Here is a 57,671-nt window from a genome sequence, read left to right as displayed (position 1 = left end):
GTCAAGTAACAGAAGCTTGTTTTTCTTATGCTGACCCAAAAAAAACATCTAAACCAGAATTGATTCATGTTTCACTAGAAATGTTAACTGAATTAGGCTTAACAAAAGAAGATGCCGCAACTAAAGATTTTTTAAATGTCTTTACTGGTAATACAATTTTAGAAGGTACAAAACCTTACGCAATGTGTTATGGAGGACATCAATTTGGAAATTGGGCTGGCCAATTAGGAGATGGAAGAGCAATTAATCTAGCAGAAGTAACACATAATAATAAGAATTGGGCAATTCAATTAAAAGGAGCTGGAGAAACTCCATATTCTAGAAATGCAGATGGTTTGGCAGTTTTGCGTTCTTCCATAAGAGAGTATTTATGTAGCGAAGCAATGTTTCATTTAGGTATACCAACAACAAGAGCATTGTCTTTGTCTTTAAGCGGAGATAAAGTTTTAAGAGACGTTATGTATGATGGAAATCCAGATTACGAAAAAGGTGCCATTGTTTCTAGAACTGCAGCCTCGTTTTTAAGGTTCGGAAGTTTTCAAATTTTTGCATCAAGACAAGATTCAAAAACACTAAAAACTTTGGTAGATTATACCATAAAACATCATTTTTCACATCTAGGAAAACCATCAAAAGAAACCTATATACAATTTTTTAATGAAGTTGCAGAACGCAGTTTAGAAATGGTAATACATTGGCAACGTGTAGGTTTTGTGCACGGAGTTATGAATACAGATAATATGTCTATTTTAGGTTTAACCATAGATTATGGGCCTTATGGTTGGTTAGAGGGTTATGATCATGGTTGGACACCAAATACCACAGATAATGGTCAAAAAAGATATAGATATGGCGCTCAACCAGAAATTGTGTATTGGAATTTATATCAATTAGCAAATGCTTTGTATCCAATAATTGAAGAAGCTTCTCCGCTAGAAGAAGTTTTAAATTCTTTTGGAGATAATTTGGTAGAAAGTTATTTAGTAATGATGAAATCTAAATTAGGATTAGAGAAAAATGAAGTTAATGATGCAAGATTGATAAATGATTTAGAAACAATTTTACAGCTTTCAGAAACAGATATGACCATCTTTTTTAGATTACTAAGTTCTATAACTTCAGATGATAAAAAAGATGGGTTAATGAAAGTTTGGGATTCATTTTACGACTCTAACGAAATTAAAGAAGACATTAAATTAAAATGGGAAAATTGGTTTGTAGATTACACCAACAGATTAAAAATTGAAACTTTGTCTGCTACTGAAAGAAAGAAAAAAATGAACGCAGTAAACCCTAAATATGTACTTCGAAATTACATGGCACAATTAGCAATTGACGATGCAGATAAAGGAGATTATAAATTAATTGATGAACTTTATCAATTACTTAAAAAACCATATGATGAGCAACCAGAACATGAAAAATGGTTTGTAAAAAGACCAGATTGGGCAAGAAATAAAATAGGTTGTTCTAGACTTTCTTGTAGTTCATAATTAGAAAAAATATAAAATAAGATTTAAAAGAACATAAAAATGAAGAGTTATAAAAAAGCATATATAGCAGGAGGTTGCTTCTGGGGAATGGAAGATTTATTTAGAGTAAGACCAGGAATTTTAGATACAGAAGTTGGTTACATTGGTGGAGAAAATGACAATCCTACCTATAAAAACCATCCAGGACATGCAGAAGGTATAGAGCTTACTTACAATCCTGCAGAAACTAATTTTAAAGAAATTTTAGATTATTTCTTTAGAGTTCATAATCCAACAACAATAGATCAACAAGGAAATGACAAAGGTTCTAGTTATAGATCTGCTATATTTTTTCAGAATGAAGAAGAAAAAGAAATAGCAAAAGAAGTAATAAAAATTGTTGAAGATTCTAATAAATGGGAAGGCAAAGTAGTTACAACTTTAGAGCCATTTGCACCTTTTTGGGTTGCAGAACCAGAACATCAAGATTATTTGGTTAGAATACCAAATGGTTATACCTGTCATTTCGAGCGTTTTGATACTTTTTTAACAGAAAAAACATCATCGTAAACTCTAATAAAGAAATTATGAGCATTGGATTAGGAACTGCAGCAATTGGCAGACCATTGTATATCAATCTAAAAAAAGATAAAAACAAAACACCTTTCTCTTTGTCTGATTTTAAGAAAAGTGGACTAAAAATTTTAGATAATGCATACGAAAATGGAGTTCGTTTTTTTGACACTTCACCAGGTTATGGTATGGCAGAAGAATTATTGTTAGAGTGGCTTCAGAAAAAAAATGATGCTTCAATAATAGCTTCTACAAAATGGGGTTATACCTATGTAGCTAACTTCGATCCTAATGCAAAAGTGCACGAAATTAAAGAACATTCTTTGCAAAAATTAAATGAGCAATGGAGTTTTTCTAAAAAGTTACTACCATATTTAAAAATTTATCAAGTTCATTCTGCAACTTTAGACTCTGGCATTTTAGAAGATGAATCAATTCACAAAAGATTACATCAATTAAAAAAAGAAAATAATCTAATTATTGGGTTAACAACCACAGGAATACATCAAATAGAAGTATTAAAAAAAGCACTAGAAATTAAAGTTGAAGGCGAGAAATTATTTCAATCTTTTCAATGCACATTTAATATTTTAGATCAGAGTATTTTTAGCTTTAGAGAAGAATTAGATAACCTTAAAGATTCGTTTATTATAAAAGAAGCATTGGCAAATGGACGTTTAATTCCAAATGAAAATTACCCTGAATACTCAAATTTATATGCTTTTATAAAATTGTTGTCAGAAAAATACAATGTTGGTGAAGATGCTATTGCTTTAAGATATTGTTTGGAAGTTTTTCCAAGTGCTAAAGTCCTAAGTGGAGTAACAAAAAGCTCTCATTTATTATCAAATTTAAAAGTAAATGATTTTAAATTATTGCCTTCGGAAATTGAAAAACTTACAGATTTTGGGATTTCTGCAAAAGAATATTGGCAAGAAAGAAAAGAGTTAACTTGGCGTTAAGAAGTTTTAAAGTGATAATATAAAGCGTGATGACTATACAAAAAATAGGTTTTGGTGGAGGTTGTCATTGGTGTACAGAAGCTGTTTTTCAATCTTTAAGAGGAGTCTATAATGTTCAACAAGGTTGGGTTGCTTCAGAAGGAAAGTTTACTGCGTTTTCAGAAGCCGTAATTCTTGAATTTAATCCAGATGAAATTCCTTTAAAAGCACTTATAGAAATTCATTTACATACACACAAAAGTACTTCTAACCATAGCATGAGGGAAAAATATCGCTCTGCAATTTATTTTTTTGAAGAAAAAGAGGAAATTGAGTTAAACCGTATTTTAAGTAAATTACAAGTCAATTTCGATAATAAATTAATTACCCAAATTTTACCATTTTTAGATTTTAAACCATCAGAAGAAAATTTTAAAAACTACTATTTTAAGAATCCTAAAAAACCTTTTTGTGTGAAATTTATCAATCCTAAATTAAGTTTTCTGCAACAATCTCACTCAAAATATGTTAATGAAAAACATTAATTAAGAAGAATACTAGTATTTTTTTTTGTAAAATTTATTGTTTAAATTGTAAGAACCTTACTGCTTTGTAGTAATGAGGAAAATAGCTTGTATCTTAACTGTAGGGTTAAGTAACCAAATATGTCAGGCCGTGTCTAATAGGTTATATAATAGTAAATAATTAGTATTTTTGCTCTATAAATTTAAATGTTTAAAATGAAAAACAATATCAATATAACAAAACTCTTTTGGGGAAGGTTTTGTACAAAATCACATTATTTAATAATATTCTTTTTATTATTAAGTTCGGTTTTTTATAGTCAATCTACAGAGTCGATTTCTAATACTAATTCGCAATCAATTCCTGACAACAATAGTACTGGGATTACCAAAACATTTCCAGTAGTTAATAGTGGTTTAATAAGTAATGTAACAATAGTTGTAGATATCGACCATACTTATAGAGGAGATTTAATATTAACCTTAAGATCACCAGACAATACAACTATAACTTTAACAGACCAAAATGGAGGTGCTTCAGATAATCTTAAAGTAAATTTTGATGATGATGGCCTTACTTCTATAACTGCAGATAATGCAAATCATTCTACTACAGTTATAAGAATACCGGAAGATGCTTTAAGTACTTTTGATAATGAAAATGCTAATGGTACTTGGACTTTAAATATTTCTGATAATGCTAATATAGATACTGGAACATTTAACTCAGCTACTATAAGTGTAACAACTCAAAAAGATTCAGATGGTGATGGAGTTGGAGATGATGTAGATGAAGATGATGATAATGATGGTATTTTAGATATAGATGAAAGTTCTTGCGAAATATTTGAAGTTCAAGGTTATAGTGCAGTAGTATATGATGGTGTATCTGGTCAAAATTCTTGGAATTTAATCTCTGCTTCTAATACTTTTCCTGTAACTGGTTTTTCACAAGTAGCTACTTTCGATTACGAAGAGTTTAATGGAACAAGTAAAGGGTTTTACATAGATTTTAAAGAAAATCCATTCGATTTACATACATCTTCAGACGGAGATGTATCTAATTATTCAGGAACCCCAATCCCAGAAAATGATGATGATGCTGCAATTGTATTTACTAAAACTATTACTGCAGCTGAAGAAGGTATTTATAATTTTGATATAGATTATGGAGATGATCATATATTTTTCTATATAAATGGTGTAAAACAATATCAGGTACAAAATGCTTATGGTCCATTTCCTCAAGATGCTAGCTACAATACAGTATCTGCAGGTATAACATTTAATGCGGGTGATGTAATATCTCTTGTAGTTGTTGAAGAATTTAGGTTTAATACAGAGATAGATATTAGATTTATAAAAACCAACAACATTGGTGGTGGGCCTGCAACATGTTTTATAGATTCCGATGGCGATGGTGTTCCAAATAGTTTAGATTTAGATTCAGACAACGATGGTATTCCAGATGTTATAGAAGCTGGTGGTACAGATGCTAACAGAGATGGTAGAGCAGATGATAATGATAACAACGCAGATAATACAGGTTCAAATGGTATTCCTACAACTGCAGGAACAGGTTTAACTCCACTGGATTCAGATGGAGATTTATTATTAAATTATTTAGATATCGATTCAGATAATGATGGTATTCCAGATAATATAGAGGGGCAAACAACTAGCGGTTATACAGCACCGAGTTCAACATTTGCAGATGTAAATGATAATGGAGTAGATGATGTTTATGAAAGCGGAGCTATTGTAGGTTTAAATCCACCAAATACAGACAGTGGCAACGATACAATACCAGATTATTTAGATTCAGATTCAGATAATGATGGCATAACAGATATTTTTGAAAATGGAGATACAGACAATAAGTTATCAGGGTTAGATACAGATGGAGATGGTTTAGATAATAATTTCGATGATAATGATGACTCTGCTATTGCAGGCGCTACAGTTAATGATGGTATTAACCCACCAAACGCAACTAACCTAGGTGATGAAGATAATGATCTTGGTTCTGGAGGAGATGTAGATTATAGAGATATTAAAGATTCAGATAATGATGGCGTAGCAGATTCTGTAGATTTAGATGATGATAATGATGGAATTCTAGACACTGTAGAATGTGGATCATTAAAAACAATGGATATATCACTTACCAAACCAAATTTAACCTATACATCAAATGGTAACCCAGGTAAAGTTGGCGATGTAGCAAGATATGCAAATGTTGGTACTTTCGAAGGTGTAGCAGTAGATTTGCGAATAACAGTAGCAAGTAATACAAATCCAAGTTTAGTAGATGCAGACCTTTCTGGTTATGAATTCGATCCTATGGATGGTAATCCTGTTATATTATATCCAATTCATTTAACAAGTACTAATGGAACAAGCGCTGGAACTGGTTTTGTAAATTTCGATTTCGAGTTTTTAATAAACGGAACCAGCACACTTATTAAAGTACCTGCAAACATGGTGTTTCAAGATATAGACAATACTAGTCCTGGAGAATTAATTGAGTTTAATGTTGCAAATATTTTAAATTATAAAGTAAGTACAGCTACAGCAATTGAAGTTAATAATGCCACCACATCTTCAACAGGTGCATCAGGAGATTTTCTTAAAGTTACATCAACAGATAATGCCGGAGGTGTATTAGATGAAAAATTATGGTTTGGTATTCAAATGCCTTATGTAGATAAGTTTGATATAACAATGTCTAAAAGGGTTAGTAATACCGGTTATTTATTCAATTCAACAGCATTTACAGGGCCAACTGTAGGAACTTGTGTTGCAGATTTCGATTCAGATGGTATTCCTAATCATTTAGATTTAGATTCTGATAACGATGGAATTACAGATGTTATAGAGTCTGGTGGTACAGATGCAAATAATGACGGACGAGCAGATGATAATGATAACAATGCAAACAATACAGGTTCAAATGGTATTCCTACAACTGCAGGTACAGGAAATACACCAGCAAATACAGATGGAGATACTAATTCAGATTTTTTAGATATTGACGCAGATAACGATGGAATTCCAGATAATATTGAAGGACAAACCTCAAGCGGATATGTAGAACCTAGTGGAGTTGGTATAAATATTACCGATGTAAACAAAAATGGTGTAGATGATGTTTACGAAGTTGGCGGAATTGGTTTAACTCCACCTAATACAGACAGTGCTAATGATACAATACCAGATTATATAGATTTAGATACAGATAATGATGGTATTCCAGACATTCAAGAAAATGGAGATGCAAACAATTTTGCTTTTGGCACAGATGCAGATAATGATGGTTTAGATGATGCTTTTGATGATAATGATGATTCTAATATATCAGGATTTACAGTAAATGATGGTTTAGGTACTGGTAATAAAGTAACAGACGTTGCAACTTTAGACACAGCTTATGGAGATGAAGATAATAATTTCCCAGGTGCTGGAGATGTTGATTATAGAGATGTAAAAGACACAGACAAAGATGGTGTACCAGATGCTGTAGATTTAGATGATGATAATGATGGTATTTTAGATGAAGATGAAGGCTGTAGAACAATTACAACTACAGTAGATTTGGCTTCAAAAATACTTACAATGTCTGGCGATCCAGGTATCATATATAGTTATGATGTAAATACGAATACGCTAACTACAGAAGCAACACTTACTGCAAGGCATAATGCAATGGCATACAATACTTCAGATAAGTATATTTGGACTAACAATAGAAGCACAAACCAATTGGCTGTCTATGATCCTTCTAACAACTTTGCAAAAATAAACACGATACCAGCAACAGCGCTACCAAATGTAATATCAGCAACATATAATCCTGCACAGAAAGTATATATTGCTAATAGTGCTGCAACAGTTTTTGTGTTGGATGGAGACCCAACATCTGCAACTTATGGTCAAGTTAAATTTTCTTTTGCAAATACAATAGCTGCAGGTTTTAACGATATATCATTTAATTCAAATGACGGTTTTGCTTACGGAATTAGAAATAATACAACAGACCTTATCCGTATAAACATTTCAAATAAAACAACTACTAATATTGGTAGTGTAAGTGGTCTGCCATCAGGTAGTTATGGAAGAAGTTTTTATTTAACCAATGGTAGTATGTATTTCGTAAGAAATTCTACATTGGCAATGTATAAGATAGATTTATCAGTGGGGCAATCAGCAACACTTATTCAAACGTTAAATTTAAGTCCATCTAGTGCTGGTAGAGATGCAGCTACAATTCCAAATATTGGCTTTAAAGGACAAACAATTTGTAAGGATACAGATGGAGATGGTATTCCAGATAGTTTAGATTTGGATTCAGATAACGATGGTATTCCAGATGTTATAGAATCTGGAGGTACAGATGCCAACAGAGATGGTATGGCAGATGATGATGATGATAATGCAGACAATACTGCAACTAATGGTATACCAACTTCTGCAGGAACAGGGGTTGTTACACCAACAAATTCAGATGGAGATTTACTTCCAGATTATTTAGATATAGATGCAGATAATGATGGTATTCCAGATAATATAGAAGCCCAAACTTCAAATGGATATATTCCTCCAAGTGGAGTTGGTACAGGTATTACAGATGCAAACAAAAATGGTGTAGATGATGTTTATGAAACCGGCGCAATCGTTGGTTTAGATCCAGAAAATACAGATAATTTTGACACTGCAGATTACATAGATTCAGATTCAGATAATGATGGTATTTTAGACATCCAAGAAAATGGAGATACAGACAATGAACTTGCAGGGACAGATACAGATAATGATGGTTTAGATGATAATTTTGATGATAATGATGATTCTGGAATTTCTGGCGCTACCGTAAATGATGGTTTAGGAGCTAACGACAAAGTTACAGATGAAGCAACATTAGAAACTGCTTATGGAGATGAAGACAATGACTTTAATCCAGGTGCAGGAGATTTAGATTATAGAGATGCCAAAGACACAGATAATGATGGTATTCCTGATAATGTAGATTTAGATGATGACAATGATGGTGTTTTAGATACTATAGAATGTGGTTTTGTAAATCCAGATTTTTCAACACTTAATTTCACAAATCAAGTTATTACTACTTCTACGGGGTCTTCAATAACTATAAGTTCTGGAGTACTAACAGCAGTTTCCGGAAGTGATGCTCGAGGAGATGCGTTAGGGAATATAAGACTGTCAGATGGTAATACTAATGCTCCAAATCCTCCTGATTATACTTTAGGTGACTTGTATGAATTGAATTTTCCTTCGCCTGTAAAAGTACTTATATCTAATATAACTGCTAGTATTGCTGGTTTTGATGGTCTATCTTCGGGTGGAGATGAAATTCGAGTAACTTCAGCAACTCCTTTAATTTTAAATGATCCAGATAATCAACTTTTTATACAATCTCGAGGAGCTAATTACATTGAGTTCAGACCTGTATTAGGATCAAACATTACAGCTGGTAATGGTACATGGTCCATAACAACAAACCAGCCAACTTCACAAATCAGTATTCAAGGAGCAGGTAATCCAGCTACAGGTGTAAATATTCAATTGTTTTTATGTGAAGACACAGACGGCGATGGTGTTCCAAATTATCTAGATTTAGATTCAGACAATGATGGCATTCCAGATTTAGTAGAAGCAGGTGGAGAAGATACAGACGGAAATGGACTTATTGATGATATTAACACTGATGGTACCTTAGTAAATGATTTTGATAATGACGGTTTAGACGATCGTTATGATGCAGATGTTACAGGAGGAACAGATGGTAATGCGATAACAAATCCAGATTCAGATGGAGATGGAATTCCAGATAGTTTAGATTTAGATTCAGACAATGATGGTATTCCAGATGTTGTAGAAGCTGGTGGAACAGATTCAAATGGAGATGGTAGAGCTGATGGTTTTGTAGATACAGATAAAGATGGGTTCAATGATCTTGTAGATGGAGATGTTGGTCAAGATGGTACTTCAGAAAACACTGCAAATGCTTTAATAGTTACTGGAGATGATGCTAATAACGACGGTAAACCAGACACCTACCCTAATGGAGATACAGATAAAGATGGTTTTCCTGATTTTATAGATTTAGATGCAGATAATGACGGTATTCCAGATTTAGTGGAAGCAGGAGGTGTAGATACTAATGGAGATGGACTTGTAGATAATACAACAGATGTTGATCAAGATGGTCTTGCCGATATTTATGATGAAAATGCAACCGACGGCCCTGGACCAGATGGAACAAATGGTATTGCTCTTGTAGAAACTGACGCCACTGGTAATATGTTAGACGGTGATGGTAATTCAATTGATACAGATGGTGATGGATTCCCTGATCACTTAGATTTAGATGCAGACAATGATGGTATTCCAGATCTAGTAGAAGCTGGTGGTGTAGATACAAATGGAGATGGTTTAGTTGATAACACAACAGATGCAGATAAAGATGGTTTTGCAGATATTTATGATACAGATGATGATGGCACTCCTGGTGTAGAAGATGCAAACGATGCACTATTACAAACAGGTGGAACAGATACAGATGGGGATGGAAAAGCAGATGATGCTGCAATTACTTTTGTAAATGGTGAAGGTGCTAATGCAGATACAGATGGTGATGGATTCCCTGATCACTTAGATTTAGATGCAGACAATGATGGTATTCCAGATTTAGTAGAAGCTGGTGGTGTAGATACAAATGGAGATGGTTTAGTTGATAACACAACAGATGCAGACAAAGATGGTTTTGCAGATATTTATGATACAGATGATGATGGCACTCCTGGTGTAGAAGATGCAAACGATGCACTATTACAAACAGGTGGAACAGATACAGATGGTGATGGTAAAGCAGATGATGCTGCAATTACTTTTGTAAATGGTGAAGGGACTAATGCAGATACAGACAAAGATGGAATCCCTAATCACTTAGATTTAGATGCAGACAATGATGGTATTCCAGATTTAGTAGAAGCTGGTGGTGTAGATACAAATGGAGATGGTTTAGTTGATAACACAACAGATGCAGACAAAGATGGTTTTGCAGATGTTTATGATACAGATGATGATGGAACTCCTGGTGTAGAAGATGCAAACGATGCACTATTACAAACAGGTGGAACAGATACAGATGGAGATGGAAAAGCAGATGATGCTGCAATTACTTTTGTAAATGGTGAAGGGAATAATGCAGATACAGATGGAGATGGATTGCCAAATCATTTAGATTTAGATGCAGACAATGATGGTATTCCAGATTTAGTAGAAGCAGGAGGAGTAGATACAAATGGAGATGGTTTAGTTGATAACACAACAGATGCAGACAAAGATGGTTTTGCAGATATTTATGATACGGATGATGATGGAACTCCTGGTGTAGAAGATGCAAACGATGCACTATTACAAACAGGTGGAACAGATACAGATGGAGATGGAAAAGCAGATGATGCTGCAATTACTTTTGTAAATGGTGAAGGGACTAATGCAGATACAGATGGAGATGGATTGCCAAATCATTTAGATTTAGATGCAGACAATGATGGTATTCCAGATTTAGTAGAAGCTGGTGGTGTAGATACAAATGGAGATGGTTTAGTTGATAATACAACAGATGCAGACAAAGATGGATTTGCAGATATTTATGATACGGATGATGATGGAACTCCTGGTGTAGAAGATGCAAACGATGCACTATTACAAACAGGTGGAACAGATACAGATGGAGATGGAAAAGCAGATGATGCTGCAATTATTTTTGTAAATGGTGAAGGGACTAATGCAGATACAGACAAAGATGGATTCCCAAATCATTTAGATTTAGATGCAGACAATGATGGTATTCCAGATTTAGTAGAAGCTGGTGGTGTAGATACAAATGGAGATGGTTTAGTTGATAACACAACAGATGCAGACAAAGATGGTTTTGCAGATATTTATGATACGGATGATGATGGAACTTCTGGTGTAGAAGATGCAAACGATGCACTATTACAAACAGGTGGAACAGATACAGATGGTGATGGAAAAGCAGATGATGCTGCAATTACTTTTGTAAATGGTGAAGGTGCTAATGCAGATACAGACAAAGATGGATTCCCAAATCATTTAGATTTAGATGCAGACAATGATGGTATTCCAGATGTTGTGGAAGCAGGAGGAACAGATGTAAATGGCGATGGTCGTGCTGATAACTTCGATGACACTGACAACGATGGTTTTAACGATGACGTTGATGGTGATGTAGGACAAGATGGTACTTCAGAAAATATTGCAAACGTATTAATCCTTACAGGCACAGATACAGGTAATGATGGTAAAGCCAAATTCTTACACAAAAGGAGATGCAGATGGCGATGGAAAATTAAATCATTTAGATTTAGATGCTGATAACGATGGTATTACGGATATTGTTGAAGCTGGCGGAACAGATGTAGATAGAGACGGTTTAGAAGATGCTTTTGTAGATGCAGATAATGATGGGTTTAATGATGTTGTGGATGGAGATCCAACAAACGCATTAGCAACCGGAACAGATACAGCAGGTGCCAACACCAGTAATGCAACAATAGTTACGGGTGCTGATACAGATAATGATGGAAAACCAAATACATATCCAAATGGAGATTTAGATACAGATGGAAATCTAAACCATTTAGATATCGATGCAGACAATGATGGTATTCCAGATAACGTAGAAGGACAACCTTCTAAAGGTTATATTACACCAAGTGGACAAGGTACAGGTATTACAGATGTAAATAACAATGGTGTAGATGATGTTTATGAAGATATTCCAAATAATTTAGTTGGTCTATTAACAGAAAACACAGATATCACTAATGATGCAATACCAGATTATTTAGATACAGATTCAGACAATGATGGTATTTTAGACATCGCAGAAAACGGAGTTCCTGCACATAATGTATTATCAGGAGGTGATGTAGATGGAGATGGTTTATACGATATTTTTGATGAAAATAACGATTCTAGTATTTCAGGATCTACTGTAAATGATAATCACAATCCACCTAGTGTTGCCGATTTAGGTGATGTAGACAATGATTTTAATACAATTGGAGATTTCGATTATAGAGATACAGGAGCAAATGGAACCCCAATGATTACGCAAGTATATCAATTTGGTTCAGAAAGATGGATTGAAATCACAAACATTAGTACAACAAATAGTATTCCAGCAAATCTTATTAAAATTCAATTATATAAAGATAAAACAGGAGACCAGTTAGGAGTACTTCCAGATGTTAACTTTATCGTTCCTGCAGTTCTAGATCCAGGAGAATCTGTATTATTTAGAAACTCTTCGAATGTGATCACTAATTTCGATAATTCAGAACCAGCAAGAGTAATCACAAATGATGCACTTACAGATATTGGTGGAGCAAATGATATTATTACTCTATCTGCTATTACAGATAAAGGTTCATATAACTTTAGATACGATGCTGTTTCAGGTTTTGCAGATAAGACCTCTTATGTTAGAATCGATGAGACATTAGTACCAAATAAAGACTATACACCTAGCGAGTGGGTTGTATTTGTAAACGATATTGTAACAGATCCAGATTATTTAGATCCGTACAAATTGTTAGGAGATGGAGGTCCAGAAAGACATCCACATGATCCTCTTATTTCAGAAATCATTAATTCTAACACAGATGCCAACACAAGATTAGGTTTGCATAGAATCAATGTTACTACAAGAACAGGTAATGTTTGGAATAACGGATTCCCAGATAGATCTAGGCACACAGTTGTAGAAGAAAACTACAACCATATTGGTAGTAGATTAAGCGCAAGAAAACTTGTTGTGAATAACAATAGTAAATTAGCAGTTACAGATGAGTTATTAGTAGTTACTAATGACATCACTTTAACAAATTCTAATGATGAGATTCGTTTAGTAGGTACTTCACAATTGATACAAACCCATACAGGAACAACTAAAGTATCTGGTAGTGGAAAACTATTAGTAGACCAAAACTCAACAGTACCTAGTTTGTATAGATACAATTACATGAGTTCTCCAGTAAATACTATTGGAGCAAACACCTACTCTTTAGAAACTGTTTTAAAAGACGGAACAACACCTTTAGATGCTACATCTAGTATTGGAACGATTGCTAAAGACATTACTTTCGTTGGAGGTTATGATGGAGCAACAACAGATCCTATTACGCTAGCAGAACACTGGGTATATTCATATTCACCAGGATCTAACGGAAGATCTAATTGGGCTCATAAATATAGAGGACTTCCTTTAGATAAAGGAGACGGATATATCTTTAAAGGACCAGGAAGACCACAAAACTACACGTTTTTAGGAACTCCTAACGATGGTAACTTTAATACGGTTGCGCCTGTAGGGGCTAATGAGTCTTATTTAATAGGAAACCCATTCCCGTCTGCAATGAGTGTTAAGAAGTTTATTGAAGACAATATAAACTCTACCAATGCAACATTATATTTTTGGCAGCATGTGTCAGAAAGTACTGTTGACGAAGGTTCTGCCGGACATAATTTTGCAGGATACATTGGTGGGTATGCTACAAGAAATATCTCTATGGGGGTTACTGCAAATGACCCTTCTGCAAATGCTCCTTTTGAGTATACTGTAGAAGTAGAAGATGCAGATGAGTATAATGTTTCTATTACACAAGATCAAGCTTTAGATGTAGCAAACATGAACACCAATACTAGCTTTGTAAAGTTCTCTAACATCTCTAGAGGTTTAGATACTTTAAGAGTTGTGTACAAATCTATGGTAGATAAAAACATAAAAATTAAAATAGACAATGCTGATAAAGGAAACTTTGTATTTCAACATACAGATGGTTCTTATGACGAGGGTTATGTAATTATATGTATAGAACCTGGTAGTGATGTTACATTAACCTCTAACGACACCAACGACTTTTTCGTAGACAGTGTCATCTTTAAAGATGATGGGAAAATTGTATGTGCACCAAGTACAGGTGGTAGCCAATATGCAGATTCTTACACGGCTCCAGAACCTTACATTGCCATTGGACAAGGATTCTTTGTACAAGGAGATGCAACAGATGGTGGCCCAATTGTCTTTAACAACAGTCAAAGAGAATTTAAAACAGAAGGAACAGGTTCTTCTGTATTCTTAAGAGGTGAAAGTGCTAAATCTGATGAGACTACTGGATTTGAGTTACCTATTATAAAACTAGGAATGAACTACCAAGACGACCAAGGAACAAACCTTCACCGTCAAATTGGAGCCTCTTTTCATTCATCAAATTCTTTTGCCTTTGAAAAAGGATATGACTCTGAAATGTATGATACCAATACTACGGATTTCTATTGGAAGTTTCCAAATGATGAATTAGGCTATGTAATTACAGGAGTGCAAGAAATCTCTAATGATTTAGAAGTTCCTTTAGAAGTAATCATGAATAAAAATGGTTTAATTACCATTACAATTGATGAGATGAAATACATTAACAATCAAGATGTATTTATCAAAGACAAGCTTACAGGAGAAACACAGCAAATAAACGATAAAAGTGCTGTATACCAATTAGAAAAAGGTACTTACACAGACAGATTTGTGTTATCTTTTGTAGAGAATTCTACTTTAGGTGTAGATGATAACATCAATGAAGAATTACAGAAAACAATCGCTGTGTTTATGGACAACGCGAATAAAGAAATGGTGATTCAGAATTTAGATAACCTAGAGATTACCAAAGTGCAATTGTTTAACATACTTGGACAAAAAGTAGCACAATGGAAAAACCTAGAATCTAAACCAGAGAACAGACTAGAAACTAAAAATTTAGTCAACCAGATTTACATTGTTAATGTATATACCAACAAAGGAAAAATTAGCAAGAAAATAGTTATTGAATAACTATTATAAAAAAACAAAAAAGCAACGAACTCTAAATAGAGCTTGTTGCTTTTGTTTTATAAAAAAACCAACTAAAAGGTGGTTCTTAAAAGATCTTTTTTAAACATTTTATCTTTTAATGCAATTTTTAAAATTTCCCCAAAAAATTTTAATCCCACCTTTTATTCAGGGCTTTAATATTAAAAAAAAATCAGTAAAGTTATAGTATTCATAAAAGCTTAAGAATTAAATTTCTTAAGCTTTTTATCTTTATAAGATATTATAAAAATTCTTTCTTTTAACTGATAAAAATCATCTTTTATATTCTAATAAATTAAGAAATTTGATATAGAAATTAAAAGAAAATATCATGAAAAAAAGAACACCTGTATCAGCAATAATGGCAACAGATTTGGTAACACTAAATATAAGTGATGATTTAGTAACTGCAGAAAAATTATTTTTAGAGAATAAAATTAAGCATATTCCAGTTGTAAAAGATAAGGAAATTATAGGAATGTTAAGTTATACAGATATTCTAAAAATAGGATATTCAGACGTAACAGATGATGAAAAAGGAGTGGAAACTTATGTTTATAATACCTTTACAATAGAACAAGTAATGGCAAAGAATGTAATTATGGTACCACCTTATGCTACAATTAAAGAAGTGGCAGAATTACTTACAAAGAAAGAGTTTCATGCGCTACCTGTGGTAGAAGATGGTGAATTGGTTGGAATTGTAACAACAAGAGATTTAATAAATTATTTAGTAGCTCAATTACAGTAGTTTAATTGATTAGTTAGTAAGAGAGGGGCTTTTTTAGCCTCTCTTTTTTTGTTTAGATTAATAAATTAATGGCTATTAATTTTCTTTAAATATGCTGAAATAATTCTTTGAATATCTCTATTATCTTTTTTTGGTTCAACAAAGAATTGATAATCTGCTGGTTTTTCTAATAGCACATCTTGAGAAGTATCTAAATAACCAATTCCTTTGTAGATTCCATCTAAAATTAAAGCAAAACCTACTTCGTCTTTTGTTCTTCCTGTTTCTTTAATAACTAAATTTTCTGCATCAATTCCTACAGATTTAATGGCTTGTCTAACACGAATATTATAATCATCCACAGCTTCTTTATCGCAACAAATACCTTTACATTCTTTCAGTTGATAATGAAAACAACTAGAGACATTGGTTTGTAAATGACAATATTTAGGGCATAATTCAAATTCTTTACAAAGAACCTCTAAATGATTTCTACATTCTGCAACAGAATAGTACTTCATTATTGGATTGGGAGCTAATTTTAAGCGGTTATAAGCCAAATGAATAATCCCTTTTTGATCTTCATAAGAAAATAAACCAACAGCTTCTCCTGCTCTTCTTTGCGCTCTATTATATTTTGGATAAATGTGTTTAATTTCTTCAGACTCTAAAAGTAGTGCTAGTAATTCGCTACCAGTTTCTGTAAAAGAAATGTCTGCGGTTTCTAAACACATATTTTGTTCCTTTTTCTTTTTATCGTAAAAATGACTGATTACACGTTGCTTTATGTTGTTAGCTTTACCAACATAAATAACTTCTTTTGCTAAATTTTTAAAGTAATAAACGCCAAAAGTTTCGGGTAAATTATCAACAACTTTTTTATCTAAAAGAGGTGGTAAGGTTGCTTGTCTAGAACGTGGGTGCAGAAATGAATTAATAATAAATTGATCATCTCTTTCAATTAACCTTCTAAATAATTCTGTTGTGGCTTCTGCATCGCCTTTGGCTCTGTGTCTGCCGTTAATTGGAATATTTTCTGAAGTACAAATATTACCTAAACTGTAAGAATTTAAACCAGGAATAATTTTTCTCGACAAACGAACTGTACATAGTTTTTTTCGTTTAAAATCGAATCCTAAACTTTTAAATTCAGCTTGAATTATGTTATAATCGAAGTTTACATTATGTGCTACAAAAATGGTGTCTTTTGTAATTTCTTCAATCTTTCTAGCAACTTCATAAAATTTAGGTGCATTCCTTACCATTGCATTTGTAATGCCTGTAAGATTGGTAATAAATGGCGGGATATTTTGTTCTGGATTTATAAGTGTTGTGTATTCGTCTACAACTTTCTTTCCATCAAAAACAAAAATGGATATTTCGGTTATTTTAGAACCTTTATATCCATTTCCTGTAGTCTCTATGTCTATTACTGTATATAGCAATTAGTTTATTAAGTTTTTTAAATCTTCTATTGTTTCTGTTGGGTTTTCTGCTCCAAAAACATAACTTCCTGCAACTAACACATTTGCTCCAGCTTCAATTAATTTATTAGCGTTTAGATTTGTAACTCCTCCATCAATTTCTATTTGACAGTTAGATTCTGCAAATTCGATTAAGTGTCTTAATTGTGCCGTTTTTTTATAAGTATTTTCTATAAAAGATTGTCCGCCAAAACCAGGATTTACACTCATAATACAAACCAAATCTAAATCTACTATAATATCCTCTAAAACAGAGATTGGTGTGTGAGGATTTAAAGCAACTCCTGCTTTCATTCCTGCAGCTTTTATTGCTTGAACTGTTCTGTGTAAATGTGTACAAGCTTCGTAATGAACTGTAAGAATGTTTGCGCCTAAATCTGCAAATGTTTGTATGTATTGATCTGGATTTACAATCATTAAATGCACATCTATAGTTTTTGTTGCGTGTTTAGAAATTGCTTTTAAAACTGGCATTCCGTAAGAAATATTTGGCACAAAAACACCATCCATAATATCAATATGAAACCAATCTGCTTCGCTATTGTTTACCATTTCTACGTCTCTTTGCAAATTACCAAAATCTGCTGCTAAAATTGAAGGTGCAATTAAATTACTCATTTGTTTGTTGTTGTGTAGTTATTGTTTTTACAAAGGTAATTGATTTTAAAAAAACTGACTACATAGAAACATAGAAAACATAGGTTTTGTTTCTGTTTGATAAAGAGGGAAAGTTCACAAACAAGTTTAGCCCTGATTGAACGGTTTGTTTGAGCTCTTTTTTTATGCTGAACTCGATTCAGTATCAGTTAGAATAATGAAATTAATTTTTAAAAAAATGAGATGCTTAAATAAATTTAGCATAAAAAAAAGCGAGTAGTGAAAGCAGGAAATAGCTTCAAATAAAAATGATTATTTTTGCCGACAACTAAACGAATAAAAATAGTAAAAATGAAAGCATATATATTTCCTGGTCAAGGAGCACAATTTACAGGAATGGGATTGGATTTGTACGAAAAATCGCCTTTAGCACAAGAATATTTCGAGAAAGCGAATGATATTTTAGGGTTCTCTATTACAGATATTATGTTCGAAGGAACTGCAGAACAATTGAAAGAAACGAAAGTTACACAGCCTGCAATTTTCTTACATTCTGTAATTTTGGCGAAGGTTTTAGGAGACGATTTTAAACCAGAAATGGTTGCTGGACATTCTTTGGGAGAATTATCTGCATTGGTTGCAAACGGAGTTTTGTCTTTTGAAGACGGGTTAACATTGGTTTCTAAACGTGCTTTGGCAATGCAAAAAGCGTGTGAAGCTGCACCTTCTACAATGGCTGCTGTTTTAGGTTTGGAAGATACTATTGTTGAAGAAACTTGCGCAGAAATAGATGGAGTAGTAGTGGCTGCAAATTACAATTGCCCTGGACAATTGGTGATTTCTGGAGAAATTGAAGCGGTTGAAAAAGCGTGTAAAGTTTTAACTGAAAAAGGAGCAAAAAGAGCAATTTTATTACCTGTTGGAGGTGCATTTCACTCACCAATGATGGAGCCTGCAAGAGAGGAATTAGCTGCTGCAATTGAGGCAACTGAATTCAGTGAGCCAACTTGTCCTGTTTATCAGAATGTAACTGCAAGTGCTGTTACAAGTGCAGATGAGATTAAGAAAAATTTAATGATTCAGTTAACTGCGCCTGTAAAATGGACACAATCTATACAAGCAATGATTGCTGATGGTGGAACTGAATTTATAGAAGTTGGACCTGGAAAAGTTTTACAAGGTTTAATGCGTAAAATAGATAGAAGTGTTACTGCGAGTGGAGCTTCTTTTGAGTAGGCAGTCTTCAGTCGGCAGTTTGCAGTCAGTAGGTTTATTATTTATTAACTCATGACAAAAATGACTTATGACGTAAGACTAAAAATAAATATTGTATTTAAAAACCCCATTTTCTAAAGTAGAAAATGGGATTTATTTTGTGAGATTTTTTCTTAATTCTTAATTCTTAATAGGTTTCTGTGTTTTATTCAACAAAATTGGTTCTCCATAACCTAATTCTCTCATTCTTTTTAATTGCGTTTCTGCATCTCCAACAACCAACCAAATCATTTTATCTGGGTTTATGTATTTGTTTGCCAGTTCTTTAATTTGCTCTTTTGTCATATTATTTACAGTTGCTTCTCTTTCCTTTACATAATCTGCTTTCCAACCATAATCGCTAATATTAGACAACATTCTTAATTTTGCGCCTGCAGTTTCAAATGCTCTTGCATTACTCTTTATCAAGAAACTTTTTGTAGTTTCTAAATCTTTATCAGAAAATGTATTTGGATATTCTTCTAAAATTTTCTTCACTAATTGTGCAGATTCTAAAGTAACATTAGATCTTACGCCACTTGAAATAGTAAAAGCACCTTTTGCTTTTGTGCCAGAAAAACCAGATCGAATTCCATAAGTATATCCTTTACCTTCACGTAATTCTTGTGTTAAACGAGAAGCAAATCCACCACCACCAAGAATGTAATTCATAACTGAAGCTGCATAAAAATCTTTATCTGTAGCAGCCAAAGCTGGTGTGCCAAATTGTAAAACAGATTGTTTTGCATTTGGAATGTCATAAAAATAAACAGCAGGTTTTGTTGGCGCATCTGGCGTTTTATATTCTGGAATTGTTACTTCTTTTGAAGCCCATTTTGAATTTAAATTATTTAAAGATGCAATCATTTCTTTTTCTGAAATATCTCCCACCACTAATATTTTAGCAACAGAAGGCGAAATATAATTGTTGTAAAAAGATTTTACATCTTCTAAAGTAATAGCTTCTAACGATGAAACTGTTCCTAAATTGTTTTTAGAGCGGATGTTATTTTTTCCATAAATCAACTCATTATAAGCATTTCTTGCAACAGAATTTGGGTTTGCCTCTTGTTGATTTAAGCTTGCAATTGTTGCTTTTTTAAGTAGCTCGAATTCTTCTGCATCAAACCTTGGTTCTAATAACATTTCTTCTACTAAAGCTAAAGTTTTGGAATAGTTTTTAGATAATGTTGTTCCGCTAATGGTTATTTCTTCTGTTCCAGAATAAACATAAATGGATGCTCCTAATTCTTGAATTGCTTCTTCTAATTCTTTAACAGTCTTATTTTTTGTACCTTTATTTAATAAATCTGCAGTTAAATTAGCAACTCCTAATTTGTCCATAGATTCTAATAATTGTCCACCATCAATTGTAATATTAAATTGAACCAAAGGAACTTCATCACTTTCTATTCCGTAAATTTTTAATCCATTATCTAAACTACTTTCATATACTTTTGGAACGGCTAAAGAAGGGGTTTTTCCGTAAGGAGGTTCTTTACTTCTGTCAAAAGAAGAAGGAGTTTTTTCATATTCTGCAGCAATTTTTGGATCGAATTTTTCTTCTGCTCCTTGTACAATTTGTTCTTCAACAACTTCTGCTAATACAGAACCTTTTAAAGCTAATTCAGCCGAGTTTTTAGGAACAAAACTTGTCGCTATATAATTTTTGTTTTTAATATATGTATTATAAACTCGCATTACATCATCTGTAGTAACTGCTAAAGTTCTTTTGATGTCTTCAGTTACAAAACCAGGATTTCCTGTATAGGTATTATAAGAAGCAAGGTTTGTACCTTTTCCTAATACGTTAGACAAACTTCTATAAAAATCTGTCTCTTGTCCTGCTTTTATTCTATTTAAATCTTTTTCAGATATTCTTTCTTCCTCAAATTTTGCAAAACCTTTTTCAATTCCTGTTTTTACTTCATCTAAATTTTTGTCATTAAAAGCTCTTACTGAAAGTTGTGTTTGTCCAGCTACTTCAGAAATATAATTAAACATTGATGTATAAGAAGTCAATTTTAAATCGTCTATTAAAACTTGATTTAAAGGAGCCGATTTTCCGTCAGTTAAATATTGAGTTAATACTTCTAAAGCATAAGAATCTGGATGATAAGACTCTACAGTTGGCCAGACCATTGTTAATTGTGGTACTCTAGCAAAGTTATCTTCATAATATAAAAACTTTGTTTCTGCTACATTTCCTGGTCTTTTATCTAATGCAGGAATTTCTTCGCCTTTAGGAATTTCATCAAAATATTTGTGCACCCATTCTTTTGCTTGGTCAATATCTATGTCTCCAGATAAAACCAAAGTCGCATTATTTGGTACATACCATTTTTTGAAAAATGTTTTTACATCTTCTAGAGTGGCGTTTTGTAAATCTTCTAAAGAACCAATTACTTGCCAATTATAAGGATGATTTGTTGGATACAAGTTTTTACCAATTACATATTGGTTGTGTCCATAAGGTCTGTTATCTATACTTTGTCTTTTTTCATTTTTAACAACTTGTTTTTCTTTTGCTAAAACTGGATCTGTAACTGTATTTATAAACCAGCCTAATTTGTCTGCTTCTGCCCAAATCATTTTTTCCAAAGCATCTTTTGGTACGGTTTGTAAGTAATTTGTTCTGTCTCTGGAAGTTGAGCCATTTGCGCCAGAACCACCAATTCTTGCACTCATCTTGTCCAAACCACCTTTTCCTAAATTTTCAGATTCTAAAAAAAGTAAATGCTCAAATAAATGTGCAAAACCAGTTCTTCCTTCTACTTCTCTAGCAGAACCAACATGAACCATTAATTCTACTGCAACAACTGGGTCAGATTTATCTACATGAAAAATAACATCAAGTCCATTATCTAACTCGATTTTTTCATAGTTGATACTTAGTTCTTTTTCTTCGGAAGCAATTTCTTTGGTTGAATTGTCACAAGCAATAAATAATAAAATGCTGGTAAATACGAAGGTTATTTTTTTCATTTTTAGATTGATTTTAAAGAAATAAAATTACTAAAATGAAATGGATATTAAATTGATATATTGTTAAATAAAGCCAAAAAAAATCCTGAACTTTAAAGTTCAGGATTTTTTTAAATTATTTTGCTAAAACGCATTCTTCGCAATCTTTTATTTCTCCATAATACGTTTCTCTGTATTTGTGAAGTGTAGCTAACGGAATTAAATTGAAGAGCATTTTCTTAATATAAGTTACATTGGTTGTTAATGCACCCATTTTTTTTGTGTGACGATGCTCTAATTGGGTTTTTCTTTTAATGTTAATCAGTTTCATTGGTTATCTTTTATCATTAATAATATCAGATACAAAGTTAAGGTTGATATCTGTTGATGTCAATTTAGAACTGTTAAAACCTGATAAATGAAACGAGAAATGTAAGACCGAAAAATATGTTGTTGAATGTTTGTTGATATGATAACTTAAAGCTGTTGTAATTATCATACTAAAAATCAGAAAACACTATTTTTTGATTAAAAATGAAGAAAAATACTTAATTTTAAGTAAAAAAGAGTTAAAATCGAGTAATTTCTTTTTAAAAATTATTTTTTTTGGTTAGTGTGAAATTAAGGTGTTTATAACTATTTATTTTTAGAAGGAATCATTTTATCATTTTTCCATTCACCTTCAAAAATTATTTTTCCTTTATTGTCCAATATTGTTCCAAAGCCATTTCTTAAATCGTTTGACCAATTTCCTAGGTAAATTTCACCAGATTTAAAATAATATGTTCCTTTACCTTCTCTTTTTCCTTTTGAATAACTTCCTTCATATTTATCTCCATTTTGCCAATAGTAAAACCCTTCACCATTTCTTCTGTTGTTTTTCCATTGGCCTTCATAGAAACCCTTTTTATCAAAAATAGCAAAACCAAAACCATTTGCTTTTTTGTTTTTTACTTCACCAATATATTTAATACTAATACCGTCATAATTTTTTATATTTAAAATATACTTATTAGTACCTGGTCTTTTTGAAGGGGGGGGTATTTGAAGTTGTTTTATTAAAGGTTAACTTATTATTTTTGGTATTGAAATCTTGCAATAATTTTTTATAATGATTATTAATAATGATATTTTCAGATTCCAAGTTTTTAATGTCTTTAATATATGTATTAGTTTTTTCTTTTAAACTATCATATTCATTTGATCTGTTTTTTTGATTTAAAATTAACTTAATAGAGGAGTCAAAATTGTCTTTTAAAGGGAAGTTTTCTTTAATTTTTTTATAAGTATTAATAGCTAATTCATAGTCTCCATTTAAAATTTGTTTATTTGCTTGATTTCTAAGGTTGTAATATTGTTTATCGTTTTTTATTTCTTGTGTATTCTTATTATCTATGCTAAGTTTTATATTAATTACTATTGATATTATTAGTAGTAGTAAAATGACTTTAACAAATTTATTTTTTTTAGGTTGTGTTTCTTTCATTTTTTCAATTTTTTAATAGCCTAAATTAATTTTTGGAAGTTTATCTGCCATTTTTCTAGCGTCAATTCCAATATATATGTTGAATCTAAAAACATGACTTGTTTTGTATTCGTAACCACTAGATTTTTGTCCTATAGTCCACATATGTCCAGCAAATAAAGTAATTGATTTATTTACAACGTATCCGAATCCATTATAGGTTCTAAAATCTTCCATTGGGTTCCTAACAATTGAGCTTCCAGATTGCATAAATATTTCGGCACTCGGAGAGAAAAAAAGCGTTTTCGGTTCAATTACATCTTTGTTTAAAGGAATGTATGAGAAAATTTTATAACGATATCTATTTGTATAATCATGTTCCGCGTCAACAACATTACTTCTTTTCCAGCGATGTTCGAATCGAAATTGGTGTATGAATTTTACACGGCCAATTTTTGGAGACTTAATAATCCATTGATGCCAAATTCTAGGTTCTACAGTATATTTTTCGAAATTTATATTTCCTGGTTCGGGAGAAAAATTAAAAACTAATGTTGGACCAACAACAATTTCAAAATTTTCATTTACAAAAATATTAAGCCCGAAACGATTATATATTTGTCTAGTTCTACCAATAAAAGAGTTTACGTTATTTAGAGCATTTCTTTCTCTGTAATGGTGTTCGCTGTAATACCCTAATTTGTCATTAAGTCTTACTTTAAAATAAGAGCCTAACCAAATACCAGTTTCTTCTAATTTGGTGGTGGATTCTGTGGGGTGTTGAGAAAATGAGTAAACTGTATATAGGAGTAAAGTTGGTAAAAGTAGTTTTATTTGCATTCTTAAATTGTTTTCAATTTTTCAACTTGCAAATTTAAGGCCTAAATCTTTGTTTTAAAGATTTCATTTAGTTAAAGAGTTACTAAAGTTCCTTTTTTAGAAGAAAAAAAATCCTCAACTATAGTTGAGGATTTTTAAATTATATTGAAGATTTCTTTACAAAGTTTGTTGCCATTTCCATGAGCTTAATAAAGCTTCGTCTAAACTCTTTTCAGTCTTCCAGTTTAGTTCTTTATTTGCGATGGTTGTATCTGCATAAGCGGCAGTGATATCGCCTTCACGTCTACCAACAATTTTATAATTTAAAGGTTTTCCAGAAGCTTTTTCAAAGGCTTTAATTACTTCTAACACAGAACTTCCAGTTCCTGTACCAACATTGAAAAATTCGAAATTTTGTTTGTTGTTTTTATTGATAAGTCTTTGTAAGGCTGCAATATGTGCTTTTGCTAAATCTACAACATGAATGTAATCTCTTACTGCAGTTCCATCTGAAGTAGGATAATCATCACCAAAAACAGATAATTCTTTTCTAATTCCTGCAGCAGTTTGTGTTACAAAAGGAATTAAATTTTGCGGAACTCCCAAAGGTAATTCTCCAATTTTTATACTTTCATGCGCACCAATTGGGTTAAAATAACGCAAAGCAATTGCATTTAAGTTATGTGCTTTACAAGTTTCTTTTATAATTTCTTCACCAATTTGTTTTGTATTTCCATACGTAGATTCAGCTGTTTTTACAGGTGCATTTTCTGTAATAGGCAACTCATCTGCTTGGCCATAAACTGTACATGAAGAAGAGAATATAAAATTATCTATATTTCTATCTTTCATTTCTTGTAAAAGATATACTAAAGAACCAATGTTGTTTTCATAGTAGTCCAATGGTTTTTGCATGCTTTCTCCAACTGCTTTAAAAGCCGCAAAATGAATAATTCCATCAATTTTATTATTGTCGAAGAAATTTTTTACATCATTTTTAATTCTTAAATCAATTTGATGAAAGTCTGGTTTTATCCCCGTAATTTCAGTTATTTTATCTAAAACAGAAATTCTTGTATTTGATAAATCATCTATAATTACAACTTCGAAACCTGCATTTTGCAGTTCTACAACTGTGTGAGAACCTATAAAACCTAAACCTCCTGTTACTAATATTCTTTTCATTTTTAGTTGATAAAGTTATTAATTGTACTTGTAATAAATTCTAATTGTTCCTTATCTAACTCTGTGTGCATTGGTAAAGAAATTACTGTTTTAATTAATTCGTTGGTTACTGGGAAATCACTTTCTTTATAACGAGTGTCTTGATATGCTTTTTGAGCATGCAACGCAACTGGATAATAAATTGCATTAGGAATTCCTTTATCTAATAAATGTTTATGTAATTCATCTCTTTTTCCATTGGTTATTTGCAATGTATATTGATGAAAAACATGACAATCACAAACATCACAAATTTCGCCGCAACTATTTGTTGCATTCGATTTTGTAGTTGGTGTAATTATATTTGGGTTGTTTTTGAAAGCATTATTGTAAAAACGAGCAGCATTTCTACGAGCATTACAATAAGAATCTAAAAGTGGTAATTTTGCTTTTAAAACTCCTGCTTGTATAGAATCTAAACGTGAATTTACTCCTACAACATCATGGTAATAGCGTGTGTACATTCCGTGATTTACAATTCCTCTTAAAGTATGCGCTAATTCATCATCATTTGTAAAAATTGCGCCTCCATCTCCATAACAACCTAAATTTTTTGAAGGAAAAAATGAGGTAGTTCCAACATTTCCAATGGTTCCAGCTTTCTTTTTTGTGCCGTCTTTAAAAGTGTAATTAGCGCCAATTGCTTGTGCGTTATCTTCGATTACAAACAAATTATGTTCTTTTGCAATTTCTAAAACGGCATCCATATTAGCTACTTGTCCGAATAAATGAACAGGAACAATTGCTTTTGTTTTTGGTGTAATTGCTTTTTTTAAAGCTTCAATATCTATATTAAAAGTATCTTTTTCAACATCTACCAAAACTGGTGTTAGTTTTAGTAAAGCAATTACTTCTACAGTTGCAGCAAAAGTAAAATCAGCAGTAATAACTTCATCACCTTGTTCTAAACCTAAACCCATCATTGCAATTTGCAAAGCATCAGTTCCATTTGCACATGGAATTACGTGTTTTACGTCTAAATATTTCTCTAAATCCGCTTGAAATTCGTGAACTAAAGGTCCATTTATATAAGAAGATGTATTTAAAACTTCTTGTATAGAAGTATTTACAGTTTCTTTTATTTGCGTGTATTGACCTTGTAGGTCAACCATTTGAATTTTTTTCATAAAAAGAATTTTGAAACTCAAAAATACAAACAAACTTTCATTGTTTCTGCATGAATAAGGAAATAATAAATGGTTTATCTTTGATGAAAATGAATATTTATGAAGTTTTTAAGGAGTTTATTAAAAATAGCTGTTGTACTTGTAGTTTTACTATTTGGTTTGGGATGGATTTATTCAAAAATATTAACCCCAAAATATTCTGGAGAACTAGAAATTGAAAATTTAACAGAAGAAGTTACTGTTTATTTTGATGAAATTGGAGTACCTCACATAAACGCATCTAACCCAAAAGACGCTTATATTGCTTTAGGTTATTTGCATGCTCAAGATAGATTGTGGCAAATGGAATTGATTAGAAGAATTGCTGCTGGAAGACTTGCAGAAGTTTTTGGAAAGGATTTAGTTAGAGTAGATCAGTTTTTTGGAGGATTAGGTATTGAAGAAGCTGCAGAGAAAACGATTGCTAATTTAGATAAAACATCAGAATCTTATGTTTTATCACAAGCTTATTTAGATGGTATCAACCAATATATAGAAGAAGGGCAAACACCTTTAGAATTTACTTTAGTAGGATTAAAAAAAGAGAAATACACCATAAAAGATATGTATAATGTCTTTGGTTATATGTCTTTTAGCTTTGCAGTGGCACACAAAACAGACCCGTTGTTAACAGAGATTAAAGAAAAATTAGGAGCTGATTACTTAAATGAATTATTAGGTTCTTTTACAGAAAATCTTACAGTAAATAAAACAAGTATTCCTAAAGAAATTAATGCTACAATTTCTAAAAGTGTTAGTAGTATTATGGACAATTTACCTGTTTCTCCTTTTATAGGAAGTAACTCTTGGGTTATTGGCGCTGATAAAACTAAAAACGGAAAAGTGATTTTTGCAAATGATCCCCATATTGCATTTTCTCAACCTTCAGTTTGGTATCAAAATCATATAAAAACGCCAGATTTTGAAATCTACGGATTTAATATTGCGTTAATGCCATTTCCCTTGATCGGTCATAATAAAGAATATGCTTATGGTTTGACCATGTTAGCAAACGACGATTTAAATTTTTATGTGGAAGAAAATAATCCTGATAATTCTTTAGAATATAAGACTGAAAATGGTTTTGAAAAGTATGAATTAAGAGATAAAACGATTCATATAAAAAATGAACCAGATACTACTTTTCAAGTAAAAGTAAGTAGACATGGACCAATAATGAATGGTTTAATAGAGCATATAATTGATGATAGACCGATTGCTATGAATTGGATTTATACGCAATTACCAAATGAAATGTTATCTGTTTCTCACGGAATTTCGCATTCAAAATCAATTACAGATTTTAGAGCATCTGTTTCTAAAATTCATGCGCCAGGTTTAAATGTAATGTATGGTGATGCAAAAGATAATATAGCTTGGTTTTCTTCAGCAAAATTATATCAATTAAGAGATAGTTTGTCTTCTAAAACATATTTAAATGGAGCTTCAGGAAAAGATGAAATTATTGAGATTTTACCATTTTCTGAAAACCCGCAAGCAATAAATCCAAGTTGGAATTATGTATATTCAGCAAATCATCAAATAGATTCTGTAAGAGGTAAATTATATCCTGGTTATTATCAACCCCAAGACAGGGCAAAAAGAATTGTTGAGTTGTTAGATACCAAAGATGATTTTTCTAAAGAAGATGTAGAAGCAATGATGTATGATGTGAAATCTGCGACAGTTCCAGAAATTATTCAAAATTTATTAAAAAGTGTAGATAAATCTGATCTTTCTCCATCAGCAAAAAAAGCATTTTCTGTTTTAGAAAATTGGGATGGAGCTTATTTTAAAAAGTCAGTTGCACCAACAATTTATAATCGTTTATTATATGAGTTTTTAAACGCAACATACAAAGATGAATTAGGGGGTAGTTTTGATTTATTCATAAATTCTCAACTACAAGACCAAGTTTTATTAACACAAATAAATAGAGAGCAATCTGTTTGGTGGGATGATATTTCTACAAAAGACAAAATTGAATCTAAAAATGATATTATACACCAATCTTATAAAAACGCAATTTCTTTCTTGCAAAATCAGTTAGGAGCTAATGTAGAAGATTGGACTTGGGATAGAGTAATTTCTGTTGAATATGAACACGCAATAGGGAAAGCTGGTGGAGTTTTAAGAACTGTTTTTAATGTTGGTCCTTTTGAAACTATTGGAGGTAATGAGGTAATAAATAATCAAATATTTAAATTAGATAGCACAGGTTACTATAAGATAACAGCTGGTCCTTCAACAAGAAGAGTTATCGATTTTTCTGATGTAGAAAATAGTTCTGCAGTTTTACCAACAGGACAATCAGGACGCCTTTTTAGTGAACATTATAAAGATCAAACTCAAAAATATTTAGATGGTGAATTTGTTAAGATGAAAATGAATCAAGACGAAATTGAATTAAGTAAAAATAGGTTAATTTTGAAACCAAAATAAATTTCATGAAAGAAGAATATGCTTTTTTATACTTATGTTTAGCTTATGTGCCTATTTGGTTGTTTATTTTTTTCAAAAGAAAAGATTTAAGAAAGAAATTAATTAGAACTAGTATTGCTGGGGCAATTATATCTCCAATAACAGAATATTTTCACTTTAAAGATTATTGGACGCCACCTTCTGTTTTAAAATATGGTTATATCTATTTAGAGGATGTAATTATGGGTGCTATGATTATTAGTGTTGTTGCAACAATCTATGAAACAGTTTTTAGTTTAAAATTGATAACCTACAGAAAAGAAAAAAAATTAAGATATTTATTTTACACAATGTTTGTTTTAAGTTTTATAGCTGTGTATGTTTTTACTGGTATGTTGGGTGTTAATTCCATTTTTTCTTATTGCGGACTTTTTATACTTTACGCAGTTATTATGGTATTTTTTAGACCAGATTTAATTAAAGCATCTTTATGGTCTGCATTATTAAGTTGGGTTATACAGATGGTAATTTATATTCCTTTATTTACTTTTTTTGCACCAACATATTGGGAGAAATATTTTTTATTAGCAAACACAAAATATGGAATTACCTTTTTAAATATCCCTTATACAGAAATGCTATATTTTATAACAATTGGTTTTACAATGGGGATATTTTATGAATTTGTTTCTGGAAAGAAAAGAGTAAAAATTTGAATTTCAGCTACTTAAAACAGTGGAGGTGTGTGTTTTTTTTGGTTGAAGGATTAGGTTGTAATTGAGAATGTTAAAACCACAATAAATATTTCAACAAGAATATTATTAAGACGATGTCCTTGCTGATCGAAATAGTTTTTAGATTTTTTGGGACCGTTTAAATATTCAGAAAAACTAAATTTGGGTTTTCTAAAAATTGTTCACAGATAGAGACATAAATCCACCTAGTTTGCTACCAATTAAGTTAAAAACTTCTCTAATTATCTCTAAATTTCTTTGTATACATCCTTAAAAGGTATTCTGAATCGTTCGCCATAAACTCCTTTATCGGTTCTAATTCCGCAAGAAACAATCATGTTTATTTCTGACCTAGAAGGTAGGTTCAATAACTTTTTAACTCGTAAAGTATCTGAACCTTCCATAGGACAAGTGTCATAACCTTCTGCAGCCATAGAAATCATAAAATTTTCTGCAGCCAAACCACATGTTTTATGAGCCACAATCCTCATATCGCTATTTCTAACTTGTCTATATATTGGTTTAAAAACACCTATAATAGAAACTAGTAAATATTTAAAAAAGCCAAAAATTCCTAAAAAATCTGCGTATGCAAAGGGAATTATTTTTCCATAATAATTTCTTGCAACCTTTTCTCTGCTGCTCTGTTCAGATTTTGGGTTATTTTCACCAAAAGTATTATCCATAAAAGCTAAATTAGCTTTTGCACGTTTTTTCCATAGATCTTTTCTGGAAACAAAAACAACTAATTGTTGTGCGGTTTTTGCAGCATTTTGGTTAAAACAAAAAGGTGTAATTTTAGAAATAGTTTCTTTTGAAGTTATATGATAAAACTCCCATAATTGCATATTACTGCTATTTGGAGCCAATGCTGCTTGCTCTAAACATTTTTTAACAATATTTTTATCAATAGATTTTTCTGAATCGTAAATTCTTACAGAACGTCTATAATTTATAGCTTCTGAAACAGTTTTTTCGTTTGTCATTGTATAGTTTGTAAAATTAAGTCCACTTTAATAAAGCGCGTAATTTTTTCAATTTATCTGTGTAAGGGGCGTATCTAATAGTTAAATCTAACCAATTACCTCTTGTAACTACTCCTTTGCTATGAGAAAAAGTATCGAAAGTTTTTTTACCATGATAACCTCCAATTCCACTTTCTCCAACGCCACCAAAAGGTAGTCTATGGTTTACAAAATGTACAGTTGTGTCATTAATTGTTCCACCGCCAAAAGAGTGTTTTTTAATCATTTTTTTGACAATTTTTTTATCCGTAGAAAAAATGTAAAAGGCCAAAGGTTTGTCGTATTTAGAAAGTATATCTTCAATTTTTTCTTCATTTTCAAAAGAAATAAGAGGGAGTATTGGTCCAAAAATTTCACCTTTCATAACTTCGCTTTCTAATGAAGGCTCATCAATTAAAGTAGGAGAGATATAATTGTCTTCTTTGTTTGTTTTTCCACCCGTTAAAAAGGTTTCTTTTTCTAACATTAAAGCCAATCTGTTAAAATTTTTGGCATTTACTATTCTCGGAAAATCTGCAGAATTTTCTGGGTTATCTCCATAAGCTTTTGTTAATTCATCTTTAAAATAATTAACAAATTCATTTTTTATAGATTTATGAATTAATAAATAATCTGGAGCTATACAGGTTTGTCCGCCATTTATAAATTTTCCCCATACAATTCTCTTTGCGGCCAATTTAATGTCAGCAGTTTTGTCAACAATACAAGGGCTTTTTCCACCCAATTCTAAAGTAACTGGCGTTAAATGTTCTGCTGCTGCTTTGGCAACAATTTTTCCTACAGGAACACTTCCTGTAAAAAAAATATAATCCCAGCGTTGATTTAATAATTCTTCTGATACATCAACACCACCTTCAACTACAGCAACATGTTCTTTACTAAAAACCGATTCGATTATTTCTTTCGTAATTGCACTTGTATTTGGAGTTAGTTCAGAGGGTTTTAATACCACAGTATTTCCGGCTGCAATTGCACCAATTAATGGAGCAAAAGCTAATTGATGAGGATAATTCCAGGGAGAAATTATTAAAACGTTTCCATAAGGTTCTTTATATATTTTTGCTGATGATGGAAAGTTTAAAAGTGAAGGTAAAACTCGTTCTGGTTTTGCCCAAGAATTTAGTTTGTCAATAGTCATTTTTAACTCACTTAAAACTATTGAGGTTTCTGTTAAAATAGCTTCGTATTCAGATTTTTTAAAGTCATTATAAAGTGCCTTTATTATGTCAGACTCCTTTTTTATCAGTTCTTTTTGAAGTTTTATTAAGCAGTTTTTTCTAAAAGAAATATTTTTTGTTTGTTGTAATGAAAAGTAATTTTTTTGTTCCTGTAAAAGTTGATGAATATCCATGAATTAAATTTCTTGTATTTTTTATTTTAGAAAAACACTAATTTTTCTAAAGATAAACATTAGTTACAAGCGTTCCAAATTACATCATTTGGTGTAGGAGCAAAAATTAAGATATTTTCTTTAGAAACAGGGTGAATAAATTCTATTTTTCTAGCATGTAAACTGATGCTTCCATCTTTATTACTTCTATTAAAGCCGTATTTTAAATCGCCTTTTATTGGGCTTCCAATATGAGATAGTTGAGTTCTAATTTGATGATGTCTACCCGTTTCTAAATCTATTTCTAACAAAGAATAGTTTTCTAGTTTTTTAAGAATTTTATAATGTAGAGTTGCTTTTTTACTGCCTTCAATTTCTTTTTTATAAACGAAAGATTTGTTTTTCTTTGTATCTTTTTTTAAGAAATTTACTAACGTATCAGTTGGTTTTTTTGGAGTGTTTTTTACAATTGCCCAATATGTTTTGTTAATGGTTTTATCGCGCAACATTTTATTTAAGCGCTCTAAAGCTTTAGAGGTTCTTGCAAAAATTACAATGCCAGAAGTTGGTCTGTCTAGTCTATGTACAGTGCCAATAAAAACATTGCCAGGTTTGTTGTATTTATCTTTTACGTATTCTTTTAGAACATCGTTTAAAGGTTTATCTCCAGTTTTATCTCCTTGTGTAATGTCTCCAGCTCTTTTATTAACGATAATAATATGATTATCTTCAAATAAAACTTGTAAATTTTCTTTGGTAGATTGCATTAGTTTCTATTGAAAGTCTTTGGCTACATCTTCGTTTACACCATCAATGAAATCTAAAAATTCTTTACGACCAAGTCCACTAGAAGAAGAGGTTATAAAAGAGGTTGGCAGAGTTTCCCAAGTATTTAAAAGTTTCTTTTTATAAGAAGTAATTTGTTTGTTTAATTTAGAGCTACTTAACTTGTCTGCTTTGGTAAATGCAATACAAAATGGAATTTGATTTTCTCCTAAAAATTGCATGAATTCAATATCAATTTTTTGGGGATCGTGTCTAGAGTCTATCAAAATAAAAGTACAAACTAATTGTTCTCTTTCTTTAAAATAGTTTTCGATAAAAAACTGAAAAATGGTTCTTTTCTTTTTAGAAATTTGAGCATAACCATAACCAGGTAAATCTACTAAAAACCATTCGTCATTTATTTTAAAATGATTAATAAGTTGAGTTTTACCAGGCTTTCCAGATGTTTTGGCTAAATCTTTGCGCTCCATTAACATATTAATTAATGAAGACTTACCAACATTAGAACGACCAATAAAAGCGTATTCTGGTATTCTGTCTTTAGGAGCTTTAGTAACATTACTGTTGCTCATTACAAACTCGGCAGATTTAATTTTCATTGTAGTGTATTCTTTTTTTTAAGTACTCTTTACTGCGAGCATTAAATATTTCTAGAAGTAAACCAATCTTGAAGAATTTTGTTAAATTCTTCTGGTCTTTCCATCATTGCTGCATGTCCACATTTATCAATCCAAAATAAATCTGAATTTGGTAATAATTTATGGAAGTCTTCACCAACTTCTGGTGGAGTAACAGTGTCTTGTTTACCCCAAATAATACAAGTTGGTTGCGTCATTTCTGGTAAATCATTTGCCATATTATGTCTAATGGCACTTTTTGCAATTGCTAATGTTCTAATAACGGCGCTTCTGTCGTTTACAATTTTAAAAACATCATCAACCATTTCTTTTGTTCCAATTTCTGGATCGTAAAAAACAGCTTTAGTTTTTTCTTCTATGTATTCGTAGTTTCCCCTTTTAGGAAAACTATCTCCCATTGCTTTTTCGTATAAACCAGAACTACCAGTTAAAACAAGTGCACTTACTTTCTCTGGATAATGTTTAGTAAAATATAAACCTATATGTCCACCTAAAGAATTTCCAAGTAAAACAGCACTCTCTATTTTTTTGAACTCCATAAATTCTTTTAAAAAGGAAGCTAAATTCTTAACATTCGTCTTTAAAAGAGGTAATGAATACAAAGGTAATTCAGGAATTAAAACTTTATAACCATTGTTAGAGAAATGATTAAATGTAGAGTTAAAATTACTTAAAGCTCCCATTAATCCATGTAAAACAATGATTGCAGGACCTTCTCCAGCTTCTGCGTATGTAAATTTTCCTTCAGTTTTTAACAGGTCAGTCATTGATTTTTGTTTGATTTCACTCAATCGCAAATGTAATTCTTTTTTATGATATAAATATTGTTTTCGTAAATCGCTCATTTTTCTCTTTTTAGCCTTTTACAGATAACAATTTGTTAATAAAAGCGTTATTTATTAACAAAGTGGTAAAAAGTGGTAAAAAGTGGTAAATTTTATATATTTTTGATATCTATTAAACTAATTTAATTTTTAAGTGATAAACCTAATTGGTACATACGAATGTAAGGCAGATGCTAAAGGAAGAATGATGTTTTCATCAGCTTTCAAAAAGCAGTTGTCTTCTGTGTTGTCTGAAGGTTTTGTGGTTAAAAGAGCGGTTTTTCAACCTTGTTTGGAGTTGTATCCAATGAAGGAGTGGAATTTAATGATGGAAAAAATTAATAAGTTAAATAAGTTTAAGAAGAAGAATAACGATTTTATTAGAAGGTTTACAGCAGGTGTAAAAATTGTAGAATTAGATGCTTCTGGACGAATTTTAATTCCGAAAGATTTATGTGGTTTTGCAGATATTAAGAAGCAAGTTGTAATGTCTTCATCGGTTAATATTATTGAGATTTGGGATAAAGAAAACTATGAAAAAGCAATAGATGATGCGGCTTTAGATTTTGCTGATTTGGCAGAGGAAGTAATGGGTAATATAGATGCAGATGAGTTATCATAATCCAGTTTTATTGCAAGAAAGTATAGATGCCTTGGCTATTAAGGAAGATGGTGTTTATGTAGATGTCACTTTTGGAGGAGGAGGACATTCAAGAGAAATATTGAAAAGACTCGGGCCAAATGGTAGGTTGTTTGCTTTTGATCAAGATCCAGATGCGTTAGAGAATGAAATAGAGGATGAGCGTTTTACTTTAATTCCGGAAAACTTTAGGTTTATATCTAGGTTTTTAAGGTTTCATAGGATAAAAAAAGTTGATGGAATCTTGGCGGATTTAGGTGTTTCTTCTCATCAATTTGATGAAGCAGAAAGAGGTTTTTCTATTCGTTTTGATGGTGATTTAGATATGAGAATGAATCAAAAATCTAAAGTTTCGGCCAAAGAAATTATTAATAGTTATTCGGAAGAAAAATTAGCAGAAATATTGTTTTTGTATGGTGAGTTAAGAAATTCGAGAAACATAGCAAAAACAATTGTTGAGAGCAGGGAAGGTGAGAGAATAGAGACTAGTTTTCAGTTAAAACAAGTGTTGCAAAAGTATTTGCCAAAAGCGAAAGAGCATAAAATATTAGCACAAATATTTCAAGCAGTTAGAATAGAAGTAAATGAGGAACTTGATGTGTTGAGAGAGTTTTTACAACAAATGCCAAATTTATTGAAAGAAGAAGGACGGTTAAGTGTTATTTCTTATCATTCTTTAGAAGATAGGTTGGTGAAAAGATTTATTAGAACAGGGTTATTTAGTGGCGAGCCAGAAAAAGATGTTTTCGGTAACAGTGATGTTCCGTTGCAGAAAGTAGGAAAGTTAATAGTGCCTACCCCACAGGAAATTAAAATTAACAATCGGGCTCGCAGCGCTAAATTAAGAATTGCAACTTTAAAGGTTTAATGTTGTGTTTTTTAAAAATCAATAGAGATAATGTCAAAAGTTAAAAAAGGAATTTATGATTTTCTGCGAGGGAGTTTTCTTACAGATGAATCTGCTTTTAAGAATTGGCGAGTTATCATTTTTGTTGTGTTACTGTTGTTAATTATGATTTCTAGTGCACACAATGCCGATAAAAAAGTAATTAAAATATCGGAATTAAATAAAAAGAAAAGAGAGTTAAGAGCAGAGTCTTTAGATACTGAAACAATTCTAACTAGAATGGAAATGGAATCCAGTATTCGAGAGAAAGCAAAAAAACGAGGTTTAAAACCTTCAGAAACCCCTCCAAAAAAAATTAAAGTAACCTATAAAAAAGAATAAAATTGGCAACTCATAAAAAAAGCATACTTACAAAATTCTACTTGGTAGCTGCTTTTATGACGCTTTTTTTAATTGCGGTCATTATTAGGGTTTTTAATATACAGTACTCTCAAGGAGAAAAATACAGAAAACTTTCTACAGAACTTACAATTAAACAAGACACTATCTATGCAAATAGAGGTAATGTTTATGGTTCAGATGGAAATTTACTAGCAACTTCTATGTCTAAATTTACAATTAGAATGGATGCAGTTGCTGTAGATAGTGAGGTTTTTGAAAAAAATATAGCAGGGTTATCTAAAGAACTTTCTAGAATGTTGGGTAATTCTGCTGGCTATTATCAAAAAAGATTAAGAACTGCCAAGAAGAGAAAAAACAGATACTTATTAATTGCTAGAAATATTGGCTATAATGATTATCTAAAAATGAAAGAATTTCCAATATTTAATTTGGGGGTTTATAGAGGAGGTTTTATTGCAGAGCACAGAACAGTTCGTGCGCATCCTATTGGTAAAATTGCAGAACGTACAATTGGTTATGATGATTACAGAGGAGAAGCTGGAATAGAAGGGGCTTTTACTGAATATATGCAAGGTGAAAATGGGTTGCGTTGGAAACAAAAAATCGCAAAAAACCAATGGAAACCAATTAACGATGTAAATGAAAAAGAGCCTATAGATGGGCATGATATTATCACAACAATAGATGTTAATATTCAAGATATTACACATCACGCATTATTACGTCAATTAGAGGCTTTTGAAGCAGACCATGGTTGTGCTGTTGTTATGGAAACTGAAACGGGAGAAATTAAAGCCATTTCTAATCTTGGTAGAACGTCAAAAGGAAAATATTTCGAGAAAAGAAATTATGCAGTTTGGGAAAGTCATGAACCTGGATCTACATTTAAACTAGCAAGTTTAATGGCAGTTTTAGATGATAAATTAATAGATACTTCTACTGTTGTAGATACAGAAAAAGGGAAGATTTACATTCATAATAGAAAAGTAGAAGATTCTCATAGAGGTGGTTATGGTAAAATTTCTGCGGCTAGAGTTTTTGAAGTTTCTTCTAACGTTGGAATTGTAAAGATAATTAAAGAGCATTATGATAAAAATCCTCAAAAGTTTATCGACAAAATAGAAAAATACGGATTTACAAAACCAATAGGTTTTCAGATTAAAGGTGAAGGAAAGCCTTATGTGCCAATTCCAACAGACAAAGCTTGGAGTAAGATATCTTTAGAATGGATGTCTTGGGGTTATGGAGTTTCGGTAACGCCAATGCAAACTTTAATGTTTTATAATGCTGTTGCTAACAATGGTGTAATGGTAAAACCGCGTTTTATTAAAGAATTAAGAAGACAAGAGAAATTAGAAAAGGTTTTTAAAACAGAGGTTGTAAACTCAAAAATAGCTTCAGATGAAACTTTAAAGAAGATTAGAAAAGTAATGGAAAATGTTGTTATTAAAGGTACTGCAACAAATATTTATTCTTCTAATTTTTCTATGGCTGGTAAAACAGGTACAGCAAAAAAATACATTCCTAGACACAAAAATGCAAAAGGAGAAACTATTTCTGGTCATTATTCTACCAAACATTATGTAGCGTCGTTTGCAGGTTTTTTTCCTGCGGATAACCCTAAATATTCATGCATTGTGGTGATTCACGATCCTAAAAAAGAGAAAGGATATTATGGAGCAACAGTTGCTGCACCGGTTTTTAAAGAAATTGCACAAAAAATTTACACAACTACGCCAATAGATAATCAATCTGTAGATGATAAAACAGAGTTTACTTCTATAAATGATCAGTATTTAAAATATAATACGCAATTGAATAAAGATTACAATAAAGTGCCAAATGTAGAAGGAATGTCTGGTATGGATGCATTATCGTTGTTAGAGAATATTGGATTAAAAGTAAAGATTTCTGGCGTTGGAAAAGTGGAATCTCAATCACTTAAAAGAGGAGAGAAATTAATAAAAGGAGCAACCATTATTTTAAAACTTTCATAAACTGAAGAATTTAAAAGACATATTATATCAGGTTTCAATTCATCAAGTATTTGGTAGTACAAATATTGATGTAAATAATCTTGTTTTCGATTCTAGACAAATCGAACAAAATGATGTGTTTATTGCTCAAAAAGGAGTTTCTGTAGATGGTCATTTATATATTGATAAAGCAATTAGTTTAGGAGCAACTGCAATTATTTGTGAAGATTTTCCTACAGATAAAAAAGAAGGAATAACATATATTCAGGTTGCTGATGCAAATATTTCTTTGGCAATTATGGCGTCAAATTTTTATAACAATCCTTCAACTAAACTCCCATTAATAGGAGTTACAGGTACAAATGGGAAAACAACAATCGCATCACTTTTATATCAACTATTTAAAAAAGCTGGTTATAAAGTTGGTTTGTTATCTACGGTTAAAATTTTAGTTGATGAAACCGAATTTAAAGCCACACACACAACTCCAGATTCGGTAACTATTAATAGTTATTTAGATAAAATGATTGATGAAGGGGTGGATTTCTGTTTTATGGAAGTAAGTTCTCATGGAATACATCAAAAGAGAACAGAAGGCTTAGTTTTTGCTGGAGGAATTTTTACAAATCTTTCTCATGATCATTTAGATTATCATTCAACTTTTGCAGAATATAGAGATGTTAAAAAACAATTTTTTGATGCGTTGCCAAAATCGGCTTTTGCTTTAACAAATATCGATGATAAAAATGGCGACTTCATGTTGCAAAACACAAAAGCGAAAAAGAAAACGTATGCCTTAAAAACCTTGGCAGATTTTAAGTCTAAAATTTTAGAAAAACAATTGTCTGGAACTTTAATTTCTGTTGATGGAATAGAGGTTTGGACTAAATTAATAGGTGTTTTCAATATTTATAATTTAACAGCAATTATTGCTACTGCAGAATTGCTAGGATTAGAAAAATTAGAGGTATTAACAATTGTAAGTGAGTTAGAAAGCGTTAGTGGAAGATTCGAATATGTGGTTTCTGAAGATGGAATTACTGCAATTGTAGATTATGCACATACGCCAGATGCACTTAAAAATGTATTAGAAACAATTAATGATATTAGAACTGGTAACGAAAACGTAATTACTGTTGTTGGTTGTGGTGGTGATAGAGATAAAACCAAAAGACCAAAAATGGCACATATTGCTTCGCAATTAAGTAATCAGGTAATTTTTACATCAGACAACCCAAGAACAGAAAATCCACAAATCATTTTAGATGAAATGGAGCTTGGTGTTTCTCCAGAAAACTATAAAAAAACATTAACGGTTTTAGATAGAAGGCAAGCAATTAAAACAGCATGTAAATTGTCTAAAACTGGAGATATCATATTAATTGCAGGAAAAGGACATGAAAATTATCAAGAAGTAAATGGTATTCGTACACATTTTGATGATTTAGAAGAGGTTAAAAAATGTTTCAATCAACTTAAAAATTAGTAAGAATGCTGTATTATTTATTTGAATATTTAGAAAGTCAATTCAGTTTTCCTGGTGCTAGTGTGTTTCAATTTATCACATTTAGAGCAGCAGCAGCATTTATTTTTTCCATATTAATTTCTGCTATTTATGGTAAGAGAATTATCAACTTTTTACAAAAACAACAAGTTGGAGAGTCTATTAGAGATTTAGGTTTAGAGGGGCAAGTTCAAAAAGCAGGTACACCAACAATGGGTGGAATTATCATTATTGTTGCAACTTTAATTCCAGCAATTTTGTTAGCAAAATTAGATAATATCTACATTATTATTTTAATAATAACTACAGTTTGGATGGGGTTAATAGGTTTTTTAGATGATTATATTAAAGTATTTAAAAAAGACAAAGGAGGTTTAAGCGGGAAGTTTAAAGTTTTAGGCCAAATTGGTTTAGGTGTCATTGTGGGGTCTATGTTATATTTTAATGATGATGTAACTATAAAAGAACAACTACCAATAGAGCAACAAATTACACAAGAAAACGGAAGAAAAAAAGTATTTGGTGAAGCTCATAAATCTACAAAAACAACAGTTCCATTTTTTAAGAATAACGAATTAGATTACTCTAAAGCATTCAATTTTTTAGGAGATGGTTATGAGAAATATGGATGGATAGTTTTCATTTTTGTAACGGTTTTTATTGTAACTGGAATCTCTAACGGAGCAAATTTAACAGATGGTATAGATGGTCTCGCAGCTGGTTCATCTGCAATTATGGTAATAACATTGGCAATTTTTGCTTGGGTTTCTGGTAATATCATTTTTGCCGATTATTTAGATGTTATGTACATACCAAACTCTGGAGAAATGACAGTTTTTATACTAGCATTTGCTGGAGCATTAATTGGTTTTCTTTGGTACAATACTTATCCAGCTCAAGTTTTTATGGGAGATACTGGGAGTTTAACTATTGGCGGAATTATAGCAGTAATAGCAATTTCAATTAGAAAAGAATTGTTGTTGCCAATTTTAGCAGGAATTTTTGTGATAGAAAATTTATCAGTAATCATGCAAGTTTCGTGGTTTAAATATACGCGCAAAAAATACGGAGAAGGAAGAAGAATTTTTAGAATGTCGCCTCTACATCATCATTATCAAAAATTAAGTTATCACGAAAGTAAAATAGTTGTCCGCTTTTGGATTGTAGGAATTCTATTAGCAGTATTTGCAATTGTTACTTTAAAATTAAGATAAAAGTGAAAAAACTAACAATTCTTGGTGGTGGAGAAAGTGGTGTTGGAGCTGCAATATTAGGAAAGCAAAAAGGATATGATGTTTTTGTTTCTGATAGAGGAGAAATATCAAAAAAATATAAAGAAGTTCTTTTAAATAACGAGATAGATTTTGAAGAGAAAAATCATACTGAAGCAAAAATTTTAAATGCAGATGTAGTTGTAAAAAGCCCAGGAATTCCTGATACAGTTCCTTTGATTTTAAAGTTGAAGGAAAATGGAATAAAAGTGATTTCTGAAATTGAATTTGCAGCAAAATATACAAATGCTACAATTATTGGGATTACTGGTTCTAATGGAAAAACAACCACAACATTATTAACACATTACATTTTAAAAAATGCAGGATTAAATGTTGGAGTTGCAGGTAATATTGGTGACAGTTTTGCACAACAAGTAGCTGAGCAGAAATATGGCAATTATGTGTTAGAATTAAGTAGTTTTCAGTTAGATGGAATTGAAGATTTTAATAGTCATATTGCAATTTTAACCAACATTACACCAGATCATTTAGATAGATATGAGTATGATTTTAACAAATATATAGCGTCAAAATTTAGAATTACTAAAAACCAAACTGCAAACGATTTTTTAATTTATGATGCAGATGATGAAGCTATCAATAATTGGTTAAAAGAAAATAAAACACAAGCGAAACTGGTTCCGTTTTCACTTGAAAAAGAATTAGAGTACGGAGCATACATTAAAGAAAACAATATTATAATCAACATTAATAAAGACACAATACATATGCCAACTTCAGCCTTATCATTAAAAGGAAAACACAATACAAAAAACGCAATGGCAGCAACAATGGCTGCACAGTTACTTAAAGTTAGAAAGCAGACTATTAGAGAAAGTTTAGAAGATTTTGAAGGTGCAGAACACCGTCTAGAAAATGTAGCAAAAGTTAAAGGTGTTGCATATGTTAATGATTCTAAAGCTACAAATATCAATGCAACTTTCTATGCGTTAGAATGTATGGATACTGCAACAGTTTGGATTGTTGGTGGTGTAGACAAAGGGAATGATTATAATGATTTATTACCCCTAGTTAGAGAAAAAGTTAAAGCAATAGTGTGTTTAGGTCTTGACAATGAGAAAATTAAAAATACTTTTAAAAACGTTGTAGATATTATTGTGGAAACTGCTGGAGCAGAAGAAGCAGTTAAAGTTTCTCATAAATTGGCAGAAAGAGGAGAAACAGTTTTATTGTCGCCAGCTTGTGCTAGTTTCGACTTGTTTGAAAATTATGAAGACAGAGGTCGTCAATTTAAAAAAGCGGTAAGAAGTCTTTAAGATAATTTAATTGATTTATAATAAAATATAGTTATTTAAAATTCGAGTAAAAAAATTAATGAAAACTATTTTTCAACATATAAAAGGAGATAAAACCATTTGGGCAATTGTTGCTATTTTGGCAATATTCTCATTTATGCCTGTGTATAGCGCAAGTACAAACTTGGTATATGTTGTTGGTAATGGGTCTACTTTTGGTCATTTAATAAAACATGCCGTTTTATTAATAATGGGTTTTGCAATTATTTATGGAGTTCATAAAGTGCCTTATAGATATTTCTCTGGAGGTTCAGTAATTATGTTGCCTGTTGTAATTGTTTTACTGGCTGTAACATTAGCTCAAGGAACAACTATTGGAGGAGCAAATGCAAGTAGATGGATTCGTATTGGAGGTATTGGTTTTCAGACTTCTACATTAGCTGGTTTGGTTTTAATGGTGTATGTGGCAAGGTATTTAGCAAGAAACAAAGAGAAAGAAATTAAATTTAAAGAAAGCCTATTGCAACTTTGGTTGCCAGTATCATTGGTTTTAATTCTAATTTTACCAGCAAACTTTTCAACAACAGCAATCATTTTTACAATGATTTTAGTAATTGTTTTTATAGGTGGATATCCATTAAAATACATTGCTTTTATTTTAGGAGCAGGTCTTGTGGTGCTTACATTTTTTGTGTTGATAGCAAAAGCATTTCCAGATGCAATGCCAAATAGGGTACAAACTTGGCAAAATAGAATAGAAAATTTTTCTCAAGAAGGAGGAAAGGAAGCTTATCAAGTAGAAAAAGCTAAAATAGCAATTGCAACAGGTGGAGCTATTGGAGTTGGTCCAGGTAAAAGTGTTCAAAAAAACTTTTTACCACAATCTTCATCCGATTTTATTTTTGCAATTATTATTGAAGAATATGGTATGGTTGGTGGTTTTATAATTCTATCTATTTATTTCTTATTACTATTTAGAATTTTTGTTGTTATTAGAAAAACAACCACAATTTTTGGAACATTATTGGTTTTAGGAGTTGGCTTACCAATTATTTTTCAAGCAACAATAAATATGGCAGTTGCAACTAATTTATTTCCTGTAACTGGGCAAACTCTACCACTTATTAGTAGTGGAGGAACTTCAATTTGGATGACTTGTTTTGCTTTAGGAATGATTTTAAGTGTTAGTGCAACAAAAACAGTTACAGAAGAAGAAATTTTAGATGATAATCCTTTAGATATTTTACATGAAACAATCGATTAACATATTAATTTCTGGAGGTGGAACTGGCGGACATATATATCCGGCAATTGCAATTGCTAACGAATTAAAATTACGTTATCCAGATGCAAACTTTCTGTTTGTTGGTGCAAAAGATAAAATGGAAATGGAAAAAGTGCCGCAAGCTGGATATAAAATAGAAGGTTTGTGGATTTCTGGAATTCAAAGAAAAATTTCAGTAGATAATTTATCATTCCCTTTTAAACTAGGAAGTAGCTTGTTAAAAGCAGGAAAAATAATCAGAAAATTTAAGCCAGATATAGCTATTGGAACTGGAGGTTTTGCAAGTGGGCCAACACTAATGATGGCAAATAGAAAAGGAATTCCAACATTAATACAAGAGCAGAATTCTTTTCCAGGAATTACTAATAAATTATTAAGCAAAAAGGCAAATACAATTTGTGTTGCTTATGATAATTTAGAAAGTTTTTTTCCTGTTCATAAAATAATTAAAACAGGTAATCCTGTTCGTCAAGACTTATTATCAATTTATTCTAAAACAGCAGAAGGAAAAGATTTTTTTAAGTTAGATAAAACAAAAAAAACTGTTTTAATTTTAGGAGGAAGTTTAGGGGCAAGAAGAGTAAATCAATTAATAGAAACAAATTTAGAATTCTTTAAAAAACAAGGAATTCAGGTTATTTGGCAATGTGGAAAATTATATTTTAACGAGTATAAAAAACACAATAATTTAGAGAATGTACAAGTGCATCAATTTATAAATAGAATGGATTTTGCGTATGCAGCTTCAGATTTTATTATATCTAGAGCAGGAGCAAGCTCAGTATCCGAATTATGTATTGTTGGCAAGCCTGTAGTTTTTATTCCATCACCAAATGTGTCAGAAGATCATCAAACAAAAAATGCCAAATCTATAGCAGATAAGCATGCAGCAATTTTGTTAAAAGAAAGTGAGTTAGAAACATTTCCAATAGTTTTTGAAACGCTATTAAAAGACGAAGGAAAACAGCAAAGTTTAGCTGAAAATATAAAAGAGTTAGCGTTGCCTAGCGCAACAACAGATATTGTAAACGAAGTAGAAAAGTTATTAAAAAAGTGAATTTAAAAAACATACATAACGTATATTTTGTCGGAATTGGTGGCATAGGAATGAGTGCAATTGCGCGTTATTTTGCTGCCAATGGAAAACAAGTTGCAGGGTATGATAAAACACCATCTAAAATCATATCAGATTTAGAAGAATTGGGAGTAGAAATTCATTTTGAAGATGCCTTGAAAAATATTCCTATTTCTTTTTTAAACAAAGAAAAAACATTGGTGGTTTATACGCCTGCAGTTCCTAAAAATCATACTGAATTAAATTACTTTTTAGATAATAAATTTACTGTTTTAAAAAGGTCAGAAATTTTAGGAAAAATAACAGAAACAACCTTTTGTTTAGCAGTTGCTGGAACGCATGGAAAAACAACAACTTCTGCTATTTTAGGTCATATAATGAATACAGTTAATGCAACTTCATTTTTAGGTGGAATTGCAGAAAACTATAATTCAAATTTAATTTTAGGTGAAGACAAAGTTTCTGTAGTAGAAGCAGATGAGTTTGATAGGTCGTTTTTAAACTTAAGCCCAAATATTGCTTGTGTAACTTCTATGGATGCAGATCATTTAGACATTTATGGTAATCCAGAAGCATTGCAAGAATCATTTATAGATTTTTCTCAAAGAGTTTCAAGTACGCTAATTGTAGCAAAAGGTTTGCCTTTAAAAGGTTTAACTTATGCCATTAATGAAGATGCGGATTATAGAGCTTTTAATTTAAAAATTGAAAGTGGAAAATACATTTTTGATGTACAAACACCAATATCTGAAATAAAAAATATTGAATTTCATTTACCAGGAAAACATAATGTAATGAATGCTTTAGCTGCATTATCTATGGCTGATGTTTATGGAATTTCGCTAGAGAGTATCAAAGAGAGTTTGTCAACTTTTAAAGGCGTAAAAAGAAGGTTTTCTTACAAAATAAAAACATCAGATTTTGTTTTAATTGATGATTATGCACATCATCCAACAGAAATTAATGCTGTAGAAAATTCAGTAAGAGAAATGTATCCTAATGAAAAGGTGTTAGTTGTATTTCAACCACATTTATTTAGTAGAACTAGAGATTTTGTTGATGATTTTTCAGGAGCACTATCAAAGTTTGATGAAATTTTATTATTAGATATTTATCCAGCAAGAGAAGAACCAATTCCTGGAGTAAATTCTGAATGGTTATTAAATAAAATTAATAACTCACAAAAAAAACTTGTACAAAAAAATAATTTACTAAAAGATATTAAAAATTCATCTGCAAAAGTGGTGGTAATGTTGGGTGCTGGAGATATTGGAGTATTAATTAATGAGGTAACAAATCAACTTTTAAAACCAGAGCAAAATGAAGTTTAAAAGGTTTTTAAAATACTTGTTATTCCTTACGCTTATTATAAGTTTAGGGTTTTTGTATAGCTTTTCATCAAAAAGAAATTATGCAAAAATAATAGCAGAACCTGTTGTAGAATTTGAAGCTGGAGATAATAATTTCTTAACACATTCTATGGTTAATAAATTGTTAATACAAAATAGTGAAATTGTTAGAAACAAAGCAAAATCTACGTTAGATTTATATGGTTTAGAAAATACCGTTTTAAAAAACCCTTATGTAGAAAAAGCTGCTGTTTTTTTTACCATTGGTGGTGTGCTTAAAACTGTGGTAAAACAACGCAAACCAATTGCAAGAATTATATCAGAAATTAATTCTTATTATATTGATAGACAAGGTGTAAAAGTACCATTGTCTGATAATTATTCAGCAAGAGTGTTGTTGGTGTCTGGTATTAAAAATGAAGAAGATGTAAAGGAAATATTGCCTTTAATAAAGATTATTTTAAAGGACAATTTTCTGCAAAAAGAAGTCGTTGGTATACAGAAATCTGACGATGATGAGTATCAATTTTCCGTAAGAAGTGGAAATTATAAAATCGATTTTGGAAAATTAACCGAAATAGATGTAAAATTTAAAAAATTAAAAGCGTTTTATAACAAAACATTTAGAGATAAAACGATTGATAATTATAAAATGATTAATGTAAAATATCACAACCAAGTTGTGTGCACAAAATAAATCAAAAATGGAAAACAATAAAATAGCAGTTGGTTTAGATATTGGTACAACCAAAATTGTTGCCATGATTGGTCGTAAAAACGAGTACGATAAAATTGAGGTTGTTGGTATAGGTAAAGCTAAAAGTTTAGGTGTAAAGCGTGGTGTTGTAAGTAATATTACGCAAACAATACAATCCATTCAACAAGCTGTGGATGAGGCAGAAAGTGTTTCTGGTGTTAAAATAGAGGAAGTTGTTGTTGGTATAGCTGGTCAACATATTAGAAGTTTGCATCACAGTGATTATATCACAAGAAATAACGCAGATGAAGTTATTGATGATGTTGATATTGAGAATTTGGTAAATCAAGTTCACAAATTAGTAATGTTGCCAGGAGAAGAAATTATTCATGTATTACCGCAAGAATTTAAAGTAGATTCTCAAGCAGATATCAAAGAACCTATTGGTATGTATGGTGGACGTTTAGAAGCTAATTTCCATGTGGTAGTTGGGCAAGTGTCATCTATTAGAAATATTGGACGTTGTGTTAAAAGTGCAGGTTTAGATTTAAGTGATATTACTTTAGAACCTTTAGCATCTGCATCAGCAGTTTTAAGTCAAGAAGAAAAAGAAGCAGGAGTTGCTTTAATAGATATAGGTGGTGGTACAACAGATTTAGCCATTTTTAAAGACGGAATTATTCGTCATACAGCTGTAATTCCTTTTGGAGGAAATGTAATAACAGATGATATTAAAGAAGGTTGTTCTATTATAGAAAAACAAGCTGAATTGTTAAAGATAAAATTCGGTTCTGCTTGGCCAGGTGAAAATAAAGAAACAGAAATTGTTTCTATACCAGGTTTAAGAGGAAGAGAACCAAAGGAAATTACATTAAAGAATTTATCAAAAATTATTCATGCAAGAGTTCAAGAAATTATCGAGCATGTCTATTTAGAGATTAAGAATTATGGACATGAAACTGCAAAAGGAAAATTAATTGCAGGTATTGTTTTGACAGGAGGAGGGTCTCAATTAAAACATTTACGTCAGTTAGTAGAATATATAACTGGTATGGATGCAAGAATAGGTTTTCCAAATGAACATTTAGCAGGAGATTCTGATGACGCATTATCAAGTCCAGCTTACGCAACTGCTGTAGGTTTGTTAATGGAAGGATTAGCAAAAGGTGTAAAAGAAGAAGAAGAAATTACAGAAGCTGTTGAAGAAATTATCAACGAAACTGAAGAAGAAATTGAAGAAGCTACACCAATTGTAGAGCCAAAACCAAAACCAAAGAAAAAGTCGTTTTTCGAAAAGTTTACTGAAGGTTTAAAAGATTTTTTAGACAACGCAGAGTAAAATATAGTTTAAACTTTTTAGTTAAAGTTTGCTATGAGAATAAAAAAGAAAATTAAAAATTTAAAAATAAAAGTTACGTTATTATGAGCGCAGAATTTGATAACATTTCATTTGACATGCCAAAAACACAATCTAACACTATTAAAGTAATTGGTGTTGGTGGTGGAGGTAGCAATGCAGTAAACCACATGTTTACGCAACATATTAAAGGAGTAGATTTTGTAATCTGTAATACAGATGCACAAGCTCTAGAAAATAGTCCAATTCCTAATAAAATTCAATTAGGGGCTAACTTAACATCTGGTCTAGGTGCTGGTGCAAATCCAGAAGTTGGTGCACAAGCCGCTAAAGAAAGTATGCAAGAGATACAGCAAATGCTAAATACCCAAACTAAAATGGTATTTATAACTGCTGGTATGGGTGGTGGTACTGGAACAGGAGCTGCGCCAATTATTGCAAAAATTGCAAAAGATATGGACATTCTTACTGTAGGTATTGTAACTATGCCATTTCAGTTCGAAGGTAGAATGCGTTCTAAACAAGCACAATTAGGAATCGATCAACTGCGCCAAAATGTAGATTCTTTAATTGTAATTAATAACAATAAATTACGTGAAGTATACGGGAATTTAGGTTTTAAAGCTGGTTTTTCTAAAGCAGACGAAGTTTTATCTACAGCTTCTAAAGGTATTGCAGAAGTAATTACACATCACTATAAACAAAATATAGATTTACACGATGCTAAAACCGTGCTTTCTAATAGTGGAACTGCAATTATGGGTTCTGCAAAAGAAGAAGGTACAAATAGAGCTAAAAACGCCATTGTAAAAGCATTAGATTCTCCATTATTGAACGATAATAAAATTACAGGAGCAAAGAATGTATTGTTATTAATTGTTTCTGGAACTAACGAAGTTACGTTAGACGAAATTGGAGAAATTAACGACTTTATTCAAGATGAAGCTGGTTATGACGCCAACATTATAATGGGTATTGGAGAAGATGAAGAATTAGGAGACGCCATTTCTGTAACTATTGTTGCTACAGGTTTTGCAGCAGATCAACAAAGTACAATTACAAATACAGAAGTTAAAAAAATTGTACATACTCTAGAAGATGAGCAAAAAGCAACCTATAATTTCGGTGAAAAAACAATTACAAAATCACCAACATTAGATCAACCAATTTCTAATAAATCTGACCAAAAAATTGTACATACTTTAGAAGATGATACAGATACATTAACGGAGCCAAAAACTCCAAAGATGGATTTGGTACAAACATCAGAAATTATTGCAAGTATGCCAGTTTCTTACGATGAAATTCAACTAGAAACAATTGCTGAAGAGGATTTTATTATTACAGATGTTACACCAGTTGTAGAAGAGGTAATTGAAGAAGAGCCAGTACAATTACAAGCAGATTTGTTATTCGATTTACCCTTAAACTCTTACACAGAGGTAAAGGAAGAAGAGGAAATTAAATTTAACTTAACAGAAGAAAGTGCTTTAAACACTAATAACTTAGAAGTTAAAGAAGTTAAAGTTGAATCTGAAAAGAGATATTTTCTTGAAGAATTTGATGCAAAACCTACCATAGGAAAAAGTTCTCACATAGCTGGAAATAATGAAGTTATCGAAGAAGAAGTTAAATTTGAATTGAAAACTTCTACCCCACAAAATGAAATAAATAGTGTTGAAACAATTAGTGAAGAAGTTTCGCCATTAGATTTAACAATTTCAGAGTTGCAACAAAGAGCAGAAGAAAGACGAAGAAAGATGAAAGGCTTCAACTATAAATTTAACGATCAGTTAAGTAAAAATATAGATGAAATCGAACGTCAGCCTGCATATAAAAGACAAGGTGTAGATTTAAACGTAAACGCTCCAATTAGTCAGTCTAAAACAGCTATTAAAAAAGAAGATGACCAAATAGATTTTAAGTCTAACAATTCTTTTTTACATGATAATGTAGACTAGCCACTTCATAAAAACCCCTTACAGGCTAAAAACCACATCATAAAAGATGTGGTTTTTTTGTTTTTATAAATATTTTTTTACTTTTTTTTCTAATTGTCGTAAACCATGAACGCTATAAAAACGCATTTTTTTGAGTTTTGACAGCTTTTTTTGTTGTAACAAATAAATTTATTTGTCGTCTTCTTTATATAATCAATTAAACTAAATATCATGAAATACACAACTACAACATCAGTATTAGAAAGAGGAATTTTAACTTCTGCTTACAAACAAGATATAAATAGAAACATAAGAATTGAAAGATCTAAATCTTTATCGGGAATTAAATCTCTTATTATGAATCAAAGTAATTTAGAAAGCCAGACAGGAACTATTTTAAGAGTATCGCTTTTTGCAATTGCAATTATTATGATTTCGTTTTAAGTAATTTAATTTTTTTGAACTTCTTTATTTAGAATATAAGGTAATTACTAAACTAACTCGCATGAGCGATAGAAACGGCATCCTTTTTAAATGTGATTGAAAGAAATTATTTCTTATTAAATAAATAGTTTATTATATTTTAAAATAACGTAAATTTCTAATTGATAAATTTAAAAAGATATAGTGGATAGCGCGTTTTTTGTTTTAATCAAAAACATGCCCAAAACAAAAAAATCCATCTAATTAAAGATGGATTTTATATTTATAAGAAATTAAGTTTTTTAACTCAAAGCTTCTTTAATTCTTTTTATTGCTTCACGTAACTGTAATTCTGATGCCGCATAAGACATTCTAATACAATCTGGAGCACCAAAAGCATCTCCAGTTACAGTTGCAACGTTTGCTTTCTCTAAAATGAATAGAGAGAAGTCATTTGCATTTTCGATTTTTACACCATCAATGGTTTTCCCAAAGAATGAAGAAATATCTGGGAAAACATAAAATGCACCTTCAGGTACGTTTACTTTAAAACCATCTATCTCTCTTAATAAGCCAATTACAATATCTCTACGAGTTCTAAATTCATCTACCATAAATTGAATTTTAGAAACCGGAGCTAAAACTGCAGTAATTGCAGCTCTTTGCGCAATACAGTTTGTACCAGAAGTAACTTGCCCTTGCATTTTTGTACAAGCTTTAGCAATCCATTCTGGAGCACCTATATAACCAATTCTCCAACCTGTCATAGCAAATGCTTTTGCCAAACCGTTTACAGTAATAGTTCTATCGTACATGCTTTCTATAGCTGCAAAACTAAAAGGTTTTGCTCCATAGTTTATGTGTTCGTAAATTTCGTCTGATAAGACATAAATTTGTGGGTGATTTTCTAATACTGCAGCCAAGGCTCTGTATTCTTCTTCACTGTACATAGATCCACTAGGATTGTTTGGTGAGTTAAAGAATATCATTTTTGTTTTTGGCGTAATTGCGCGTTCTAATTGTGCTGGCGTAATTTTAAAATCGTCATCTATTGAAGAAGGAATTTCTACAAATTTTGCTTCACTTAAAATTGAAATAGCAGAATAACTTACCCAATAAGGTGCAGGTAATAAAACTTCGTCTCCAGGATTTAATAAAACTTGAGCAACATTTGCAATTGATTGTTTTGCACCTGTAGAAACTACAATTTGGTTTGGTTCATAAGATAAATTATTATCTCTTTGAAACTTCGTGCAAATTGCTTCTTTTAATTCTAAATAACCATCTACTGGTGAATAAGAATTATAATTCTGATTAATTGCTTCAATTGCAGCATCTTTAATAAAATCTGGTGTGTTAAAGTCTGGTTCTCCTAAACTTAAACTGATAATGTCTTTTCCAGCTGCTTTTAATTCTCTTGCTTTTGCAGCCATTGCTAAAGTTTGAGAAACAGGTAAACTGTTAATTCTGTCCGATAATGGATGTGTCATTGTACTGTTAATTGTGTGTTTGTTTATGCTAATTCTGGCTTTTGTCCTAAAACACCTAAATGTCTAAAGTGCTCTACAACTGCTTTTGACATTGTTTTGTATTCGTTATAAGGCAAATTAAACTCTAAAGCCGTTTCTTTTACAATTTTAGCCAATTTATTATAATGTACGTGAGAAATATGCGGAAAAATATGATGTTCAACTTGATGATTTAAACCACCAGTGTAGAAGTTTACCAACCAATTACTAGGCGCAAAGTTAGAAGTTGTATATAATTGGTGGACTGCCCAAGTGTGTTCTAAATTTCCATCTTTATCTGGAAGTGGCATTTCTGTATTTGGTACAATATGTGCTAATTGAAAAACTAGACTTAAAATCATACCTGCAGTATAGTGCATTACAAAGAAACCAAGTAAAACTTTCCACCAAGCAACGTCTAAAACTAATAATGGTAAAACAATCCAAAGTGCATAATACACAATTTTAGAAACCACTAATTTTGTCCACTCTACTTTAGGATTTGGAAATTTACCATAAGATAATTTTCGTTTTAAATAACTGCGCATTTGTTTAATATCTGTTGTTATTGCCCAGTTTATAGTTAGCAAACCATATAAAAATATAGAATAATATTTTTGAATTTTATGAATTGGTAACCAAGAAGAATGTTGAGAAAAACGTATAATTCTTCCAGCATCTATATCTTCATCATGGCCTTCTACATTGGTAAAAGTATGGTGTAAAACGTTGTGTTGTACTTTCCAATTATACACGTTTCCGGCAAGAATATAAATACTACTTCCCATTAATTTATTTACCCATTTTCTTTTAGAAAAAGATTCGTGGTTAGCATCATGCATAACATTCATACCAACACCAGCCATTCCTATTCCTGTAACAACCATTAAAAGAATCATTACCCATTGAGGCATAGAAACTGTTAAGATTAAAATGAAAGGAACTAAAAACAATGAGAACATAATAATTGCTTTTGTGTACAATTTCCAGTTTCCAGTTCTTTTTAAATTATTTTCTTTAAAATATGTATTTACTCTTTTATTTAGAGTTCTAAAGAATTTAGCTTTATCTACTCTTGAGAAATTTATTGTTTTCATTCAGTAATTTAATAATGATTTGCAAAAATAAACTTTTTGAATTTGCTTTATATGATAAACGTCAGTTTTTGTTGCCAATTGTTTGTTAAGTATAACTATTTTTGCATTTCAAACATTTTACAAATGGATATTATTCACAAATATTTTAAAAATTTATCAGAAACACAAATCGAACAATTCACTAAACTCCAAGAATTATACCAAGACTGGAATTTAAAAATAAATGTTGTTTCGAGAAAAGATATAGACGAATTGTATTTACGTCACGTTTTACATTCTTTAGGTATTGCAAAAATAATTCAGTTTAAACCAGGTTCTAAAGTTATGGATGTTGGAACCGGAGGAGGTTTTCCTGGAATTCCATTAGCTATTTTATTTCCTGAAACACAGTTTCATCTGGTAGATTCTATCGGTAAAAAGATAAAAGTAGTAAATGAAGTTGCTGAAGGTTTGGGTTTAGAAAATGTAAAAACTACACATGGTAGAGTAGAGGAAGTAAAAGATACGTACGATTTTATAGTAAGTAGAGCAGTTGCACAGATGGAAACTTTTGTGCGTTGGAACAAAGGTAAAATTGCTAAAAAACAAAATCACGATTTAAAAAACGGAATTCTATATTTAAAAGGTGGAGATTTAACTGAGGAATTAAAATTATATACTTCTGCAACCATTTACAATTTGCCAGATTTTTTCGAGGAAGAATTTTTTGAAACAAAAAAAGTTGTTCATTTAGGAATGAAGTTTAAGGGGTAATTTGTTATAAAACAGTAAAAAAGAACTCATATACTACAATTTGTTGTTCATACGATTGTGAAATTTAGATACCATATTTCTTTTTATTAGTTTTACTAAACAACTAAAAAAAAGTAAAATGAATTTAAAAAGAACATTTGGTGCAGTATTAACTACTTTAGGAATTATTGGATTAATTTATACAGGATATATGGTTTTACAAGGTGGAGGTGATTTTGCTTCTATGATTGTATTTGGAATTTTAGGATTTATATTTTTCGCCTATGGAATTAGTCTTGTAAGAACTACAAAAGATGAAGCTTAACTTTAGCTTTTAAAAAATAAATAAATAAAAAAAGGAATCTCTTAAAATGAGATTCCTTTTTTTATGCTTTTAACATCATTATGTTAGTTTTTTAATTATTTAGGACATAATAAAATGACGAATGATAGTTGGTTAAGAGAAAATTCCTGAATATAATTCTTACACATTAATGAAGTAGCTACTAATTCCACTTAAGATACTTTGTACAGCATAAGAAGCTAAAATAAGCCCCATAATTTTACTTAAAACTGTAATTCCGTAATTACCAATTCTTTTTTGTAAATGATTTGCTGTTAAAAGAATTAAGCAAGTAATGCCAATAACTAGTAATACAATTACTGTTGTAATGGCTTGTTGTTGTATTGTGTAAATGTGGTTGTTTGTCATTAAAACGACGGCTAAAATAGCTCCTGGTGAAGCTATTGAAGGAATAGCAATAGGAAATATGGTAACGTGTTTGTAATCCGTAATTTGACTTTTTTCCTGTTCTGGTTTACCATCGCCAAAAATCATTGTTAATGCAAACAAGAAAAGAATAACTCCACCAGAAATTTGAAAAGCATCTAATGAAACAGACATGCCTTCTAAAATTAATTGTCCAATTACAATAAAAAATAATAGAATAAAAAAAGCTATTATAGAAGCTCTAATTGCAATTTTTCTTTTATGAATTATATCAAATTCTTTTGTAGCTTCAAGATAAACAGGTATTGTTCCTATTGGGTCTATTACCGCAAAAATGAAAAATATTGTTGTTAAAATTTCAGTCATTATACTTTGTTTATTTTTTAAATTAAATCACTTGTTAGTTCACTTGTAAGAACTAAATTAAACCAAGCTTTCCTATAAGAAAACCTATTACTGCTACTGTTATTAGAATTATTAAAGAAAATAAAATTAACCCTAATAAAAAACGTAAAAGCTTTAAAACTGATTTCCCAAAAGTAAGGTTGTATAGTTTACCAAATGCATACAAGTAATAACCAATATATGCAACCATACTAAATAGGTAGATTGATGGATGAATTAACATTGCCGCAAAAAAAGCGATTATAGAAAAGTAAGTTGTAAAGCCATAGATATATGCATTTATAACAATATGCTCTCCGTAATTATGTGGTTTTTTATAGGTCCATTTACTTAAAAGCGAATAAATTGGTAAAAAGATAAAAGTTAGTAAATTGTAATAATGAAGCATAAACTGTAGCATTTTGTCCATAGATTTTATCTGTATTTGTGCTACTTTCTTTTTTGCTTCCAATATTTTAAGTTCTTTTTCAGATATATTTTTTAGTGTAGACAAATCTAAATCTGCCATTTCTTTTATTTTTGCAGTTTCTTCTGAATTAAAATTACTTTGTATGGCAATAAAATCATCAGCAAAATAATTAAATATTAAAAGAGATAAACCTGCGCCAATTGCTAAAAAAGCAAATGGATTCACATATTTTTTACGAACTCCTAAAAGATATTCTTTAAGAACTTCATCTGGTTTTGTAGCCATTTTTCTTAATGTCAAGAAGAATTTGCTATCAATCCCAAATACATTTATAATTAATTCTGTAATTAGTTGTTTAAAAGTAATTCTATCTATAATTACTTTTGCGCCGCAATTATCACAAAATTGAGCATTTTCCTCTAAAGAATCTTGGCAGTTTTTACAGTTCATAAATCAAATATAAATAAAAAAGGAACGATATTTTTGATGCTTCCTTTTTTTGATATTTTGTAATAATTAAAAAATAGAACACGCTGTTTTTGTAGTAAAATTCTCTAAAAACAACATTCCTTTGTAAGAATTTCCTTTTTTATTCAATTTTGGACTCCATACTGCAATGCAAAATTCATCTGGATGAATTGCCACAATTCCTCCACCAACACCACTTTTACCTGGCAAACCAACTCTAAAAGCAAACTCGCCAGATTCGTCATAAAAACCACAAGTAAGCATAATTGCATTTATTCTTTTTGCTTGGCTTTCTGTAATTACGTAGTTTCCTTTATGTGTTCTAAAATTATCGTCTGCTAAAAATTGAAAGATTTCCGATAATTCTTTACAGCTCATTTCTAAAGAGCAAATATGAAAATAGAAGTCTAAAACTTCGTCTACATTGTTTTTAATATTACCAAAAGATTTTATAAAATTACACAAAGCCACATTTCTGAAACCTGTATTTTTTTCTGATTTTGCTACTTTTTCAGAATAATTTAATGAGGAGTTATTAGATAATTCTTTACAAAAAGCTAAAAATTCTTCTTTTGGATTTGTTAAATGACTCAATAGAACGTCGCAAACAACAATTGCGCCTGAATTTATAAAAGGATTTCTCGGAATTCCGTTATCGGATTCTAATTGCTGTAATGAGTTAAAAGGGTTTCCAGAAGGTTCCACGTCTACTCTTTGCCATATTTTTTCCCCTTCTAATTTATAAGCTAAAGTAAGGGCAAGTATTTTAGAAATACTTTGTATGGAGAATTTTTCTTCGAAATTACCAATGCCAAAACTTTCGTTTTTTATGGTTGTAAGATTTACTCCAAAGTTTTCTGCAGAAACATTTCCCAATTCTGGAATATAATTGGCTACTTTACCAAGATCTTCAACATTTTTTATATCAGAATAAATCTCGGTAATTATTTTTTGGTATACTTTTATCTCCATTTTATAGATTGAATAAGCGAAGTTAACTTTTTAGAAATAAAAAAAGGAACTACATTTCTGTAATTCCTTTTATAAAAATTTTATGAAAATTACTCCTTTACAAAGCTTCTACAAACAAACCTTCATCTGTTTTAGAAACTTTAGCAACATCTTTTTTAGTTAAACCTTTAATGGTTTTATCCCATTTTTTGTTAGACAAACCAGATTGAGTTTTCAATTCGTTTAAATCTATTTTTTCAGCTTTTGTAATAATTGCTAAAACGGCTTTTTCTTCATCATTTAATTCAATAGAAGGCGCTTTTTTCTCTGGTCTCATTTGAGGGAAAAATAAAACTTCTTGTATAGATTGATTGTTTGTTAAAAACATAATTAAACGGTCCATTCCAATTCCCATTCCA

At 31.0% G+C, this 57,671-nt stretch carries 46 protein-coding genes (2 of these 46 cut by a window edge); 26 read left to right on the top strand and 20 right to left on the bottom strand.

The annotated features are described in order from the left end of the window. The 7 genes from H9W90_RS09390 to H9W90_RS09360 form a co-directional block, all read left to right on the top strand. Positions 1 to 1,493: the 3' portion of a protein adenylyltransferase SelO gene (locus H9W90_RS09390; RefSeq protein ID WP_187481358.1), read on the top strand. It extends 76 nt beyond the left edge of the window; 1,493 of the gene's 1,569 nt are visible here — the last part of the coding sequence; its start codon lies beyond the left edge, outside the window; its stop codon occupies positions 1,491 to 1,493. Between the two features lie 39 nt (positions 1,494 to 1,532). Beyond that, positions 1,533 to 2,042: a peptide-methionine (S)-S-oxide reductase MsrA gene (msrA, locus tag H9W90_RS09385; RefSeq protein ID WP_187481357.1), complete on the top strand. Its 510-nt coding sequence runs from the start codon at positions 1,533 to 1,535 to the stop codon at positions 2,040 to 2,042. A 17-nt stretch (positions 2,043 to 2,059) separates the two neighbouring features. Continuing rightward, entirely contained in the window at positions 2,060 to 3,007 is a 948-nt protein-coding gene (locus H9W90_RS09380; protein ID WP_187481356.1) for an aldo/keto reductase, read from the top strand. Between the two features lie 29 nt (positions 3,008 to 3,036). After that, positions 3,037 to 3,531 carry a peptide-methionine (S)-S-oxide reductase gene (locus H9W90_RS09375; RefSeq protein ID WP_187481355.1) on the top strand — a complete coding sequence of 165 codons (495 nt, stop codon included), beginning with the start codon at positions 3,037 to 3,039 and terminating at the stop codon, positions 3,529 to 3,531. 195 nt (positions 3,532 to 3,726) lie between these two features. Continuing rightward, a complete protein-coding gene (locus H9W90_RS09370) occupies positions 3,727 to 11,934 on the top strand; it encodes a proprotein convertase P-domain-containing protein (RefSeq protein ID WP_187481354.1) in 8,208 nt (2,735 codons plus the stop codon). Continuing rightward, entirely contained in the window at positions 11,855 to 15,448 is a 3,594-nt protein-coding gene (locus H9W90_RS09365) for a T9SS type A sorting domain-containing protein (RefSeq protein ID WP_187481353.1), read from the top strand. The genes H9W90_RS09370 and H9W90_RS09365 overlap by 80 nt, the downstream gene beginning before the upstream one ends. A gap of 349 nt (positions 15,449 to 15,797) precedes the next feature. Further along, the gene (locus H9W90_RS09360) at positions 15,798 to 16,217 is read left to right on the top strand and encodes a CBS domain-containing protein (RefSeq protein WP_187481352.1); all 420 of its coding nucleotides are present in this window, start codon (positions 15,798 to 15,800) and stop codon (positions 16,215 to 16,217) included. 65 nt (positions 16,218 to 16,282) lie between these two features. On the opposite strand, the gene H9W90_RS09355 is transcribed toward H9W90_RS09360, so the two are convergent. After that, on the bottom strand, positions 16,283 to 17,641 hold the full coding sequence (locus H9W90_RS09355) for an exonuclease domain-containing protein (RefSeq protein ID WP_187481351.1): 1,359 nt from the start codon (positions 17,639 to 17,641) through the stop codon (positions 16,283 to 16,285). Then, positions 17,642 to 18,298, bottom strand: a complete 657-nt coding sequence (gene rpe, locus H9W90_RS09350; protein WP_187481350.1) for a ribulose-phosphate 3-epimerase — start codon at positions 18,296 to 18,298, stop codon at positions 17,642 to 17,644. A gap of 330 nt (positions 18,299 to 18,628) precedes the next feature. On the opposite strand from rpe, the gene fabD reads away from it, so the two are divergent. Then, positions 18,629 to 19,513: an ACP S-malonyltransferase gene (fabD, locus tag H9W90_RS09345; RefSeq protein WP_187481349.1), complete on the top strand. Its 885-nt coding sequence runs from the start codon at positions 18,629 to 18,631 to the stop codon at positions 19,511 to 19,513. 159 nt (positions 19,514 to 19,672) lie between these two features. On the opposite strand, the gene H9W90_RS09340 is transcribed toward fabD, so the two are convergent. The 7 genes from H9W90_RS09340 to H9W90_RS09300 all read right to left on the bottom strand — a co-directional run bounded on the left by H9W90_RS09340 (position 19,673) and on the right by H9W90_RS09300 (position 27,130). Next, positions 19,673 to 22,516 (bottom strand): M16 family metallopeptidase, encoded by a 2,844-nt coding sequence (locus H9W90_RS09340; RefSeq protein ID WP_187481348.1) that lies wholly within the window; start codon positions 22,514 to 22,516, stop codon positions 19,673 to 19,675. 115 nt (positions 22,517 to 22,631) lie between these two features. Further along, positions 22,632 to 22,826 (bottom strand): hypothetical protein, encoded by a 195-nt coding sequence (locus H9W90_RS09335; RefSeq protein ID WP_187481347.1) that lies wholly within the window; start codon positions 22,824 to 22,826, stop codon positions 22,632 to 22,634. Positions 22,827 to 23,131: 305 nt separating this feature from the next. Next, positions 23,132 to 23,413: an MORN repeat-containing protein gene (locus H9W90_RS15515; RefSeq protein ID WP_367890072.1), complete on the bottom strand. Its 282-nt coding sequence runs from the start codon at positions 23,411 to 23,413 to the stop codon at positions 23,132 to 23,134. A gap of 94 nt (positions 23,414 to 23,507) precedes the next feature. Then, the gene (locus tag H9W90_RS09315) at positions 23,508 to 23,981 is read right to left on the bottom strand and encodes a hypothetical protein (RefSeq protein WP_187481346.1); all 474 of its coding nucleotides are present in this window, start codon (positions 23,979 to 23,981) and stop codon (positions 23,508 to 23,510) included. A gap of 12 nt (positions 23,982 to 23,993) precedes the next feature. Beyond that, positions 23,994 to 24,800, bottom strand: a complete 807-nt coding sequence (locus H9W90_RS09310; RefSeq protein ID WP_187481345.1) for a DUF2490 domain-containing protein — start codon at positions 24,798 to 24,800, stop codon at positions 23,994 to 23,996. A 156-nt stretch (positions 24,801 to 24,956) separates the two neighbouring features. Further along, positions 24,957 to 25,964 (bottom strand): UDP-glucose 4-epimerase GalE, encoded by a 1,008-nt coding sequence (gene galE, locus H9W90_RS09305; RefSeq protein WP_187481344.1) that lies wholly within the window; start codon positions 25,962 to 25,964, stop codon positions 24,957 to 24,959. Between the two features lie 2 nt (positions 25,965 to 25,966). After that, a complete protein-coding gene (locus tag H9W90_RS09300) occupies positions 25,967 to 27,130 on the bottom strand; it encodes a DegT/DnrJ/EryC1/StrS family aminotransferase (RefSeq protein ID WP_187481343.1) in 1,164 nt (387 codons plus the stop codon). 99 nt (positions 27,131 to 27,229) lie between these two features. Here H9W90_RS09300 and H9W90_RS09295 point away from each other — a divergent pair, with 99 nt between their 5' ends. Then, entirely contained in the window at positions 27,230 to 29,611 is a 2,382-nt protein-coding gene (locus H9W90_RS09295; protein WP_187481342.1) for a penicillin acylase family protein, read from the top strand. 5 nt (positions 29,612 to 29,616) lie between these two features. Beyond that, positions 29,617 to 30,306, top strand: a complete 690-nt coding sequence (locus tag H9W90_RS09290) for a lycopene cyclase domain-containing protein (RefSeq protein ID WP_187481341.1) — start codon at positions 29,617 to 29,619, stop codon at positions 30,304 to 30,306. 266 nt (positions 30,307 to 30,572) lie between these two features. Here the strand turns inward: H9W90_RS09290 and H9W90_RS09285 are convergent, their stop codons facing one another. Genes H9W90_RS09285 through H9W90_RS09265 form a run of 5 tightly spaced genes read right to left on the bottom strand, consistent with a single transcriptional unit; the run spans position 30,573 to position 34,870 of the window. Further along, complete coding sequence (locus H9W90_RS09285) at positions 30,573 to 31,310, bottom strand: nitroreductase family protein (RefSeq protein ID WP_187481340.1); 738 nt, start codon at positions 31,308 to 31,310, stop codon at positions 30,573 to 30,575. Positions 31,311 to 31,326: 16 nt separating this feature from the next. Further along, entirely contained in the window at positions 31,327 to 32,700 is a 1,374-nt protein-coding gene (locus H9W90_RS09280; RefSeq protein WP_187481339.1) for an aldehyde dehydrogenase, read from the bottom strand. A 59-nt stretch (positions 32,701 to 32,759) separates the two neighbouring features. After that, on the bottom strand, positions 32,760 to 33,446 hold the full coding sequence (locus H9W90_RS09275) for an RluA family pseudouridine synthase (protein ID WP_187481338.1): 687 nt from the start codon (positions 33,444 to 33,446) through the stop codon (positions 32,760 to 32,762). A gap of 6 nt (positions 33,447 to 33,452) precedes the next feature. Continuing rightward, on the bottom strand, positions 33,453 to 34,064 hold the full coding sequence (gene yihA / locus H9W90_RS09270) for a ribosome biogenesis GTP-binding protein YihA/YsxC (protein ID WP_187481337.1): 612 nt from the start codon (positions 34,062 to 34,064) through the stop codon (positions 33,453 to 33,455). Between the two features lie 41 nt (positions 34,065 to 34,105). Further along, positions 34,106 to 34,870, bottom strand: coding sequence for an alpha/beta fold hydrolase (locus H9W90_RS09265; RefSeq protein ID WP_187483962.1), 765 nt, complete (start codon positions 34,868 to 34,870; stop codon positions 34,106 to 34,108). A 211-nt stretch (positions 34,871 to 35,081) separates the two neighbouring features. Between H9W90_RS09265 and mraZ the strand changes: the two genes are divergently transcribed. From mraZ to H9W90_RS09195, 14 genes are all read left to right on the top strand, one after another. After that, the gene (mraZ, locus tag H9W90_RS09260) at positions 35,082 to 35,549 is read left to right on the top strand and encodes a division/cell wall cluster transcriptional repressor MraZ (protein ID WP_187481336.1); all 468 of its coding nucleotides are present in this window, start codon (positions 35,082 to 35,084) and stop codon (positions 35,547 to 35,549) included. After that, positions 35,536 to 36,435 (top strand): 16S rRNA (cytosine(1402)-N(4))-methyltransferase RsmH, encoded by a 900-nt coding sequence (rsmH, locus tag H9W90_RS09255; protein WP_187481335.1) that lies wholly within the window; start codon positions 35,536 to 35,538, stop codon positions 36,433 to 36,435. The genes mraZ and rsmH overlap by 14 nt, the downstream gene beginning before the upstream one ends. 30 nt (positions 36,436 to 36,465) lie before the next feature. After that, positions 36,466 to 36,795 carry an FtsL-like putative cell division protein gene (locus H9W90_RS09250; RefSeq protein WP_187481334.1) on the top strand — a complete coding sequence of 110 codons (330 nt, stop codon included), beginning with the start codon at positions 36,466 to 36,468 and terminating at the stop codon, positions 36,793 to 36,795. A 56-nt stretch (positions 36,796 to 36,851) separates the two neighbouring features. Beyond that, positions 36,852 to 38,813, top strand: a complete 1,962-nt coding sequence (locus H9W90_RS09245) for a penicillin-binding protein (RefSeq protein ID WP_187483961.1) — start codon at positions 36,852 to 36,854, stop codon at positions 38,811 to 38,813. A 1-nt stretch (position 38,814) separates the two neighbouring features. Beyond that, positions 38,815 to 40,278 (top strand): UDP-N-acetylmuramoyl-L-alanyl-D-glutamate--2,6-diaminopimelate ligase, encoded by a 1,464-nt coding sequence (locus H9W90_RS09240; RefSeq protein ID WP_187483960.1) that lies wholly within the window; start codon positions 38,815 to 38,817, stop codon positions 40,276 to 40,278. A 5-nt stretch (positions 40,279 to 40,283) separates the two neighbouring features. Next, positions 40,284 to 41,510: a phospho-N-acetylmuramoyl-pentapeptide-transferase gene (gene mraY / locus H9W90_RS09235; protein WP_187481333.1), complete on the top strand. Its 1,227-nt coding sequence runs from the start codon at positions 40,284 to 40,286 to the stop codon at positions 41,508 to 41,510. Positions 41,511 to 41,512: 2 nt separating this feature from the next. Further along, positions 41,513 to 42,847, top strand: coding sequence for a UDP-N-acetylmuramoyl-L-alanine--D-glutamate ligase (gene murD / locus H9W90_RS09230; protein WP_187481332.1), 1,335 nt, complete (start codon positions 41,513 to 41,515; stop codon positions 42,845 to 42,847). A gap of 58 nt (positions 42,848 to 42,905) precedes the next feature. Beyond that, a complete protein-coding gene (locus H9W90_RS09225; protein ID WP_187481331.1) occupies positions 42,906 to 44,090 on the top strand; it encodes an FtsW/RodA/SpoVE family cell cycle protein in 1,185 nt (394 codons plus the stop codon). Next, entirely contained in the window at positions 44,074 to 45,168 is a 1,095-nt protein-coding gene (murG, locus tag H9W90_RS09220; protein ID WP_187481330.1) for an undecaprenyldiphospho-muramoylpentapeptide beta-N-acetylglucosaminyltransferase, read from the top strand. The genes H9W90_RS09225 and murG overlap by 17 nt, the downstream gene beginning before the upstream one ends. Next, a complete protein-coding gene (gene murC, locus H9W90_RS09215; RefSeq protein ID WP_187481329.1) occupies positions 45,165 to 46,517 on the top strand; it encodes a UDP-N-acetylmuramate--L-alanine ligase in 1,353 nt (450 codons plus the stop codon). The genes murG and murC overlap by 4 nt, the downstream gene beginning before the upstream one ends. After that, entirely contained in the window at positions 46,507 to 47,232 is a 726-nt protein-coding gene (locus H9W90_RS09210; RefSeq protein WP_187481328.1) for a cell division protein FtsQ/DivIB, read from the top strand. The genes murC and H9W90_RS09210 overlap by 11 nt, the downstream gene beginning before the upstream one ends. A 7-nt stretch (positions 47,233 to 47,239) precedes the next feature. Further along, a complete protein-coding gene (ftsA, locus tag H9W90_RS09205) occupies positions 47,240 to 48,571 on the top strand; it encodes a cell division protein FtsA (RefSeq protein WP_187481327.1) in 1,332 nt (443 codons plus the stop codon). 83 nt (positions 48,572 to 48,654) lie between these two features. After that, entirely contained in the window at positions 48,655 to 50,550 is a 1,896-nt protein-coding gene (ftsZ, locus tag H9W90_RS09200) for a cell division protein FtsZ (RefSeq protein WP_187481326.1), read from the top strand. 210 nt (positions 50,551 to 50,760) lie between these two features. Next, entirely contained in the window at positions 50,761 to 50,973 is a 213-nt protein-coding gene (locus H9W90_RS09195; RefSeq protein WP_187481325.1) for a hypothetical protein, read from the top strand. Between the two features lie 281 nt (positions 50,974 to 51,254). On the opposite strand, the gene H9W90_RS09190 is transcribed toward H9W90_RS09195, so the two are convergent. Beyond that, the gene (locus H9W90_RS09190; RefSeq protein ID WP_187481324.1) at positions 51,255 to 52,442 is read right to left on the bottom strand and encodes a pyridoxal phosphate-dependent aminotransferase; all 1,188 of its coding nucleotides are present in this window, start codon (positions 52,440 to 52,442) and stop codon (positions 51,255 to 51,257) included. 23 nt (positions 52,443 to 52,465) lie between these two features. Beyond that, positions 52,466 to 53,557, bottom strand: a complete 1,092-nt coding sequence (locus H9W90_RS09185; RefSeq protein WP_187481323.1) for a fatty acid desaturase family protein — start codon at positions 53,555 to 53,557, stop codon at positions 52,466 to 52,468. 123 nt (positions 53,558 to 53,680) lie between these two features. Between H9W90_RS09185 and rsmG the strand changes: the two genes are divergently transcribed. Together rsmG and H9W90_RS09175 are read left to right on the top strand one after the other, a co-directional pair. After that, positions 53,681 to 54,310 (top strand): 16S rRNA (guanine(527)-N(7))-methyltransferase RsmG, encoded by a 630-nt coding sequence (rsmG, locus tag H9W90_RS09180; RefSeq protein WP_187481322.1) that lies wholly within the window; start codon positions 53,681 to 53,683, stop codon positions 54,308 to 54,310. 118 nt (positions 54,311 to 54,428) lie between these two features. After that, positions 54,429 to 54,614 (top strand): hypothetical protein, encoded by a 186-nt coding sequence (locus H9W90_RS09175; protein WP_187481321.1) that lies wholly within the window; start codon positions 54,429 to 54,431, stop codon positions 54,612 to 54,614. A gap of 159 nt (positions 54,615 to 54,773) precedes the next feature. On the opposite strand, the gene H9W90_RS09170 is transcribed toward H9W90_RS09175, so the two are convergent. The 4 genes from H9W90_RS09170 to lysS form a co-directional block, all read right to left on the bottom strand. Then, positions 54,774 to 55,385 carry a MarC family protein gene (locus tag H9W90_RS09170; RefSeq protein ID WP_187481320.1) on the bottom strand — a complete coding sequence of 204 codons (612 nt, stop codon included), beginning with the start codon at positions 55,383 to 55,385 and terminating at the stop codon, positions 54,774 to 54,776. A gap of 52 nt (positions 55,386 to 55,437) precedes the next feature. Then, a complete protein-coding gene (locus H9W90_RS09165; RefSeq protein WP_187481319.1) occupies positions 55,438 to 56,283 on the bottom strand; it encodes a DUF3667 domain-containing protein in 846 nt (281 codons plus the stop codon). A 66-nt stretch (positions 56,284 to 56,349) separates the two neighbouring features. Then, complete coding sequence (locus H9W90_RS09160; protein ID WP_187481318.1) at positions 56,350 to 57,273, bottom strand: glutaminase; 924 nt, start codon at positions 57,271 to 57,273, stop codon at positions 56,350 to 56,352. 97 nt (positions 57,274 to 57,370) lie between these two features. Further along, positions 57,371 to 57,671: the 3' portion of a lysine--tRNA ligase gene (gene lysS, locus H9W90_RS09155; protein ID WP_187481317.1), read on the bottom strand. 1,394 nt of this gene lie beyond the right edge of the window; the window shows 301 of its 1,695 coding nt (coding positions 1,395-1,695); its start codon lies beyond the right edge, outside the window; it ends in the stop codon at positions 57,371 to 57,373.

The organism is Polaribacter pectinis, assembly GCF_014352875.1.
Lineage (GTDB): Bacteria > Bacteroidota > Bacteroidia > Flavobacteriales > Flavobacteriaceae > Polaribacter > Polaribacter pectinis.
Note: the sequence above shows the minus strand (reverse complement) of the source record. Positions and strands in the feature narration are given on the sequence as shown.

Excerpts from the sequence above, each read along its gene's own strand:
- H9W90_RS09275 (WP_187481338.1), bottom strand. The coding sequence starts at position 33,446 with ATGCAATCTACCAAAGAAAATTTACAAGTTTTATTTGAAGATAATCAT.
- H9W90_RS09280 (WP_187481339.1), bottom strand. The coding sequence starts at position 32,700 with ATGGATATTCATCAACTTTTACAGGAACAAAAAAATTACTTTTCATTA.
- H9W90_RS09340 (WP_187481348.1), bottom strand. The coding sequence starts at position 22,516 with ATGAAAAAAATAACCTTCGTATTTACCAGCATTTTATTATTTATTGCT.
- H9W90_RS09290 (WP_187481341.1), top strand. The coding sequence starts at position 29,617 with ATGAAAGAAGAATATGCTTTTTTATACTTATGTTTAGCTTATGTGCCT.
- H9W90_RS09310 (WP_187481345.1), bottom strand. The coding sequence starts at position 24,800 with ATGCAAATAAAACTACTTTTACCAACTTTACTCCTATATACAGTTTAC.
- H9W90_RS09295 (WP_187481342.1), top strand. The coding sequence starts at position 27,230 with ATGAAGTTTTTAAGGAGTTTATTAAAAATAGCTGTTGTACTTGTAGTT.
- H9W90_RS09265 (WP_187483962.1), bottom strand. The coding sequence starts at position 34,870 with ATGACTGACCTGTTAAAAACTGAAGGAAAATTTACATACGCAGAAGCT.
- H9W90_RS09160 (WP_187481318.1), bottom strand. The coding sequence starts at position 57,273 with ATGGAGATAAAAGTATACCAAAAAATAATTACCGAGATTTATTCTGAT.
- H9W90_RS09375 (WP_187481355.1), top strand. The coding sequence starts at position 3,037 with ATGACTATACAAAAAATAGGTTTTGGTGGAGGTTGTCATTGGTGTACA.
- H9W90_RS09285 (WP_187481340.1), bottom strand. The coding sequence starts at position 31,310 with ATGACAAACGAAAAAACTGTTTCAGAAGCTATAAATTATAGACGTTCT.
- galE (WP_187481344.1), bottom strand. The coding sequence starts at position 25,964 with ATGAAAAGAATATTAGTAACAGGAGGTTTAGGTTTTATAGGTTCTCAC.
- H9W90_RS09380 (WP_187481356.1), top strand. The coding sequence starts at position 2,060 with ATGAGCATTGGATTAGGAACTGCAGCAATTGGCAGACCATTGTATATC.
- H9W90_RS09190 (WP_187481324.1), bottom strand. The coding sequence starts at position 52,442 with ATGACACATCCATTATCGGACAGAATTAACAGTTTACCTGTTTCTCAA.
- ftsA (WP_187481327.1), top strand. The coding sequence starts at position 47,240 with ATGGAAAACAATAAAATAGCAGTTGGTTTAGATATTGGTACAACCAAA.
- mraY (WP_187481333.1), top strand. The coding sequence starts at position 40,284 with ATGCTGTATTATTTATTTGAATATTTAGAAAGTCAATTCAGTTTTCCT.
- H9W90_RS09335 (WP_187481347.1), bottom strand. The coding sequence starts at position 22,826 with ATGAAACTGATTAACATTAAAAGAAAAACCCAATTAGAGCATCGTCAC.
- H9W90_RS09185 (WP_187481323.1), bottom strand. The coding sequence starts at position 53,557 with ATGAAAACAATAAATTTCTCAAGAGTAGATAAAGCTAAATTCTTTAGA.
- H9W90_RS09360 (WP_187481352.1), top strand. The coding sequence starts at position 15,798 with ATGAAAAAAAGAACACCTGTATCAGCAATAATGGCAACAGATTTGGTA.
- murG (WP_187481330.1), top strand. The coding sequence starts at position 44,074 with ATGAAACAATCGATTAACATATTAATTTCTGGAGGTGGAACTGGCGGA.
- ftsZ (WP_187481326.1), top strand. The coding sequence starts at position 48,655 with ATGAGCGCAGAATTTGATAACATTTCATTTGACATGCCAAAAACACAA.
- H9W90_RS09210 (WP_187481328.1), top strand. The coding sequence starts at position 46,507 with ATGAAGTTTAAAAGGTTTTTAAAATACTTGTTATTCCTTACGCTTATT.
- H9W90_RS09365 (WP_187481353.1), top strand. The coding sequence starts at position 11,855 with ATGATGGTAAAGCCAAATTCTTACACAAAAGGAGATGCAGATGGCGAT.
- H9W90_RS09315 (WP_187481346.1), bottom strand. The coding sequence starts at position 23,981 with ATGAAAGAAACACAACCTAAAAAAAATAAATTTGTTAAAGTCATTTTA.
- rsmG (WP_187481322.1), top strand. The coding sequence starts at position 53,681 with ATGGATATTATTCACAAATATTTTAAAAATTTATCAGAAACACAAATC.
- H9W90_RS09245 (WP_187483961.1), top strand. The coding sequence starts at position 36,852 with ATGACGCTTTTTTTAATTGCGGTCATTATTAGGGTTTTTAATATACAG.
- rsmH (WP_187481335.1), top strand. The coding sequence starts at position 35,536 with ATGAGTTATCATAATCCAGTTTTATTGCAAGAAAGTATAGATGCCTTG.
- H9W90_RS09370 (WP_187481354.1), top strand. The coding sequence starts at position 3,727 with ATGAAAAACAATATCAATATAACAAAACTCTTTTGGGGAAGGTTTTGT.
- rpe (WP_187481350.1), bottom strand. The coding sequence starts at position 18,298 with ATGAGTAATTTAATTGCACCTTCAATTTTAGCAGCAGATTTTGGTAAT.
- msrA (WP_187481357.1), top strand. The coding sequence starts at position 1,533 with ATGAAGAGTTATAAAAAAGCATATATAGCAGGAGGTTGCTTCTGGGGA.
- H9W90_RS09165 (WP_187481319.1), bottom strand. The coding sequence starts at position 56,283 with ATGAACTGTAAAAACTGCCAAGATTCTTTAGAGGAAAATGCTCAATTT.
- H9W90_RS09175 (WP_187481321.1), top strand. The coding sequence starts at position 54,429 with ATGAATTTAAAAAGAACATTTGGTGCAGTATTAACTACTTTAGGAATT.
- H9W90_RS09170 (WP_187481320.1), bottom strand. The coding sequence starts at position 55,385 with ATGACTGAAATTTTAACAACAATATTTTTCATTTTTGCGGTAATAGAC.
- H9W90_RS09195 (WP_187481325.1), top strand. The coding sequence starts at position 50,761 with ATGAAATACACAACTACAACATCAGTATTAGAAAGAGGAATTTTAACT.
- H9W90_RS09250 (WP_187481334.1), top strand. The coding sequence starts at position 36,466 with ATGTCAAAAGTTAAAAAAGGAATTTATGATTTTCTGCGAGGGAGTTTT.
- fabD (WP_187481349.1), top strand. The coding sequence starts at position 18,629 with ATGAAAGCATATATATTTCCTGGTCAAGGAGCACAATTTACAGGAATG.
- yihA (WP_187481337.1), bottom strand. The coding sequence starts at position 34,064 with ATGAAAATTAAATCTGCCGAGTTTGTAATGAGCAACAGTAATGTTACT.
- H9W90_RS09225 (WP_187481331.1), top strand. The coding sequence starts at position 42,906 with ATGAAAACTATTTTTCAACATATAAAAGGAGATAAAACCATTTGGGCA.
- H9W90_RS09300 (WP_187481343.1), bottom strand. The coding sequence starts at position 27,130 with ATGAAAAAAATTCAAATGGTTGACCTACAAGGTCAATACACGCAAATA.